The sequence below is a fragment of the Nocardioides sp. genome (assembly GCF_030150155.1).
GTDB lineage: Bacteria > Actinomycetota > Actinomycetes > Propionibacteriales > Nocardioidaceae > Nocardioides.
Map to the genome: position 1 here is coordinate 54,787 of NZ_JASLGR010000027.1, position 57,671 is coordinate 112,457.

General features: G+C 70.4%; 49 protein-coding genes and 1 pseudogene (2 of these 50 only partly in view). 44 read left to right on the forward strand and 6 right to left on the reverse strand.

The genetic code is table 11. The features are described 5' to 3' along the window. From Q1V88_RS07710 to smc, 6 genes are all read left to right on the forward strand, one after another. Positions 1 to 133: the 3' portion of a DUF707 domain-containing protein gene (locus Q1V88_RS07710; protein ID WP_300680123.1), read on the forward strand. It extends 1,745 nt beyond the left edge of the window; the window shows 133 of its 1,878 coding nt (coding positions 1,746-1,878); its start codon lies off the left edge, out of view; the stop codon is at positions 131 to 133. Then, complete coding sequence (locus Q1V88_RS07715) at positions 130 to 5,145, forward strand: glycosyltransferase (RefSeq protein WP_300680126.1); 5,016 nt, start codon at positions 130 to 132, stop codon at positions 5,143 to 5,145. The genes Q1V88_RS07710 and Q1V88_RS07715 overlap by 4 nt, the downstream gene beginning before the upstream one ends. An 11-nt stretch (positions 5,146 to 5,156) precedes the next feature. Next, positions 5,157 to 8,327, forward strand: a complete 3,171-nt coding sequence (locus tag Q1V88_RS07720) for a methyltransferase domain-containing protein (protein WP_300680129.1) — start codon at positions 5,157 to 5,159, stop codon at positions 8,325 to 8,327. An 86-nt stretch (positions 8,328 to 8,413) separates the two neighbouring features. After that, positions 8,414 to 8,611, forward strand: coding sequence for a hypothetical protein (locus tag Q1V88_RS07725; RefSeq protein WP_300680131.1), 198 nt, complete (start codon positions 8,414 to 8,416; stop codon positions 8,609 to 8,611). A gap of 35 nt (positions 8,612 to 8,646) precedes the next feature. Further along, a complete protein-coding gene (locus Q1V88_RS07730) occupies positions 8,647 to 9,867 on the forward strand; it encodes an MFS transporter (protein WP_300680134.1) in 1,221 nt (406 codons plus the stop codon). Between the two features lie 84 nt (positions 9,868 to 9,951). Further along, positions 9,952 to 13,485 carry a chromosome segregation protein SMC gene (gene smc, locus Q1V88_RS07735; protein ID WP_300680136.1) on the forward strand — a complete coding sequence of 1,178 codons (3,534 nt, stop codon included), beginning with the start codon at positions 9,952 to 9,954 and terminating at the stop codon, positions 13,483 to 13,485. Between the two features lies 1 nt (position 13,486). On the opposite strand, the gene Q1V88_RS07740 is transcribed toward smc, so the two are convergent. Further along, positions 13,487 to 14,467: a hypothetical protein gene (locus Q1V88_RS07740; protein WP_300680140.1), complete on the reverse strand. Its 981-nt coding sequence runs from the start codon at positions 14,465 to 14,467 to the stop codon at positions 13,487 to 13,489. A 73-nt stretch (positions 14,468 to 14,540) separates the two neighbouring features. Here Q1V88_RS07740 and Q1V88_RS07745 point away from each other — a divergent pair, with 73 nt between their 5' ends. The 8 genes from Q1V88_RS07745 (at position 14,541) to Q1V88_RS07780 (ending at position 25,929) form a co-directional block, all read left to right on the forward strand. Then, the gene (locus Q1V88_RS07745; RefSeq protein ID WP_300680143.1) at positions 14,541 to 15,581 is read left to right on the forward strand and encodes a hypothetical protein; all 1,041 of its coding nucleotides are present in this window, start codon (positions 14,541 to 14,543) and stop codon (positions 15,579 to 15,581) included. Positions 15,582 to 15,628: 47 nt separating this feature from the next. Further along, positions 15,629 to 17,962 carry a glycosyltransferase gene (locus Q1V88_RS07750; RefSeq protein WP_300680146.1) on the forward strand — a complete coding sequence of 778 codons (2,334 nt, stop codon included), beginning with the start codon at positions 15,629 to 15,631 and terminating at the stop codon, positions 17,960 to 17,962. Between the two features lie 25 nt (positions 17,963 to 17,987). Further along, positions 17,988 to 19,130 carry a signal recognition particle-docking protein FtsY gene (gene ftsY / locus Q1V88_RS07755; RefSeq protein ID WP_300680148.1) on the forward strand — a complete coding sequence of 381 codons (1,143 nt, stop codon included), beginning with the start codon at positions 17,988 to 17,990 and terminating at the stop codon, positions 19,128 to 19,130. 96 nt (positions 19,131 to 19,226) lie between these two features. Continuing rightward, positions 19,227 to 22,202, forward strand: a complete 2,976-nt coding sequence (locus tag Q1V88_RS07760; RefSeq protein WP_300680151.1) for a DUF4422 domain-containing protein — start codon at positions 19,227 to 19,229, stop codon at positions 22,200 to 22,202. A 23-nt stretch (positions 22,203 to 22,225) separates the two neighbouring features. Then, complete coding sequence (locus Q1V88_RS07765; RefSeq protein WP_300680153.1) at positions 22,226 to 23,167, forward strand: glycosyltransferase; 942 nt, start codon at positions 22,226 to 22,228, stop codon at positions 23,165 to 23,167. Positions 23,168 to 23,171: 4 nt separating this feature from the next. Then, complete coding sequence (gene rfbF / locus Q1V88_RS07770; protein WP_300680156.1) at positions 23,172 to 23,963, forward strand: glucose-1-phosphate cytidylyltransferase; 792 nt, start codon at positions 23,172 to 23,174, stop codon at positions 23,961 to 23,963. Beyond that, positions 23,960 to 25,027: a CDP-glucose 4,6-dehydratase gene (gene rfbG, locus Q1V88_RS07775; RefSeq protein WP_300680159.1), complete on the forward strand. Its 1,068-nt coding sequence runs from the start codon at positions 23,960 to 23,962 to the stop codon at positions 25,025 to 25,027. Before rfbF ends, rfbG begins: the two co-directional genes overlap by 4 nt. Further along, on the forward strand, positions 25,024 to 25,929 hold the full coding sequence (locus Q1V88_RS07780; RefSeq protein ID WP_300680162.1) for an NAD(P)-dependent oxidoreductase: 906 nt from the start codon (positions 25,024 to 25,026) through the stop codon (positions 25,927 to 25,929). The genes rfbG and Q1V88_RS07780 overlap by 4 nt, the downstream gene beginning before the upstream one ends. Here the strand turns inward: Q1V88_RS07780 and Q1V88_RS07785 are convergent. Together Q1V88_RS07785 and Q1V88_RS07790 are read right to left on the reverse strand one after the other, a co-directional pair. Continuing rightward, positions 25,913 to 26,941: a glycosyltransferase family A protein gene (locus Q1V88_RS07785; protein ID WP_300680165.1), complete on the reverse strand. Its 1,029-nt coding sequence runs from the start codon at positions 26,939 to 26,941 to the stop codon at positions 25,913 to 25,915. The genes Q1V88_RS07780 and Q1V88_RS07785 overlap by 17 nt on opposite strands. Beyond that, complete coding sequence (locus Q1V88_RS07790) at positions 26,938 to 27,621, reverse strand: acyltransferase (protein WP_300680168.1); 684 nt, start codon at positions 27,619 to 27,621, stop codon at positions 26,938 to 26,940. Before Q1V88_RS07790 ends, Q1V88_RS07785 begins: the two co-directional genes overlap by 4 nt. A gap of 200 nt (positions 27,622 to 27,821) precedes the next feature. Here Q1V88_RS07790 and Q1V88_RS07795 point away from each other — a divergent pair, with 200 nt between their 5' ends. The 7 genes from Q1V88_RS07795 (at position 27,822) to Q1V88_RS07825 (ending at position 35,180) form a co-directional block, all read left to right on the forward strand. After that, a complete protein-coding gene (locus Q1V88_RS07795; protein WP_300680170.1) occupies positions 27,822 to 29,081 on the forward strand; it encodes an ammonium transporter in 1,260 nt (419 codons plus the stop codon). Then, positions 29,078 to 29,416, forward strand: a complete 339-nt coding sequence (locus tag Q1V88_RS07800) for a P-II family nitrogen regulator (RefSeq protein WP_300680174.1) — start codon at positions 29,078 to 29,080, stop codon at positions 29,414 to 29,416. The genes Q1V88_RS07795 and Q1V88_RS07800 overlap by 4 nt, the downstream gene beginning before the upstream one ends. 24 nt (positions 29,417 to 29,440) lie before the next feature. Next, entirely contained in the window at positions 29,441 to 29,779 is a 339-nt protein-coding gene (locus Q1V88_RS07805; protein ID WP_300680177.1) for a P-II family nitrogen regulator, read from the forward strand. Positions 29,780 to 29,806: 27 nt separating this feature from the next. Next, entirely contained in the window at positions 29,807 to 32,062 is a 2,256-nt protein-coding gene (locus Q1V88_RS07810; RefSeq protein WP_300680178.1) for a [protein-PII] uridylyltransferase, read from the forward strand. A gap of 40 nt (positions 32,063 to 32,102) precedes the next feature. Then, a complete protein-coding gene (ffh, locus tag Q1V88_RS07815) occupies positions 32,103 to 33,665 on the forward strand; it encodes a signal recognition particle protein (RefSeq protein ID WP_300680181.1) in 1,563 nt (520 codons plus the stop codon). 5 nt (positions 33,666 to 33,670) lie between these two features. Beyond that, positions 33,671 to 34,039 carry a hypothetical protein gene (locus Q1V88_RS07820; RefSeq protein ID WP_300680184.1) on the forward strand — a complete coding sequence of 123 codons (369 nt, stop codon included), beginning with the start codon at positions 33,671 to 33,673 and terminating at the stop codon, positions 34,037 to 34,039. Positions 34,040 to 34,103: 64 nt separating this feature from the next. Beyond that, positions 34,104 to 35,180, forward strand: coding sequence for an amidohydrolase family protein (locus Q1V88_RS07825; RefSeq protein ID WP_300680187.1), 1,077 nt, complete (start codon positions 34,104 to 34,106; stop codon positions 35,178 to 35,180). Positions 35,181 to 35,222: 42 nt separating this feature from the next. On the opposite strand, the gene Q1V88_RS07830 is transcribed toward Q1V88_RS07825, so the two are convergent. After that, the gene (locus tag Q1V88_RS07830; RefSeq protein ID WP_300680190.1) at positions 35,223 to 36,071 is read right to left on the reverse strand and encodes a VanW family protein; all 849 of its coding nucleotides are present in this window, start codon (positions 36,069 to 36,071) and stop codon (positions 35,223 to 35,225) included. A gap of 177 nt (positions 36,072 to 36,248) precedes the next feature. Between Q1V88_RS07830 and rpsP the strand changes: the two genes are divergently transcribed. The 6 genes and pseudogenes from rpsP (at position 36,249) to Q1V88_RS07860 (ending at position 40,197) form a co-directional block, all read left to right on the forward strand. Next, the gene (rpsP, locus tag Q1V88_RS07835) at positions 36,249 to 36,710 is read left to right on the forward strand and encodes a 30S ribosomal protein S16 (RefSeq protein ID WP_300680193.1); all 462 of its coding nucleotides are present in this window, start codon (positions 36,249 to 36,251) and stop codon (positions 36,708 to 36,710) included. After that, a complete protein-coding gene (locus tag Q1V88_RS07840) occupies positions 36,710 to 36,952 on the forward strand; it encodes an RNA-binding protein (RefSeq protein ID WP_300680195.1) in 243 nt (80 codons plus the stop codon). Before rpsP ends, Q1V88_RS07840 begins: the two co-directional genes overlap by 1 nt. A gap of 71 nt (positions 36,953 to 37,023) precedes the next feature. After that, a complete protein-coding gene (rimM, locus tag Q1V88_RS07845) occupies positions 37,024 to 37,641 on the forward strand; it encodes a ribosome maturation factor RimM (RefSeq protein WP_300680197.1) in 618 nt (205 codons plus the stop codon). After that, a pseudogene (gene trmD / locus Q1V88_RS07850) lies at positions 37,638 to 38,309 on the forward strand (tRNA (guanosine(37)-N1)-methyltransferase TrmD); the annotation flags it as partial. The gene rimM and the pseudogene trmD, both read left to right, overlap by 4 nt. A 72-nt stretch (positions 38,310 to 38,381) precedes the next feature. After that, positions 38,382 to 38,813: a GNAT family N-acetyltransferase gene (locus tag Q1V88_RS07855; protein WP_366914066.1), complete on the forward strand. Its 432-nt coding sequence runs from the start codon at positions 38,382 to 38,384 to the stop codon at positions 38,811 to 38,813. A 133-nt stretch (positions 38,814 to 38,946) separates the two neighbouring features. Further along, complete coding sequence (locus Q1V88_RS07860) at positions 38,947 to 40,197, forward strand: ammonium transporter (RefSeq protein ID WP_300680200.1); 1,251 nt, start codon at positions 38,947 to 38,949, stop codon at positions 40,195 to 40,197. A 108-nt stretch (positions 40,198 to 40,305) separates the two neighbouring features. On the opposite strand, the gene Q1V88_RS07865 is transcribed toward Q1V88_RS07860, so the two are convergent. Next, the gene (locus tag Q1V88_RS07865) at positions 40,306 to 41,535 is read right to left on the reverse strand and encodes a Fic family protein (RefSeq protein ID WP_300680203.1); all 1,230 of its coding nucleotides are present in this window, start codon (positions 41,533 to 41,535) and stop codon (positions 40,306 to 40,308) included. Between the two features lie 142 nt (positions 41,536 to 41,677). Here Q1V88_RS07865 and rplS point away from each other — a divergent pair, with 142 nt between their 5' ends. The 15 genes from rplS to Q1V88_RS07940 all read left to right on the forward strand — a co-directional run bounded on the left by rplS (position 41,678) and on the right by Q1V88_RS07940 (position 55,381). Then, positions 41,678 to 42,028 (forward strand): 50S ribosomal protein L19, encoded by a 351-nt coding sequence (gene rplS, locus Q1V88_RS07870; RefSeq protein WP_300680204.1) that lies wholly within the window; start codon positions 41,678 to 41,680, stop codon positions 42,026 to 42,028. A 24-nt stretch (positions 42,029 to 42,052) separates the two neighbouring features. Beyond that, positions 42,053 to 42,838: a signal peptidase I gene (gene lepB, locus Q1V88_RS07875; protein ID WP_300680206.1), complete on the forward strand. Its 786-nt coding sequence runs from the start codon at positions 42,053 to 42,055 to the stop codon at positions 42,836 to 42,838. 18 nt (positions 42,839 to 42,856) lie between these two features. Beyond that, on the forward strand, positions 42,857 to 43,564 hold the full coding sequence (locus Q1V88_RS07880; RefSeq protein ID WP_300680208.1) for a ribonuclease HII: 708 nt from the start codon (positions 42,857 to 42,859) through the stop codon (positions 43,562 to 43,564). Continuing rightward, positions 43,561 to 43,863 (forward strand): DUF2469 domain-containing protein, encoded by a 303-nt coding sequence (locus Q1V88_RS07885; RefSeq protein ID WP_300680210.1) that lies wholly within the window; start codon positions 43,561 to 43,563, stop codon positions 43,861 to 43,863. Before Q1V88_RS07880 ends, Q1V88_RS07885 begins: the two co-directional genes overlap by 4 nt. 94 nt (positions 43,864 to 43,957) lie before the next feature. Then, positions 43,958 to 44,380: a TadE family protein gene (locus tag Q1V88_RS07890; RefSeq protein WP_300680212.1), complete on the forward strand. Its 423-nt coding sequence runs from the start codon at positions 43,958 to 43,960 to the stop codon at positions 44,378 to 44,380. Then, positions 44,377 to 46,350, forward strand: a complete 1,974-nt coding sequence (locus tag Q1V88_RS07895; RefSeq protein WP_300680213.1) for a pilus assembly protein TadG-related protein — start codon at positions 44,377 to 44,379, stop codon at positions 46,348 to 46,350. The genes Q1V88_RS07890 and Q1V88_RS07895 overlap by 4 nt, the downstream gene beginning before the upstream one ends. Then, the gene (locus tag Q1V88_RS07900) at positions 46,350 to 47,015 is read left to right on the forward strand and encodes a TadE/TadG family type IV pilus assembly protein (RefSeq protein WP_300680215.1); all 666 of its coding nucleotides are present in this window, start codon (positions 46,350 to 46,352) and stop codon (positions 47,013 to 47,015) included. The genes Q1V88_RS07895 and Q1V88_RS07900 overlap by 1 nt, the downstream gene beginning before the upstream one ends. After that, the gene (locus Q1V88_RS07905) at positions 47,015 to 48,733 is read left to right on the forward strand and encodes a hypothetical protein (RefSeq protein WP_300680217.1); all 1,719 of its coding nucleotides are present in this window, start codon (positions 47,015 to 47,017) and stop codon (positions 48,731 to 48,733) included. The genes Q1V88_RS07900 and Q1V88_RS07905 overlap by 1 nt, the downstream gene beginning before the upstream one ends. Positions 48,734 to 48,764: 31 nt before the next feature. Continuing rightward, positions 48,765 to 49,544 carry a hypothetical protein gene (locus Q1V88_RS07910; protein ID WP_300680220.1) on the forward strand — a complete coding sequence of 260 codons (780 nt, stop codon included), beginning with the start codon at positions 48,765 to 48,767 and terminating at the stop codon, positions 49,542 to 49,544. A gap of 28 nt (positions 49,545 to 49,572) precedes the next feature. Beyond that, positions 49,573 to 49,890: a Dabb family protein gene (locus Q1V88_RS07915; protein ID WP_300680221.1), complete on the forward strand. Its 318-nt coding sequence runs from the start codon at positions 49,573 to 49,575 to the stop codon at positions 49,888 to 49,890. Between the two features lie 53 nt (positions 49,891 to 49,943). Next, positions 49,944 to 51,041, forward strand: coding sequence for an NAD(P)H-binding protein (locus Q1V88_RS07920; RefSeq protein ID WP_300680223.1), 1,098 nt, complete (start codon positions 49,944 to 49,946; stop codon positions 51,039 to 51,041). A 189-nt stretch (positions 51,042 to 51,230) separates the two neighbouring features. Beyond that, positions 51,231 to 51,593, forward strand: a complete 363-nt coding sequence (locus tag Q1V88_RS07925; protein ID WP_300680225.1) for a YraN family protein — start codon at positions 51,231 to 51,233, stop codon at positions 51,591 to 51,593. Continuing rightward, on the forward strand, positions 51,593 to 53,167 hold the full coding sequence (locus Q1V88_RS07930) for a YifB family Mg chelatase-like AAA ATPase (RefSeq protein WP_300680227.1): 1,575 nt from the start codon (positions 51,593 to 51,595) through the stop codon (positions 53,165 to 53,167). The genes Q1V88_RS07925 and Q1V88_RS07930 overlap by 1 nt, the downstream gene beginning before the upstream one ends. Further along, on the forward strand, positions 53,164 to 54,321 hold the full coding sequence (gene dprA / locus Q1V88_RS07935; protein WP_300680228.1) for a DNA-processing protein DprA: 1,158 nt from the start codon (positions 53,164 to 53,166) through the stop codon (positions 54,319 to 54,321). Before Q1V88_RS07930 ends, dprA begins: the two co-directional genes overlap by 4 nt. A gap of 103 nt (positions 54,322 to 54,424) precedes the next feature. Beyond that, on the forward strand, positions 54,425 to 55,381 hold the full coding sequence (locus Q1V88_RS07940) for a tyrosine recombinase XerC (protein ID WP_300680230.1): 957 nt from the start codon (positions 54,425 to 54,427) through the stop codon (positions 55,379 to 55,381). On the opposite strand, the gene Q1V88_RS07945 is transcribed toward Q1V88_RS07940, so the two are convergent. Next, the gene (locus tag Q1V88_RS07945) at positions 55,298 to 55,999 is read right to left on the reverse strand and encodes a M23 family metallopeptidase (RefSeq protein WP_300680232.1); all 702 of its coding nucleotides are present in this window, start codon (positions 55,997 to 55,999) and stop codon (positions 55,298 to 55,300) included. The genes Q1V88_RS07940 and Q1V88_RS07945 overlap by 84 nt on opposite strands. A 361-nt stretch (positions 56,000 to 56,360) precedes the next feature. On the opposite strand from Q1V88_RS07945, the gene rpsB reads away from it, so the two are divergent. Beyond that, complete coding sequence (gene rpsB / locus Q1V88_RS07950) at positions 56,361 to 57,185, forward strand: 30S ribosomal protein S2 (protein WP_300680234.1); 825 nt, start codon at positions 56,361 to 56,363, stop codon at positions 57,183 to 57,185. Positions 57,186 to 57,225: 40 nt separating this feature from the next. Continuing rightward, a protein-coding gene (tsf, locus tag Q1V88_RS07955; protein ID WP_300680237.1) for a translation elongation factor Ts crosses the window boundary here: on the forward strand, positions 57,226 to 57,671 show its 5' portion. The gene runs 364 nt beyond the window's last position; the window shows 446 of its 810 coding nt (coding positions 1-446); it begins with the start codon at positions 57,226 to 57,228; the stop codon falls past the right edge of the window.

A 57,671-nucleotide genomic window follows, 5' to 3' on the forward strand; every position in this document is an offset into this window, starting at 1 on the left:
CTGGCTCTCCTTCTCCCGCTACCTCGGCGACCACGCCGACGCGGTCCGGCACGGCTCCCACCCTTACCTCCCGGTCGCCCTGAACGAGGCCCTCGGCAGCACCGGACTGCACTTCGCCGAGGAGGCCCGGTGAGCCGGTCGCGCCGTCCCGCCCGGCCCACCGACAGCAAGCGCGATGCCGCCTCGCCGGTGGTGAGCGTGCTGGTGCCGACGTACCAGGGACACGACCGGATCACCGGCTGCCTGGACTCACTCGCCTTCCAGACCCTGGCCCTGGACCAGTTCGAGGTGGTGGTGGTCAGCAACGGTCCGCGGACCGGGACCGCCGAGGTGGTCGAGCGCTGGTGCGAGGCCCACCCCGGCTTCCGGCTCCGCTTCGAGGAGCGGGAGGGGGCCGGCGAGGCCTACGCCCGCAACGAGGCCCTGGCCGCCGCCCGCGGCCGCTTCGTCACCTTCGTCGACGACGACGACCGGGTGGCTCCGCGCTACCTGGAGGCCCTGCTCGCCAGCGGTGGCCCCGACGTCGTCTCCGGCGTCCTGATCGCGCACGCCTTCGACGGCGACTTCGACAACGGCACCTTCGACACCGACTTCACCCGCGTCATGCGCGCCCACGAGGGCGGCACCGGCGAGGACCTGGCGATCATGGCCGGCTCGGCCTGGGCGAAGCTCCTGGACCGACGCAAGGCCGCCGCGCTGCGCTTCGACGAGGAGCTGCGACTGGGCTGCGACACCGACTACCTGGTCCGCTACCTCAACGCGTACGACGTCCGGCTGGCCGTCGCACAGGACCCGGCAGCCGCCTACTTCGTCGACATCCGGCGCGGCTCGATGATGAAGCACGGCGAGGAGCTGCCCTGGGCCGACGTCGAGGCCCGGATCCGCACCACCCGCGCCCTGGAGTCGATCGAGGCCGGGAGCCCGCTGGGCGCCGCGGCCCGCGAGTTCCACGTCTGGGGGTCGTGGAACTCCTTCCTCGGCCCGTACGCCCGGCAGAGCCCCGAGGCGCTGGCCCGCCTCCAGGCCGAGGTCGAGCGCGTCGGTCTGCGTGAGTTCCACTGGCGCACCACGCGTGGCCCTGTCACCCCGCAGCCGACCCCGGCCGACGTACGGCGCGTCCTGGACCAAGCCCGTGCCGCCGGTGCCGACGGTGCCGACTCTGCCGCACACCCCGGCTGGGAGCAGGTCGTCAGGCCGTACCTGATCGCCCACCCCGACCAGTTCCGCGCCCTGAGCGCCGAGGCCGCCGCGCACGGCGTGCTGGCACCCTGGGACGCCGCCCCCGACCTCGACGGCCTCGACCTGTCCACCCCGCGCCTGGCCGTGGTGGTGCCCTGCCACCGCTCGGCCGCGACCATCGTCGAGTGCCTGGACTCACTCGGTGACCAGACGGTTCCGGCCGGTGCCGTCGAGATCGTGGTCGTGCCCAACGGCCCCGAGGACGGCGCCCGCGCGCTGATCGAGGCGTGGGCCGCCGCCCACCCCGAGATCCCGCTGAGCGTCGTCGACGCCCCGCACGCCCGCACCGCCGCTGCGGCCCGCAACGCCGGCCTGGCAGCCGTCAGCGCCGACTACGTCACCTTCGTCGACAGCGACGACGTGGTCCGGCCCCGATTCGCTGCCGCCCTGCTGTCGCAGTGCGCACCGCTGGTGATCGCCTGCACGGTGTGGGAGGAGATGGGCGCCGACGCCCCCGAGACGCTCTCCTTCCACCACCCCGTCGGACTCCAGGGCCTCAACGCGATGGCCCGCCGCGCCGACATCGAGGAGCTCGACTGGTACCTGCGTCCCACCCACGGCAAGGCGGTCGCCACCGACGTCGCCCGCGCCGTCGGGTTCGACGAGGCCCTCGCCACCGGTGAGGACACCCTGTTCTGGCTCTCCGTCTACGCCCGCGGCAGCTTCGACCTGCGGGTCGCCTCGGGCGGCGTGGAGTCGGCGTACGTCTATGTGAAGCGCGCCGACGGCCTGAGCGCCCACGGCGGCACCCGCACCTGGGAGGCCTCCGGCGAGGCCTGCGTCGCCACCCTCACCCGGATCTGTGCGCTGCCGTTCTCCCGCCGGGTGCAGCGCGTCGTGGATGCCCAGCTCGGCTTCGTCGCGCGCTGGTACGTCGAGTCCTCGCTGTGCGAGCGCCCCGCCGAGGCGGCCCGGCTGCACGCCGCCCTGGTCGAGGCCGGGATCGCCGACCGCGTGCCGTGGACCGAGCTGATGCGGGTCGTCCTGGGCGAGCTCGTGATCGGCTCGGGCCGCGAGGCCGCTGCCACCCTGGCCACCGCCGGGATCGACAGGGCGATCGCGCTGGCCACGATCAGCGCCGCCGGCGTCACGGTGCCCGCGTCCGTGGAGCCGTTCGTCGGCGACCGGATCGAGGTCTCCGGAGCGAGCCTGGCCTGGGGCGAGCTCGGCGATGTGCTCACACCCCTGCTCGAGTACGTCGTCTCCCGCTCGACCGGCCAGGCGCCGGTGACCCGCCTGACCAGCCTCGGCTCCGACCCGTTCGCGCACGTGCTGGCCGCGCTGATCAAGGTCGGCCGGCCCGAGCTGACCTGGCAGGCCCGGATCGACACCGCGGGCGCGGCCGTCGAGCCCCGCCCGGTCGCCGACGACGGCCTGGTCGCGATCCTCGCCGGAGCCCTGGTCGAGGCGGGCTATGCGGGGCAGACGGTCCCGGAGGAGATGGGGGCGCTGGCGGCGTTGGTCGCCGCGCACCTCGCCGATACCGGTGTCGCTGCGGCGGATGCTGATCTTGTCAGTGACAGTGGCGCGGGCACCGGCCCCCAGATCAGCGTGATCGTGCCGACGTACCGTGGGCAGGACCGGATCGCCACCTGCCTGGACGATCTGGCAGCCCAGAGCCTCGACCCGGCGCTGTTCGAGGTCGTGGTGGTGCAGAACGGTCCGGCGTGCGACACACCGCGGATCGTGCGGGAGTGGGCCGCCGCCCATCGGGCGATGACGGTGCGGCTGATCGAGACCGAGGTCGCCAGCGCCCAGAGCGCCCGCAACCTCGCCCTCGACGGTCCGACAGCGCCGTGGATCGCCTTCGTCGACGACGACGACCGGCTGGAGCCGGGCTACCTGGAGGCACTCTGGGACGCCGCCAGGCCCGGCACGATCCCGTTCGGCAGGGTCGCCCTGGTCGCCGATGGACGTCTGGACGAGCGCCACGAGGAGGTCTGGCTCAACGCCGTCCCGCGTCGGTTCCTCCGCCGCCCGGCCGACAACGCCGACCTGTGGCCCGCGATCAACCCGGCCTGGGGCAAGCTCGCCGAGCGTGCGGCGATCGGTGAGGTCCGGTTCGACCCGGAGCTGCGCTACGCCGACGACACCGTCTTCTGGATGGAGGTGCTCGCGACCTCGGGGGCACGGCTGGGCCTGACCGATTTCCGGGACGGCTCGACCTATCTGTGGGTCCAGCGCGAGGGCACCATCACGCGCTCGGGACTCGACGACTGGACCGTCCACGTCGAGCGCAAGGTCGCCGCGATCGCGGCGATGCAGCGCGTCGCCGGAGACCGCCCCGGTCTGATCGCCGCCTGCGACGCGGTCTGCGACGTCTTCTGGCCCGGGGTGGTGGCCTACGCCGAGCACTACCCGGCCGAGCACGACCGGGTCACTGCCGCGGTGGCCGACTCCGGGGTGCGCCGGGTGCCCGCCGCCGTGGTGACGGCGCTGGGGGAGGCCTGCGTCCCTGCTGTTGAGGTGACCCCGGTGGTCACCTGCCTCGTGGTCGCCCACGACTACGCCGAGTTCGTCGGTGCCGCGATCGACTCCGTGCTCGCCCAGACCGGCTTCGCCGCGGGGGAGGTCGAGGTGATCGTCGTCGACGACGGCTCCACCGACGCCACTCCGGAGGTGCTGGCCGGCTACGGCGACGCGATCACTGTGCTGCGCCAGGCCAACGCCGGACCGACGGTGGCGATGTACGCCGGCCTGGACGCCGCCCGGGGCGAGTACGTCGCCTTCCTCGACGCCGACGACGCGTGGCTGCCCGGCCGGCTCGCCGCCACCGTCGAGCACCTGCGCCGCCACCCCGAGGTCGGGCTGGTGCACAGCGACATGACCATCGTCGACGCCGCCGGATCGGTGCTGCGCCCCTCGCTGTTCGGGGGTGCCCCGCTCTTCCGCGGCCGGGTGCTGGGCGACTACCTGGTCAGCAACCAGGCCACCACCTCCTCGATCACGATGCGGACCGAGATCGCCCGCACCGCCCCGCGAGCACCGGGCTGGGCCTGGTGCCGGGACTGGTGGCTGGCCGTGCACACCGCCCAGGACTGGGAGATCGCCGTGCTCGCCGAGCCGTTGGTGCTCTACCGGCGCCACGAGCGCAACGTCAACGGCCTGATCGGGCACAGCGACGAGCAACGGCTGCGGCTGCTGCGCCGTGACCTGCGGGTGCGACGGCTGCTGCTCACCGGGGTCGACCTCTCCTCGGCCCCGACCGAGCGTCTGGTCGAGGCCGTGGGCACCCAGCTCACCGGCATGGTGACGCTGCTCGGCCTGGGGATCGGCCCCGACGAGCTCTTCGAGGTCACCGACGCCGACCGGCTCCGTGCCGCCGACCACCGCCGCCAGGCCCTGGCCCAGGAGCACGCCGACCGGGCCGCGGCCCTGAGCGAGGCGGTCCGCGCGGTCGCGCTCGACCCGGCCTCGCAGGAGAACCGCGACCTGTTCTCCCGGCTTGCCTCAGATCCGGCGCCGCAGGACCGAAGGGCAGACGTGCCAGTCGCCGCCGTCGTGCCCTCACCCCGCACCGCCGACCCGAGCAGCAGGGGGATCGAGCCGTTCGTCGCGTCCGTGTACGTCGACGAGCTCGCCGTCGCCCCCGCACTGCTCACCTGCTGGTGTGAGGCGCTGGACCGCGAGCAGGTCTCGCTGCGCTTGCTCGCTGTCGGCATGGAGGCCGAGCAGGCCGAGCAGGTGGTGCTCGCGGCGATGGCCGAGACCGGCATCGACCCCCACGGCCACCGCGACTTCGAGCTGGTGCTGTGCCACTCGACCGAGCATGCCGAGGCCGAGGTGCGGGAGGGCTCCCAGATGCTCCTCACCGCCAACCGGGTGAGCCCGGCCCTGGCCGGTGTCCGTGCCACGCACGACGCCGCCGTGATCAAGAGTTGTGCCGTGAGGTGGTGGAGCAAGTGAGTGCTCAGACGATGGTTCCCGCAGGTGCCCTGACGCGGCACTGCAGCGCGTGCGGCTCCGACCTTCCGGGGTTCGCCCCCGGTCCGGGCGGCCGCCCCGACGCTGCCTGCCCGCGGTGCGGCAGCCTGGAGCGGCACCGCTTCCTCGGCCTGGTGCTGGAGATCTCGGTGCCGATGCTCGACCCGATCGACGTCCTGCTCGACATCGCGCCCTCGCCCCAGACGACGGCGATCTTCGAGCGGGTCGCGCCCGGCCTGCACTGCCGCCTCGACCTCGGCGCCGACAACCGCCTCGTCGACGTCCTGGGCAGCGTCACCGCGCTGCCCCACCGTGACGACTCCGTCGACCTGCTGGTCTGCTCCCACGTCCTGGAGCACGTCCCCGACGACCGCGCCGCGATGCGGGAGATCGCCCGAGTGCTGCGTCCCGGTGGGCTCGGCATCATCGCGGTGCCGTTCCGTGCCGGTGTCCCCACCGACGAGGACCCGAGTGCCTCGGATGCCGAGCGGATCCGTCGCTTCGGCCAGGCCGACCACGTCCGCTACTACGGCGACGACTTCGAGGATCGGCTCACCGAGGCCGGCCTGAACTGGCAGCGCGAGACCCCGCTGGACCTGCTCGGTGAGGACGGCGTACGCCGACACGGGCTCAACCCCGACGAGCCGGTGTGGCTGGTCGGTGCGCCCAGTGGTGTCGTCGAGCTGAACGAGACCCTCGACGTGCTCTCCGACCCCGAGTTCCACCGTGCCTTCGACGACTCCTTCGCTCCGGCCACGACCCGGGTCGTGGTGCGGACGCCGGCCCAGTCGCCGCTGCCGCTGCGCGCGGCGGACTGGGTGGAGCTCTACGCCGCCGACTTCGCCCTGGACGACCACGTCGTCGAGGCCGACGCGGACGTGCGCACCTACGTCCGGCTCCCGCAGCGCCCGCACACTCTGCCGGGGCGCCTGGTGGTCAGTCTGACCTCCTACCCGGCCCGGTTCGGCACCCTCGAGCTGACCCTGCGCCGGCTGCTGCACCAGAGCGTGACCGCCGACGAGGTGGTGCTCTGGGTCGCACCCGAGGACGAGCCGCGTCTGCCCGGCGGCGTGCGGCGTCTCACTCAGCGCGGCCTCACCATCAGGACCACGCCCGACACCCGGTCCTACAAGAAGATCATCCCGGCGCTGGAGGCCTACCCGGACGCGTTCGTGCTGGTCGTGGACGACGACCAGGTGTACCCGCTCGACACGGTGGGCCCGCTGGTGGCGGCGTACCGCTCGAACGAGGAGGTGCTGTGCCGGCGCGCCCACGCCGTGAGCCTGGACGACGCCGGCCGGATCCGGCCCTACGCGCAGTGGCACCACGAGCTCGGCGCCGGCCACAGCGGGGTCGAGGTCTTCCCGACCGGCTGCGGCGGCACGCTGTACCCGCCCCACTCCTTCGCCGCCGAGGTCTCCGACGAGGCCACCTTCACCGCGCTGGCGCCCGAGGCCGACGACGTCTGGCTCTACTGGATGATGCGTCGCGCCGGCCGGGTGGCCCGCGTGGTCGGTCCGACCTGGCTGAACGAGACCTGGCCGGGCTCGCAGACCTCCTCGCTGATGGAGTCGAACTGGTCGGGCGGCAACGACCGGCAGATCGCGGCGATGCTCGACCGCTTCGGCTCGCCGCTGGACGAGGTCGCACCCGTGCCGGCTCCGGCCGCAGCGGCCGCAGCGGTCGCCCCGGCGCAGACTCCGGCCCGGACCCCGGCTCGCTCCGCTGCCGCGATGCCCAAGCCGGTCGCCCCGGTCCGGCTGGCGGGGGAGACCTTCGACAGCGCGGCGTACTGGAGCGAGCGCTACCGCGATGGGGGCCACTCCGGTGCCGGTTCCTACGGCCGCCTCGCCGAGTTCAAGGCCGAGGTGCTCAACGCCTTCGTCGCCCGGCACGGGCTGACCACCGTGATCGAGTTCGGCTCCGGTGACGGCGCCCAGCTCGAGCTGGCCGCCTACCCGCGCTACGTCGGCTACGACGTCGCCGAGCGCAGCCTGCAGCTGTGCCGCGAGCGGTTCGCCGGCGACCCGACCAAGGCGTTCGTCCACACCGACGCCTACGCCGGGGAGCGGGCCGACCTATCGCTCTCCCTGGACGTGATCTACCACCTGGTCGAGGACCCGGTCTTCGAGCTCTACATGACCCGGCTCTTCGACGCCGGTGAGCGGTTCGTGATCGTCTACGCCTCCAACGTCGACGAGGCCACCACCGCCTCCCACGTCCGGCACCGTCGCTTCACCGACTGGGTCGCGGCGCACCGCCCGGAGTTCACCCTCGTCGAGCACATCCCGAACCGCTACCCGCTGGTCTCCGACCCGGCCGAGGAGTCCTTCGCCGACTTCTTCGTCTTCGCCCGTACGACGGCCGACGTCACGTCGACGGCCACGGTTCCGGCGTCTGCTCCCGCAGCCTCGGCTCCTGCTCCCGGGGCGTCCGCCGCGGCCCGAGCCTGGCAACCGACGAAGTACGCCCTGGTCGACGGCCTGCTCCAGGCCACCACCGACCCCGCGGAGCTCTCCCCGACGTCGCGCCTGGTGGCCTCGCTGACGGCGAAGTTCTACAACCGGGTGATCCCCGACTTCGCCCACGGCCGGCTGCTCGACCTGGGGTGTGGCAAGGTGCCGATGCGGGGACTGTACGAGCGCTACGTCGACGAGGTCGTGACCGCCGACTGGCCGTCCTCGCTGCACGCCAACGACCACCTCGACGTGACCTGCGACCTGACCGCGCCGCTGCCGTTCGGCGACGCCGAGTTCGACACCGTGCTCTTCTCCGACGTGCTCGAGCACCTGCCCGACCCCGAGCTCGCGATGGCCGAGATCAGCCGGATCCTGCGGCCCGGGGGAGTGCTGCTGCTCAACACCCCGTTCCTGTACTGGATCCACGAGGCTCCGCACGACTACTACCGGCACACCCGCTTCTCCCTGGAGCGGCTGGTCGCCGGGGCCGGGCTGTCGCTGCCGGTGATGGTCCAGCTCGGCGGGGCGATGGAGTCGCTGGCCGACATGATCGGCAAGGTGCTGCCGCGGCTGCACCCCGAGGGTGCGGTCTGGGGTCGGGCGCTCCAGGACCTGGCCTGGCAGCGCCACGCCGCCGAGCCGACCCTCGGCGTCGAGGAGGACGGCTTCCCCCTCGCGCACGGACTGGTCGCTGTCAAACCCTGAGCGTTTGACCAGGTCAGACCTGGGTGAGAGATTTGGAGACGGTCCCTGTTGCGGGACCGTCTCCGAAGATCACCGAAGGAATCGTCATGGCGAAGGCGTTGTGGGGCCACCTGCCCACCGACCCGCGGGCTCAGCATCTCCTGGTGAGCGACAACGCGAAGCTGCGCAACCGCGTGGCCGAGCTGAGCGCCCTGGTGGAGAAGCTCTCCGCAGAGAACGACCTGCTGGTCGCCCGTGTCGCCGAGCTGGTCGACGCGTCGCTGACCGAGATGCAGCCTGCTTGAAGCGTCCTCGACCGCGCTGAGAGCGTGGTCGGACGATGAGCCGACTCGGCGAGCTGGTCGCACCGCGACGGCTCGGGGTCGGCTTCCGGCTGTGGCTGGCCCAGAACTGGCTGACCGCGCTCGGCGGGGGTCTCGCCACCGCCGCCGGCCCGCTGCTGGTGGCCAGTCGGACTGACGACCCGCGGCTGATCTCCCTCGCCGCCCTGCTGAACTGGCTTCCCGGCTTCGCCTTCGGCCTGTACGTCGGCGTGCTCGCCGACCGGCACGACCGCCGCCGTCTGATGCTGTGCGGCACCGCGCTCCGGATCGCGCTGCTCGGCGTCCTGGTGCTCGGGTACGCCCCGATCGCGCTGGTCCTGGTGGTGATGGTGGCGCTGGGCACCGCCGACACGATCGCCCAGACGGCGGGCCGCACGGTGCTGCCGATGCTGGTCGCCAAGCGCGACCTGGGCATCGCCAACGCCCGGTTCCAGTTCGGCTGGATGGGGATCAACCGGCTGATCGCCCCGCCCCTGGGCGCGGTGCTCTTCGTGGTGGGACAGGCGGTCCCGTTCGCGGTGCAGCTGATCTGCGGGCTGCTGGCGCTGACCCAGCTGGCCCGGCTGAGGCTGCCGCCCCACGGCGTACCGGTGGAGGATCGCGCCCGGGTGCGCGACGAGCTCCGGGCCGGGTGGCGGTGGGCCTGGCACAACCCCTCGATGCGGACCTTCAACCTGCAGATCGTGGCGTTCAACCTGGCCTACGGGGCGGCCTGGGCGACGATGGTGCTCTACGCCCACCAGCGGCTGGGGCTGGGCACCATCGGCTACGGGCTGCTGCTGGCCTCGGTCGCGGTCGGTGGGGTGATCGGGTCGTTCACCTACGGCTGGGTGGAGCGGCGCGTCTCGTTGGGCGACATCATGCGCTACGGCCTGGTCTGGGAGACGGCCAGCTGGGCCCTGCTGGGCTGGACCGACCATGCCGCGGTGGCGTTCGTGGTGCTGGGCCTGTTCGGCATCCACGAGGGATACTGGGGTGCGACGTACGGTGCCGTCACGCAGCGGATCATCCCGACCCAGCTCCAGGGCCGGGTGGGTGCGGTCTACGTGATGCTGATGACGGGCAGCCTGGTGGTCGGAGCCGCGATCGCCGGCCCGGTCTCCCACGCGGGTGGGCTGACGGCGCCCTACTGGCTCGGCTTCGTCCTGGCCGGGCTGGCCCTGGTCGTGCTGTGGCGCCCGATCGGCACCCTGGCGCACGAGGGCAGCGCGGTGTGAGTCCTGCGGTGAGCGTGGCCGGGATAGTAGGGTCCGGTAGCGGTAGGTGAACGAAGCAGTGTGCGAGGTCCCAGGAGAGCCCCGATGTACCTGAAGAGCCTGACCCTCAAGGGGTTCAAGTCCTTCGCGTCGGCCACGACCCTCCAGCTCGAGCCCGGCATCACCTGCATCGTGGGGCCCAACGGATCGGGCAAGTCCAACGTCGTCGACGCCCTGGCCTGGGTGATGGGCGAGGCCAGTGCCAAGAGCCTGCGCGGCGGCAAGATGGACGACGTCATCTTCGCCGGAACGTCGGGCCGCGCCCCCCTGGGCCGGGCCGAGGTGCTGCTCACCATCGACAACACCGACGGCGCCCTCCCGATCGAGTACGCCGAGGTCACCATCTCGCGCACGATGTTCCGCACCGGCGGGTCGGAATACGCGATCAACGGCCAGAGCTGCCGGCTGCTCGACGTCCAGGAGTTGCTGAGCGACTCCGGCATCGGACGCGAGATGCATGTCATCGTCGGTCAGGGGCAGCTCGACACCATCCTGCATGCCACTCCCGAGGACCGGCGCGGGTTCGTCGAGGAGGCGGCCGGCGTCCTCAAGCACCGCAAGCGCAAGGAGAAGGCGCTGCGCAAGCTGGAGTCGACCGAGGGCAACCTCAACCGGCTCGGGGACTTGATCAGCGAGATCCGCCGTCAGCTCAAGCCGTTGGGCCGCCAGGCCGAGGTCGCCCGGCAGGCCGCCACCGTCCAGGCCGACGTCCGCGACGCCCGCGCCCGACTGCTCGCCGACGACCTGGTCAGCGCGCGGGAGTCGCTGGCCACCGAGCTCGCCGACGAGTCGGTCGTCCAGGCCCGCAAGGCCACCGTCGAGCAGGCCCTGACCGAGGGCCGCGAGCGGGAGACGGCGCTGGAGGCGGCGCTGCGTGAGGACCTGCCGGCGCTGGCGCAGGCCCAGGAGACGTGGTTCGGTCTCAACGGGCTGCGCGAGCGGTTGCGCGGCACCGCGTCCCTGGCCGCCGAGCGGATGCGCAACGCGTCGGCCCTGCCCAGCGTGCAGGGCGGCCGCGACCCCGAGGAGCTTGAGGCGCAGGCCGAGCGGGCCCGGGTCGCCGAGGCCGAGATGGACGCCGAGGTCACCGCCCAGCGCACCGCGCTGGAGGAGGCGGTCAACGCACGCAAGAGCGCCGAGGACGCCGCCGCCGAGGAGGACCGCCGGATCGCGGCCCTGCATCGCGCTGCGGCCGACCGGCGTGAGGGGCTGGCCCGCCTGACCGGCCAGGTCAACGCGCTCAGGACCCGCGCCGCCGCCGCCGACGAGGAGGTCGGCCGGCTCGCGCTGGCCCGGGAGGAGGCCACCGCCCGCGCCGACCGTGCCCAGCGTGACTACACCGCTCTGGAGACCCAGGTCGCTGGCCTCGATGCGGGTGAGGAGGGCCTCGACGCCGAGCACGAGGACGCCTCGGCGGCGCTGGCCGACGTCGAGGAGCGGCTCGCCGCCCTGCGCGACCAGGCCCAGCAGGCCGACCGCGACCGGACCGCGCTGGCCGCCCGCAAGGACGCCCTCGAGGTCGGCCTGGCCCGCAAGGACGGCGCCGGGGCGCTGCTCGCCACTGCTGCGACGGTCGACGGACTGGTCGGCTCGGTGGCGACGGTGCTCAGTGTCGCCGCCGGCTTCGAGACCGCGATCGCGAGCGCGCTCGGCACGATGGCCGACGCCGTCGTGGTCGCCGACGCCGAGGCCGCCGTCGGGGCGATCGACCTGCTCAAGCGTGACGACCTCGGCCGCGCCGACCTGCTGCTCGGTGGTGCCGCCGTCCCCGCCGACCCGTGGCCCGCGCTCCCCGACGGTGCGGTCTGGGCCGTGGACCAGGTCTCGTGCCCTGACGATCTCGCCGCCGCGGTACGCCGGCAGCTGGACCGGATCGCGGTGGTCGAGGATCTGGCCGCTGCCCGTGCGCTGATCGGGGCCGTGCCCGAGGTGGTCGCGGTGACCCGTGAGGGTGACCTGCTCGCCGCCACCTTCGCCGCCGGCGGCTCGGCGGCGGGGCAGAGCCTGATCGAGATCCAGGCCGCCGTCGACGACGCGGGGGAGAAGCTGGCCGCCGCGGTGGCGACCTCGGAGCGGCTGACCTTCGAGACGTCGGGCCTGGAGGCCGAGCGGCTCGACGCCCAGAAGCGGGTCGACGTCGCCCTCGCGCAGCTGCACGAGTCCGACGCCACCCTGGCGGCCGTGGCCGAGGAGCTCGCCCAGTACGGAGCCCACGCTCGTGCCGCCCGCGGCGAGGCCGAGCGGCTGGGCCAGGCGATCGAGAAGGTGCTGGCCTCCCGGGAGGAGGCGCTCGCCGGGCTCGGTGACCTGGAGAGCCGCCTGGCCTCGGCCGAGGAGGTCACCGACGAGGAGCCCGACACCGGCGACCGGGAGACGTTCGCCGAGGCGGCCCGGACCGCGCGCCAGGCCGAGATGGACGCACGGCTCGCGCTGCGGACCTCCGAGGAGCGCGCCCGGGCCCTGCACGGCCGCGCCGACTCGCTGCTGCGGGCGGCCGCCGCCGAGCGCGAGGCGCGGGCCAAGGCGATCGCCCAGCGCGAGCGGCTGATCCGCGAGGGCCGTGCGGCCGAGGCGGTCAGCACTGCCGTTGCCGCCGTCCTGACCCGTCTGGAGGCGGCGATCGAGGCCGCCTCGGCGGCCCGCACCGAGATCGAGCAGGCCCGACTCGGCCGGGAGCAGCAGCTCCTCGACGTCCGCTCCACGGTGCGTCGGCTGGGCTCCGAGCTCGACGAGCTGGTCTCCAGTGCACACCGCGACGAGTTGGCCCGCAGCCAGCAGCGGATGCGGATCGAGCAGCTCGAGGAGCGCTCCCTGGACGACCTCGGCCTCGACCCCGAGGTGCTGGTGGTCGAGTACGGCCCCAGCGTGCCGATCCCGGTCGCCCCGACCGAGGACGACCCGGAGCCGGAGCCTGCGGCGTACGTCCGCGAGGAGCAGACCAAGCGGCTGCGCACCGCCGAGCGGGCCCTGTCGATGCTGGGCAAGGTCAACCCGCTGGCGCTGGAGGAGTTCTCCGCGATGGAGGAGCGCCACCAGTTCCTCACCGAGCAGCTGGAGGACCTGCGGACCACCCGCAAGGACCTGCTCGACATCGTGCGTGAGGTCGACGCCCGGGTGGAGCAGGTCTTCGCCGAGGCGTACGCCGACGTCACCGCCGCCTTCGACCACGTCTTCTCCCGGCTCTTCCCCGGTGGTGAGGGCAGGCTGGTGCTGACCGATCCGGCCAACATGCTGACCACCGGGATCGAGGTGGAGGCCCGACCCGCGGGCAAGAAGGTCAAGCGGCTCTCGCTGCTCTCCGGCGGTGAGCGCTCCCTGGTGGCGGTGGCCTTCCTGGTCTCGCTGTTCAAGGCCCGCCCGTCGCCGTTCTACATCCTCGACGAGGTCGAGGCGGCCCTGGACGACACCAACCTGGGACGCCTGCTGGAGATCTACGAGGAGCTGCGCGAGCACTCCCAGCTGCTGGTGATCACCCACCAGAAGCGCACGATGGAGGTCGGTGACGCGCTGTACGGCGTCACCATGCGCGGCGACGGCGTCTCCACCGTGATCAGCCAGCGCCTGCGGGAGCCGGAGTGAGTCAGCGCGCGGTGGACGCCGCGGCACGGAACACGGTGGCGTAGCGCTTAGCGGTGTCGTTCAGGCTCGCTCCCGGCAGGCTGGGACGGGCACCGGGTAGGGGCAACGCCACGTCGGCGACGATCTCAGCGAGCGCGGCGGAGTCGAGGGCGGCCGGGAGCAGAGGCAGCCAGGTGGCACCGACCTGACTCTGCAGTGCACGCATCGCCGCGGTGTCGGGCACCAGCACCGGACGGTCGACGGCGAGGGAGAGGTAGACCGCACTCAAGTCCTCCGGCTCCTCCACCGAGGGCACCACGACGAGCTCGGCGGCCGAGATCTCCTGGACAAGCGCCCCGTCGGAGAGACGCTCCGTCCGGGCGTCGCAGCCGTCGAGCAGTGCTCGGGTGGGCGCGTCGGCCGCGCCCACGAAGCGCACGCCGGACGGGGGCGGCGACACCGCCACCAGCTCCTGCAGACCGGGGCCCAAGCGGCTGGCACCGACCCACAGCACGCGGCCGGGGACCTGTGCGGCGCGGGGGTAGCCGAGGAACCGGTCGCGGTGGTCGGCGTACGGGATCACGGTGACGGGCTTGCCCGTCGGCGGCTTGACGGAGTCGTCGAACACGACGAAGGCCGAGGTGAACCGGTCCAGGACGCGGGCCGCCAAGCGAGGCCACCGTCCGCCCTGTCGGTCGGCCTCGGTGAGGGTGCGGACCAGTGCGATGCCACGTCGCTGCAGGTCGCGCCCGACACGGAGCGTCTCCAGCACCAGGCGGGGGCCAGTCGGCCCCTGGGCGCCGAAGAGCGAGCCGAAGCGGGGGAGAAAGACCACATCGAGGTCGGTCTGGGCGAGGAGGGCGCGCCCGAAACGGTAGTCGACTCCGGACTCGTCCTCTCCGACCACCTGATCGATGTAGCGGACCGTCGAACCGGTACGGCGGTGGATGACGAGCACCCGCAGGGGGGCGGTGTCGGTCTCGGTGGTCCGGGGGTGAGGCACCCACCGATGATAGGGGGCATCGGGGCGCGGCCGAGCGTCAGGGAGTGAGGGGTCGGGCCCTAGACTGAGCGCCGTGGCCGACCTCCAGACACGCGACGTCTTCATCGAACTCGGGGGGCAGGACGACAACCTCGGCGACTCGGTGCTGCGCGCGGCCTACCTCAATGCGGCGCGCGGGCGCGGCCACCGAATCCATCTCTTCCTCGGTCAACCCACCTCCGACTACGTGTCAGGACTGGCGCTGGCTCCCGAGGACCGGGTCTATCCGAGCCGCGCGGGGTGGGTTGCGGCGAGCGACGCCGCGACCCGCCCGGTGCACTTCCTCAACGCCGGTGAGATCAACCCGCCGCAGGGAGTCTTTCCCGCCGAGGCTGTCGGGGAGGTGGCCCTGCGGGCAGCGGCCCGCGGCGGCACGGTGATCGCTGCCGGGATCGGGATCCGGCATCCCGAGCCCGGTGCGATCGACTTTCACCGCTCCTTCGTCGAGGCTGCGGTGGTGAGCTGGCGTGACGCCGTCTCCCAGAGTGCTGCGGGCTTCGGGGACGTGGCCCCGGACTGGGCCTTCGGCCTGGGCACCCCCAGCGCCCAATGGGCGCCCGATGCCGACCGGCCGCTGCTGGCCCTCACGCTCCGTTTCGACCGGGCCTGGCCCGGAGATGCGTGGCTCGACGACGTACGCCGACTCGCTCACCAGACCGGCACCCGGATCGTCACGGTCGCCCAAGTGGCCCGTGACGCCCCGCGTGCTGTCCGGCTCGCTGAGGCGCTCGGGGGTGAGTACCTGGTGGCGGCCAGCACGAGGCACGACGATCTCGACCAGCATGTGCGTGAGGTCTACGGCCGCTCGCTTGCCGTCGTCAGCGACCGTGCCCACGGTCTGATCATCGCCGCAACCGAAGGGGCCGTGCCGGTGGGCTCGGCGGCCGACCCCGAGAAGCTCTCCCGGATGCTGGCGGTGGTCGGCCTGGAATCGAGTGTCGGCACCTACGACCAGCTTGGACAGATGGGCGAGGCGATCCCAGTGCAGCGCTCTCGCCTCGCCGGCGCCCTCGACGAGGCCCGGATCCGCATCGGTGACCTCGACCGTCGTATCCACGCCGCTATCGACGGCTGACCCTCGACCCGCCCGGCCGACCAGTGCCCCCAGCAGACGGAGAACTCATGTCCACGCCCGCTCACGTCGCCATCGTGATCCCGCTCTTCAACGACGAGGAGTGGGTGACGGCGGCGTTGGAGAGCTGCTGTGCCCAGACGCTGGCCGAGATCGAGGTGCTCTGCGTCGACGACTGTTCCAGCGACGGCACCGCTCGCATCGTCGAGGAGTTCGCCGGCCGTGACCCACGGGTACGCCTGGTGCGCCAGCCGAGCAACGCCTCCGCGTTCCAAGCCCGCCGTGCGGGCGTGATGGCCGCGACGGCGCCGTACGTGCTCTTCCTCGACGGCGACGACGAGCTGGCGCCGACCGCGGCGCAGACGGCGGTCGCCACGGCTCGGCGCAGCGACGCGGATCTGGTCGGATTCGGTGTGGAGGTGCTGTTGGACGACGGCCGCACCGTGGCCGGCTATCAGTCCCGTCTGGCACCCGTGCACGAGTCCTTGAGCGGCGACGAGGTGCTCCGTGGCCTGTTCCCGGTCGGCAAGGCGGCGCAGGGACAGCTCTGGCGTTACCTCTTCCGCACCACGCTGCTGCTCCAGGCGTACGCCGCGTTCCCTGAGGACCTGGTGCTGCCGCGGATCAACGACCTCCCGCTCACGTTCCTCGCCGTCGCCCAGGCGCGCAGCTACGTCTCGATTCAGGACCGCCTGTACCGCTACTACTTCCGCCGCGGCGGGTCGGGGCATCGGGTCGAGGAGATCTCTCGATTCGCGTTCTACCTCGGGGCGATGGACTCCGTCGAGGCGCTGGAGGCCGCCGTGGACGGGCTGCAGTCCGAGCACCCCGACCCGGAGCAACTGCGCGCGAGTGTGGCCTCGGCGCGGCTCGCAGTGATCGCCAACGTGTTGCGTTACCTGCACGACAGTGTCGCTGAGGGTCTGCAGGCCGAGGCCGTGGCACTGCTGGAGGCGACGGTGCCGGCCGAGCAGGTCGTGCAGGCGGCGGTGGAGTTCTATCCGCCGGCCGTGGAGTCGCTGGCCCGGCATGGGCGCCGGATCGAGTTGGGCACCCGGCCGGTCCGCAGTGTGCTGCTGTCGACCAAGGCGTTGCAGAACGGCGGCGTGTCCGGAGTGCTCCTCTCGCAGGCTCGGTTCCTGCTGGCGGCGGGGTGTCGGGTGACGATCGCTGTCAGCCGGCCCGGCAGCATCACCGACGAACTGCCCGACGGAGTCCGGTTCGTCGAACTGAGCGGCTCCCGATCCGCGCGCCTGGCGGCCTGGGCCGAGCTGTGCCGCGAGGAGTCGGTCGATGTGATCATCGATCACCAGGTGCTCTACAGCAGGGCGTGGCCGGGCTATGCGTTGATGGCCAGGGCGGTCGGCGTGCCGACCATCGGTTGGATCCACAACTTCTCCCTGCGTCCGGTCTACACGGGCAACGATCTGCTGACCTTTCTCCAGGGGCATCTGGGGGCGTTGGCGCAGTTGGTCACCCTCTCGCCACTCGACGTCGCGTTCTGGAAGCTGCGCGGGATCGAGCACACCGCCTACCTGCCGAATCCGCCCTCCCCGATGCTGCTCGAGTCAGCGGCCCAGACGCCCACGATCGCGGCGCCGGGGGAGCCACTGCGGCTGGTCTGGTGGGGGCGACTCGAGCAACGCACCAAGCAGGTGCGTCAGCTGGTCGCGGTCGCGGTGGAGCTGCGCCGGTTGGGCGTCGACTTCCGGCTCACCATCGTCGGGCCCGACTGGACCGACATGACCGCCGAGGAGCTGCGGGCACTGGTCGCTCAACGGCATCTTGAGGATCAGGTCGCGGTGGTCGGGCCACGACGCGGGGCGGAGCTGATCGAGACGATCGACGCCGCCGACCTGTTCATCACGACCAGCATCATCGAGGGCTACCAGCTCACCATCGCCGAGGCGCAGGCGCGCGGACTCCCGGTCGTGATGTACGAGTTGCCGTGGCTTGCGGTGGTCGCCGACAACGACGGCATCGTAGCTGTGCCGCAGGGGGACGCGGCCGGGCTGGCCCGCGAGGTGCGTGACATCGCCGCGGATCCGGAGCGCTACCGGCGCCTGGCTGAGGGTTCCCTGGTCGGTGCGCGCCGGGCGGCGGGGTACGACTTCGCTCGGCTCTATCGCGACCTGGTGGCGGGCACGCTCCCTGCGGAGTTCTCTCCGGAGCCGACGCTCGACGACGCCGCGCAGCTGCTGCAGTGGATGGTCTTCTACACCGAGCGCAGTGCCAGTACGCCGACCCCGCCCGCCGGGACGAGTGCCGCCGTGGAGGCGGGCCGTCCCCGGCTCCTGGGACGTGTCGCCCGTCGGGTGCTTCGCGCCTTTCCCGCTCTGATGCCGATCGCCCGTCGCGTGCAGCGTGCGCGTGGTCGGGCCTGATCTCCCATTCTGATTGGATAGCTTCATGGTTCTGCTGATCTCCCTGCTCGTCGCCATCCTCGTGATCGGCGTCGGCGCAGGACTCCTGCTCGTCCGTACGCGTGCTCCGCGGGGCACGGTGGCCCCGGCTCCCCGCAAGGAGCAGATCACCCCGTCGGCCCCTGCGGCTCCGTCCCAGGAGCCCACAGCCGAACCAGAGGACGAGACCCCGCTGGTGCCGGAGTCGGTCGCGCCCGTGCGGGAGAAGCCCGAGCCGACCAGCTCGCGGCTGGTCCGGCTGCGTGAGCGGCTGGCCGGATCGAACTCGGCTCTGAGCCGAGGACTGCTCGCCTTCCTCTCCAGCGACAAGCTCGACGAGGACACCTGGGAGGGCATCGAGGACCTCCTGATCACCGCCGACCTGGGAGTAGCGCCCACCCAGGAGCTCGCCGAGAAGCTCCGCACCCGCCTGCGGGTCGAGGGCGGCGATGCCGCCGAGGCCAAGCGCGTCCTGCGCGAGGAGCTGATCAGCCTGGTCGACCCGGAGATGGATCGCCGTCTGCAGGTCAGCGGCGCTGAGGGGCAGCCCGGCGTGGTGCTGGTCGTCGGCGTCAACGGTGCCGGCAAGACCACCACCGTGGGCAAGGTCGCTCGCATCCTGGTCGCCGAGGATCGCTCGGTCGTGCTCGGTGCGGCTGACACGTTCCGTGCTGCCGCCGCCGAGCAGCTCGCTACCTGGGGGGAGCGGGTCGGCGTCGAAGTGGTGCGCGGTCCCGAGGGCGGGGACCCGGCCTCGGTCGCGTTCGATGCGGTGAAGAAGGGCGCGGAGGACGGCGTCGACACCGTGATCGTCGACACCGCCGGCCGCCTGCAGAACAAGCAGGGGCTGATGGACGAGCTCGGCAAGGTCAAGCGCGTCATCGAGAAGCAGGCGCCGGTCACCGAGGTGCTGCTGGTCCTGGATGCGACGACCGGGCAGAACGGTCTGATCCAGGCCCGCGTCTTCAGCGAGGCTGTCGAGGTGACGGGCATCGTGCTGACCAAGCTCGACGGTTCGGCCAAGGGCGGCATCGTCGTGCAGGTCCAGCGCGAGCTCGGCGTACCGGTGAAGCTGGTCGGGCTGGGCGAGGGCCCCGACGATCTGGCGCCCTTCTCGCCGCAGGCGTTCGTCGACGCCCTTTTAGGCTGATTTCACGCCACGCCGGGCCCGACAGTGGGATTCGAGAGGCGCTAGGCGCTGCGGTACTGTCGTCCCGGTTCTATTACTGGAGGAGTTCGCTGTTCTGTGACATCTATCAAGATCGTCGTCGCCTATCACAAGCCTGACGTCCTGGTCTCGGACTCGGTGCTCACGCCGGTCCACGCTGGGCGGGCTCTTGCTCGTCAACGGATGGCTCCGGACAACCCCGACCTGATGTGGCTGGTGGAGAACACCCTCGGCGACGACACCGGGGACAACATCTCGGAGAAGAACTCCTCCTACAACGAGATGACCACCCACTACTGGGCGTGGAAGAACTACGCCGAGCTCGGTGACCCCGACTACATCGGGTTCATGCACTACCGCCGGCACTTCATGTTCAAGGATGGCGAAAAGCTCCAGTACGAAGCCACCAACCTGGGTGAGCCTGACTACTTCACCGAGACCTTGGGGTACAGCCCCGAGGCCGTGGAGCAGTTGCTCACCGAGTGCGACTTCGTCTACACCCGCCCTCACCGGCGTACGTCGATGTGGGATCACTACCGCAACAACCACCACGTCGGCGACCTCGAGACCGCAGTCGAGATTCTCGAAGAGCGCTTCCCGGACATGAAGAAGTCCGCGCACCGGTACCTGAACGGCAAGCGCGCCATCTTCTGCAACATGTTCATCATGCCGAAGGACCTGTTCTTCGAGTATGCGAACTTCGTCTTCACGATCCTGGCCGAACTGGAAGAGCGCGTCGATCTCGGCACCCGCCGAATGTTCGTCTCGGAGTGGCTCTCAGGCATCTTCATCACAGAGCTCCTCGCGAGGGGCTACAACGGAAAGCAGTTGCCCATGGTCGTCTCCGAAGGACCGCACTCCGTCCCGATCGCCCTGGCCGCCAGTCCGTCGTACGTGCTGCCGCTGTCGGTGACGATGACCTCCATCGTGGAGAACGCTAAGCAGAACACGTCCTACGACTTCTACGTGCTTGTCTCCGAGGAGTATCCGGAGGACATCACTGCGAAGCTTCGGAGCCTGATCGACCGGTATCCGGGAACGACCATCACCTTCATCCCGGTGGGGGAGCGCTTCTCCGACATCACGGTCGCCACCGAGCACATCCAGGTGCACACGTACTTCCGATTGCTGCTCCCGTCGCTGCTGCCCGATCTCAAGCGATGCATCTATCTCGACACCGACATCGTGGTGGAGCAGGACCTCACGCCGATGCTGCGGTGGGTGGTCGACGACAAGTACCTCGCGGGCGTTGCCGCTGCCGGGTATCGGGTGCGCTCTGACGAGCAGGCCCAGGCGATTGGGCTTCCGTCCTACGACCGGTACCTCAATGCCGGATCGCTGTTGATGAACCTGGACAAGATCCGCGCCGACGGACTTGAGGCGGTCTTCATGGACCTCGCCACCAAGGACTTCGAGTCCGACGACCAGGACGTCCTCAATGTCGCCTGCTACGACGGCATTCGGGTGCTGCCGTTCAAGTTCAACGTGATGACGAAGTACAACCCGGCGAACCAGGACGAGTTCTTCGCCTACCGCGGCGTGAAGCAGACCTGGTCCGAGGCGGAGTGGGCTCAGGGAGTCGAGTCGCCGGTGGTGATTCACTACGCCGACACCCGTAAGCCGTGGCTGGACACTTCCGCGGACTTCTCCGACCGGTGGTGGCACTACGCCATGCTCAGCCCGATGCGTGAGGAGATCATCGACCAGTTCCTCACCTCGGCCATGGCGGCCGGGGCACAGAAGTCGATCACGCTGCGCAGCGCGTTGATCAAGGAGCGCCGTGGTGATTCCGGCTCCGAGTCTGACTTCTCCCGCATGCAGATCCGCCGGAATGTGATCTCGGCCGCGCGGATGGACCTGAAGATTCAGAAGCTCCGCCAACGTCTCGACGAGACCACCGCCGAGTTGGAGCAGCTTCGGTCCTCCCGGTCCTACAAGGTGGGCCGTGCCATCGTCGCGGCTCCGCGCAAGCTCCGTGCTGCGGCGTCGCCGGCACCTGCGCCGGCGCCGAAGAAGGCGGCTGCGCCTGCCGGGGGGAAGGGCGCTGCTCCCAGCGGGTCCGCAGGCCCCGCTGCGGTGGCAAAGGCGGCCCCGGCCCCGGAGCCGTCGTCGGCTGCTCGACTCAAGGGAGCGGCCGCCAAGTACGTGCCGTCATCCATGCGTCAGGCCAATGCGCTGGCGCAGCGCCAGGAGCAGCTCCTCGCTCAGTTGGTTGCCCGCCAGGCCGACCTCAGCAAGCGGCTCACCCGCATGGAGAAGAGTTCGGAGACCCTGCCGAAGGCCCTGGTCGACTCTGAGTCGCGGATCGTGTCCTCCGTCGTGGAGACCGGTGGACGCGTGTCGCGATCGGTCGGAGACGTCCATGCCCGCGCCAGCGAGGCACTGCGGGCCTCGAGTGAGTCGGTGTGGAGCGCGGTCTTCCACGACACCGTTCGAGACAGCGCCTGGTTCACCGACCAGACGCTCTCCCCAGGCCGCTGGGCGCTGGGCTATCCGGCGCTCTATGCGCTCTACCGGGTGCTCGACGAGATGCGGCCGACATCGATTCTGGAGCTTGGCCTGGGCCAGTCGACCAAGGTCATCTCGCAGTACGTCGCCCACGCGGGCGACGTCGCCCACACGGTGGTCGAGCACGACCAGCAGTGGGTCGACTTCTTCACCGAGGGATTCACTGTTGCTGACGCCACTCGGATTGAGCTGCTCGACTTGCAGCGGGAACGCCACCGTGAGGATCCCAGCGTCCTTCGCTACGCCGGGTTCAAGGAAGCGATTGGAACGACGACCTACGACTTGGTCGTGATCGATGGACCATTCGGCGGCGACGCCAAGGTCTACTCGCGGATCGATGTCCTCGATCTGATCCCGGAGTCGCTCCAGAGTCGCTTCGTGATCCTGCTGGACGACTACAACCGCCAGGGCGAGCAGCGCACCGCCGCGGAGATTGGCGCGGCGCTCGACGAAGCGGGTGTTGCGCACGCCGAGGCGAGCTACTCCGGCGCCAAGGCGACGTGGCTCGCCACCTCGCCGGATCTCGCCTTCTTCGGGTCGCTGTGATGAGTGTGGGGAAGGACGCCACGATGACTGAGGTTGAGATGAGTGACCTGTCGACGTCGATCGATCTCGATGACGAGACGGTCGAGGACCCCGAGCAGATCCGGATGACGGTGATCGTCCCGGTGCACAACGCCGGAGCGCACCTGGTCCAGTGCTTGAACAGCCTGGTCCGGCAGACGTTGGACCGGACCGAGTTCCTGTGTATTGACGACGGTTCCACCGACGACTCGGCGCGCATCCTCGACACCTACGCCAAGTACGACCCCCGCTTCCGGATCATTCACCAGAAGAACGTGGGGGTGGGCCCGACCCGGAACCGTGGACTCGACGAGGCACGTGGTGCTTACGTCGCCTTCATGGATGCCGACGACTACTACCCGAGCCACCACACCTTGAAGAAGCTGTGGGTGGAGGCCGAGGCTAGTGGTGTGGCCATCGCGGGTGGGTCCTTCAGCGAGGATCACGGCAACGGCAAGACCCGCACGTCGTGGACGGGCATCTACGCCAAGTACACGTTCCCCGAGGACGGGCTGGTGAAGTACAAGGACTACCAGTTCGACTACGGATTCCACCGCTTCATCTACAAGACGTCGTTCCTGCGCGAACACGATCTGCACTTCCCGCCGTACATTCGCTTCCAGGACCCGCCGTTCTTCGTCCGGGCGATGGCCCTGGCAGGTTCGTTCTACGCTGTCGCACTGCCGACCTACCGCTACCGCTGGGGTCACCAGAAGTTGACGTGGGACGAGCGACGAACCCTCGATCTCGTCAAGGGGCTGCGGGACAACCTGCGGATCGCCGTGGACTTCGACCTGGACGGACTGCGAGACCTGACCTGGGGGAGGCTCGCGGAGGAGTACCGCGACCGAATCCTGGCACGGGTCGCTGAGGGCGACGTTGAGTTGAAGACCGTGCTCGCTGAGTGCCAGGCACTGGCCCCCGTCGGTGCCACATCGATCGGATAGAGACATGGCTGAGGACGCACCCAAGGTAGTCATTCTGGCCGGGGGCTACGGCACCCGGATCAGCGAGGAGAGCCACCTCCGGCCTAAGCCGATGGTGGAGATCGGCGGGAAGCCGATCCTGTGGCACATCATGAAGAGCTACTCCGCCCAGGGGCTGGACAACTTCATCGTGTGCGGCGGCTACATGCAGTACGTGATCAAGGAGTGGTTCGCCCACTACAGCCTGCACACCAGCGACGTCAGTTTCGACTTCGCCAAGGGTGGCGAGATGGAGATCCATCGCAGCGTCTCCGAACCCTGGCATGTGACGGTCGCCGACACCGGCCTCAACACGATGACCGGTGGGCGAATCCGCCGGATCAAGGACTACGTCGGCGATCAGCCGTTCATGGTCACCTATGGCGACGGTGTCAGCGATATCGATGTCAAGGCGCTCTACGACTTCCACCGGTCACACGGCAAGATCGCGACGATCTCGGTCTTCAACGTCGGACAGCAGTACGGCGTCATCGATGTCGATGCCGATGGCCAGGTCAACGACTTCCGGGAGAAGTCCGACACCGATGGAGCCCTGATCAACATCGGGTTCATGGTCTTCAACCCGGAGATCTTCGACTACCTCGACGGCGACGAGACCGTCCTGGAGCAGGCGCCCCTCAAGCGTCTTGCCAGTGAAGGCCAGCTGCGCGCTTATCGGCACGATGGATTCTGGAAGTGCATGGACACCCTGCGTGACAAGCGTGAGCTGGAATCGATCTGGGACAGCGGCCAGGCGCGCTGGAAGTTGTGGTCATGAGTCTGGATCTGAGCAGGTTCGCCGGCCGACGCGTCCTGGTCACGGGCCACACCGGATTCAAGGGGGCCTGGCTCAGTCGTGTCCTGGTGAAGGCGGGCGCCGAGGTCACCGGATTCAGCCTCCCGGTCGGTGAGGAGAACGCCCTCTTCACTTGGCTTGGTCTCTCCGCTGAGATGCGGTCTCTGCACGGAGACATCCGGGACGCGGCAGCGGTCAACGAGGCGATGCGCGCCTCTGGCGCCGAGATCGTGCTGCACCTTGCCGCTCAGCCGTTGGTGCTCGCCTCCTACGAGGACCCGACGTACACGTTCGGTGTCAACGTCATGGGCACCGCCAACCTCCTCGACGCCGTACGCCACAGCGGCGGCGTCACCTCGGTGGTCAACGTGACGACCGACAAGGTCTACGAGAACCAGGAGTGGGACTGGGCCTACCGCGAGGTCGACCGTCTTGGCGGGCACGACCCGTACTCCAACAGCAAGGCCTGCTCTGAGCTCGTCACCTCGAGCTTCGCGCAGTCGTTCCTGACCGCGGCCGGTGTCGCGGTGTCGACGGCGCGGGCCGGCAACGTGATCGGCGGCGGCGATGTCGCCGAGAACCGGATCGTCCCCGATTGCGTCAGGGCAGCTTCGGTGGGACAGGAGATCGGCGTGCGCAACCCGCACTCGGTCCGGCCCTATCAGCACGTCCTGGAGCCTCTCGGCGCCTATCTCGGCCTCGCGCTCGAGCAGGCGGAGAACCCGGGTCTTGCCGGCTCGTACAACATCGGGCCCGCCGACGCGGACAACGTGTCGACCGGCGAGTTGGTGGCGATCTTCTGTGACGCGTGGGCCGATGGTGCCCGCTGGAATGCAGGGGAGTGGAACGGCCCGCACGAAGCCGGACTGCTCCGGTTGGACTCCTCGAAGATCGCCTCGCGGCTGGGCTGGCGGCCTCGGTGGGGCGTGCGTGAGGCCATCACCCGGGTCGTCGAGTGGGAGAAGGCCCGCGCCCAGGGCGAGGACCTGGTTGCCGTCACCGACCGTCAGATTGCCGAGTACTTCGGTGAGGCGGCCGCTGGATGAAGGTGGTCGTCACCGGCGCTCGCGGATTCATCGGGCGGCGCCTGGTGTCCCGCCTTGCCGCGAGCGGGCACGAGGTGATCGCTGTCGTTCGTCCGGGCTCTGTGAGTCTGGCCGACGCGGACACCGTCGAGTGCGACCTGGGTGATCTGCGGTCACTGCCGACGTTGGTCGATGAGGCGGATGTCATCGTCCATCTCGCCTGGGCCGGAGCCAACCCCGAAAGCCGTCACGTCCCTGCCGCTCAACTGCCGAACCTGGCGGCGTCGCTCGACCTCGTCGACGCTGCGGCACACATGGGCGTGGAGCGGATCGTGTGCGCGGGCTCCATGTCGGAGTTCGGACTGCACCGTGGTCCCGTCTCCGGCGCCGAGCCGTCGTCGCCCGTCGACCTGTACGCGGCCGCCAAGGTCGCTGCTCGCGAGCTGATGGGGGTGCGGTGCGCCCAGTCCGGCGTCGGCCTGGTGTGGACCATGATCACCAGTGTCTACGGCCCGGATCGTGAGGATTCCAACCTCATCACCTATGCGATCGACGCTCTGCTGAGGGGCGAACGGCCGAGCACGACGGGCCTGGAGCAGATCTGGGACTACCTGTACGTCGATGACCTGATCGAAGCACTCCATCTGATTGTCGAACACGGACGGGCTGGCGCGCGTTATCCGATCGGTAGTGGCGTTGCGAAGCCGCTGGCGTCGTATGTGGAGGCGATCCGCGATGCGATCGATCCTTCCCTGCCGCTCGGGATCGGCGAGGTTCCCTACAAGTCTGCTGTGCTGGACTCGTCCATCCCCGACATCAGCCGTCTGATCGCCGACACGGGTTTCGCTGCAGCGACCGCATTCAGCACAGGGATCGCAGCGACGATCGCCGCTCGACGAGAGCGGCTCAGACCAGCGCCCTGACCCGGTCGAAGTCGTTGCCGATGATCGCCTCGAGGAGTGCTGTGTGCTCGGGGGCGAGCGGGTCGGTCGGGTTTGCCTCGCCTGCGGCGTGGAGGAGAACGGCGGCGTGCCGGGTGAAGACCTCGTGCAGTCTGCGACGCAGTGCCTCCTGGCCGTTCTTGACCTGAACTTCGATGCCATAGGGGATCGACATGATCTTGAAGGCACGGTAGAGAAGCACCTTCCGGCAGATCCGCAGCTTCTCCTGGACGGGCAGGGGACACCGTGCGAGAGCGGTCAGCATCTTGTCGATCGCGTTGATCTGGGACTCGACCATGGTTGCTCGGCGTTCGTCGGCCGAGGCGTGCACGGTGAGGTGCCCGAATTCGGCACCCTGACCCTCGGTGACGCGATGCGACACGTGGTAGTAGTCGTAGTCGGCCAGGAAGGCGTAGGACTCTGCGTTGACCACGAACGAGAAGACGAAGAGGAAGTCCTCGTTCACCACGAGGTCGGGGTCAAACCGCAGGTTGAGCTTGTTGATCAGCTCGGTGCGGAAGAGCTTGAGCGGTGTCAGGGTGCTGAGCGCCTGGAAGCGGTTGGCCGACTCGACGGTGGCAGCCCAACGAGAGATTCCAGCTCGCCCGTCGTCGGATGCCATGTTGATGGCGATCTCGTCGGCGGGGACTCGGCGTGCGAACTCGAAGATCTTCGAGATTGCCTGGCTGCCTAGCCAGTCATCGGAATCCATGAAGAGGACGTAGTCACCGGTCGCCACCTCAAGGCCCAGGTTTCGCGGGGCCGAGGCTCCACCGGAGTTCTCCTCCAGGCGATGGACCGAGATGGGGTAGTGCTTGCTGAGGGAGTTCTCGTAGTAGTCGAGGAGCTCGAGGGCTGCCGCACTCGAACTGGCATCGTCGCAGACGAGCACCTCGATCTCATGCCGGTCTGACACCTGGGCCAACACCGACGAGACAGCGCGATTGAGCAGGTTCGTGCGGTTGTAGGTGGGGATGATCAGTGAGAGTTTCATCGTCGGAATCCTCGTCCCCAGCGGCGGCGTTGCGGCTGGCTGTCGTCGATCGTGGCACCGATGTACTCGGCCGGCACGTCTTGGAAATCGGTGGGCAGCTCGTGGTAGTTCGCGACCGGTCGCGCACGGCGTCGGCCCCAGAAGATGTTTCTCTTGACCACCCTGCACGGGTTGCCTGCGGCCACACAGTTGTTAGGTATCCGACCGGCGACGACAGAGAAGCCGCCGATCACGCTTCCCCGCCCGATGGTCGAACCAGCGATGATCCGCGAACCCTTCCCCAGCCACACATGGGGACCGATCTCGGTCTTCTTGTCCTTGTTAGGAGTGCCGTCGAGATCGAAGACGGTGTGAACGTTGCTGGCCAAGACCTCGACGTCGGAGGCGAACATGCCGTCATCCCCGATGACGACGTGGGCGCGGTCTCCGGCGTAGATCCGCATGTCGGCCATCAGGAGGAGCTTGCCGACCTCGACGTAGGAGCCGTAGGTCATGTAGACGCGCATGACGTCGGACATGTGGAAGTCGAGCGACGTGAGCACCAGATGGTTGCCGCGCCCCGTCCACTGGCTTACCACGACCCGCTTGAGGTTGGCCAGCGCCTGTTCCGTCAGTTCTCCGCCGATCTCGATCCGGTTGCCGAGATCGTCCTCGAAGGTGGTGCCGAACTGCTCGTACACCTCAGCAAGCGTGAAGGGAACCGAAAGTGCAGACACAAGCGCAGATGCTAGCGCGATCCCGGTGCGGCTCTTCTCCTCGGTGAACTTGATACCTCGCTGAAACACCGCGCGCCCGGACCGGAAACGTCCCCGGATGAAGGTGAGGGAAGAGGGTACGACGCGCACGTCGGCGTACCGAGTTCTTTCACCTGGGAGGTTCCGTGGACGGCTATTACGCCTGGATGATCATGGCGACGGCTCTCGTCCTCATGATGACGACGCCTGCGCTGGCACTCTTCTACGGCGGGATGACCCGCTCGAAGTCGGTGCTCAACATGATGATGATGTCCTACCTGTCGATGGGCGTCATCGGGCTCGTCTACGTGCTGTGGGGCTGGTCGGAGTCCTTCGGCACCGGCGGCACCAGCTTCTTCGCCAACCCGTTCAGCCTGTTCGGTCTGGACGGCGTCACCTCCGAGGGTGGCGGCTACATCGCGGTCGCCTTCCAGCTCACCTTCGCGGTGATCACGGCAGCGCTGATCAGCGGTGCGGTGGCCGACCGGGTGAAGATCTCCTCCTGGGTGGTCTTCATCGTGGCCTGGGTGACGCTGTGCTACTTCCCGATGGCGCACATGGTGTGGGGCGGCGGGTTCATCAACCAGCACTGGGCGCCGCAGGACTACGCCGGCGGCACGGTCGTCCACATCAACGCCGGTGTGGCCGGCGGCATCCTGGCCCTGATCGTGGGGCGCCGGATCGGCTTCAAGCGTGAGGCGATGAAGCCGCACAGCCTGCCGCTGACGATGATCGGCGCCGGTCTGCTCTGGTTCGGCTGGTACGGCTTCAACGTCGGCTCGATCGTCTTCCCGGCCGGCGCCAGTGAGGCCGACAAGGTCAAGCAGTTCATCTCCGAGACCGGCTTCACCTTCCTCACCACCACCGTCGCCACCTGCGCCGCGATGCTCGCCTGGCTGATCGTCGAGCGCCTGATCCACGGCAAGGCCACCTCGCTGGGTGCTGCCTCGGGCATCGTCGCCGGCCTGGTCGCGATCACCCCGGCCACCGGTGCGGTGCAGCCCGTCGGCGCGATCGCGATCGGTGCGATCGCCGGTGCCGTCTGCGCCTGGGCGGTGAGCCTGAAGTACAGGTTCAACCTCGACGACTCCCTCGACGTGGTCGGCGTCCACCTCGTCGGCGGTGTGCTCGGCACCCTGCTGATCGGCCTCTTCTCCAGCGCCAAGGCTCCGGGGGGCATCAACGGTCTCTTCTACGGTGGCGGCCTCGGCTCCCTCGGCGACCAGTTCATGGGCGTCCTGATCGCCGTCGTGTGGACCGGTGTGATCACCACGCTGCTCGCCCTGGCGATCAAGTACACGATGGGGTGGCGGGTCAGCGAGGAGGCCGAGGTCGAGGGCATCGACTCCGACCAGCACGGTGAGACCGCCTACGACATCGCCGGCGGCTCGGGCGTGCTGTCGTGAGGCTCGTGACCGCGGTGATCAAGCCGCACAAGTGGGAGGACGTCCGCGAGGCACTGGAGGCCTTCGGCGTCACCGGGATGACGGTGAGCGAGGTCAGCGGCTACGGCCGCCAGAAGGGCCACACCGAGGTCTACCGCGGCGCGGAGTACGACATCGCCCTGGTGCCTAAGATCCGTATCGAGATCGTCATCGAGGACGCTGACGCCGACGAGGTGGTCCGATCGATCATCGCGACGGCGCAGACGGGCCGGATCGGTGATGGCAAGGTGTGGGTCAGTCCCATCGAGGCGGTGTTCCGGGTCCGAACCGGTGACCGTGACGCAGCCGCTCTGTAATCAGCCCTGAAGAGGAGACACCTCATGAAGCTCGTGACCGCGGTGATCAAGCCGCACAAGTGGGAGGACGTCCGCGTCGCTCTCGAGGCCGTCGGTGTCACCGGGATGACGGTGAGCGAGGTCAGCGGCTACGGCCGGCAGAAGGGCCACACCGAGGTCTACCGCGGTGCCGAGTACGACGTCGCCCTCGTGCCCAAGATCCGGATCGAGATCGTCGTACCCGACCCCGACGTCGACCCTGTGGTCCAGGCCATCCTGGGCAGCGCCCACACCGGCCGGATCGGTGACGGCAAGGTCTGGGTGGCGCCGATCGAGTCGGTGGTCCGGGTGCGGACCGGCGACCAGGACGCCGCGGCGATCTGACCTGCTGACCCGGGGGAGGGCACCAGCGTGAGTGCGGCAGGACGTGCCGAGCGGACGGCGGCGGCCGACGCCCTGTGCGAGGACGCCTTCGCCCAGGCGGCCGGTGTCAACACCGCCACCCCCGGAGTGGCGCTCGTCGCGGTCGGAGGCTTCGGCCGCGGCGAGCTGGCCCCGTTCTCCGACCTCGACGTGGTGCTGGTGCACGACGAGGGCGTCGACCTGGGCGAGGTCCCGACCAAGCTCTGGTATCCGCTGTGGGACTCCGGGGTGAAGCTCGACCACTCGGTCCGGTCGGTGACCGAGATGGTCGAGGCAGCCACCGCCGACGTCCGGGTGGCGCTCGGCCTGCTCGACGTACGCCACTTGGCCGGGGACGCCGGCCTGTCGCTGCGGCTGCGTGGTGAGATGCTGGCGCACTGGCGCCGGCAGGCTCGGTCGCGGCTGCCCGAGCTGCGCCGGATCACGGTGCAGCGCCATGAGCTGATGGGCGAGCTCGCCCACGCCTCGGTGCCCGACCTCAAGGAGGCCGCCGGGGGACTGCGCGACGCCACCATCCTCAAGGCGATCGTGGCGACCTGGCTGGTCGACGTGCCGCACACCGACCTGGAGCCGCGCCGCCAGGACCTGCTCGACGTCCGCGACCACCTGCACGACCTGACCGGCCGGGCGGGGGACCGGATCACCCCCGAGCTCTGGGCGCCGCTGGCCGAGCGGCTCGCTCTGCCCGATGAGCGTGCCGCCCAGGCCTACGTACGCCGTCTCGGCCGGCGCCTCACCCATCTGTCCCGCCTCACCTGGCGCCGGGTCGACGCCGTCCTGTCCCGGCCCCGGGCGAGCGCGCCGCGCCGGCCCGAGCTGCGCCGGCTGGAGGCGGGGGTGGCGCTCTCGGGCGGCGAGATCGTGCTGGAGAAGGGGGCCGACCCGGCCACCGACCCGCTGCTCTTCCTGCGGGCGGCGGCCCTGGCCGCCGAGAACGACGTCGTGCTCGCTCCGCCGACGGCGGCCCGGCTCGCGGCCACCAGCGCCCCGCTGCCCACCCCGTGGCCGGCCGAGGCCCGCCAGCTCCTGGTCCGGCTGCTCGCTGCGGGCAAGGGGCTGCTGGCGGTCTGGGAGACCCTCGATGAGACCGGGGCTGTGGACCAGCTGCTGCCGGAGTGGGAGCGGATCCGGCTCCTGCCGCACGCCTCGGTGATCCACCGCTTCACCGTCGACCGGCACGTCGTGGAGACCTGCGTCGAGGCCGGCGCCCTGATCCGCACCGTGGCCCGGCCCGACGTGCTGATGGTGGCGGCGCTGCTGCATGACATCGGCAAGGGTGGTCTGGTCGAGCACAGCGTCGCCGGTGCTCCGCTGGCCCGGGCGATCGCCCAGCGGCTCGGCTTCGACGACGAGGCCGTCGACCTGATCGAGACCCTGGTCCGCTGGCATCTGCTGCTCTCCACCACGGCGACCACTCGCGACCCCGACGACCCGGCCACGGTCGCGGCGATCACCACCCAGATCCGCACTCCCGAGGCGCTCGACCTGCTGGTCGCCCTGACCGAGGCCGACGCCCGCGCCACCAGCCCGAAGGCGTGGTCCTCGTGGCGGGCCGCCCTGATCCTGGACCTGGCCCGGCGTGCCCGTGCCGCCCTGGCCGGCGGCCCGGCGGGGGACCGGCTGGCCGGCGAGGAGGTCGCCATCCCGAAGGCGCTGGGCAAGGCCGTCCGGGGGCGCGGCGGAGCGGGCAGTGCGATCTCGATGGAGATCGAGCGTGCCGGTGACGGCGAACGGCTCACCGTGATCGCCCCGGACCGGGTCGGTCTGCTCGCCGACGTCGCCGCAACCCTGGCCACCGGCCGGATCCGGGTCCGCGCGGCCCGGGTCTGGGACCAGCCGCCGTACGGCGTCTCGGTGTGGGACCTCGCCGAGGAGGGGGTCGACGCCGCGGTGCTCCGGACCCGCTACGAGGCGATCCGGGAGGGCCGGGTCGATCCCGTCGGCCGGCTGCGGCCCGCCGGCCCCGCCCAGCTCGCTCCGTCGGTCGCCGTACGACCGGAGGCGAGTCAGGAGTCGACGGTGATCGAGGTCAGGGCGACCGACCGTCCCGGCATCGTCTACCTGGTCTGCGCGGCGCTCGCGCGACTGGAGATGACGGTCCGTTCGGCCCACGTCGACACCCTCGGCCCGCAGGCGGTCGACGTCTTCTACGTCCGAGAATCCCATGCCGGAGCGCTCACCGACACCCGGGCGGCCGAGGCTGCTCATGCCGTCCGTGCAGCACTCCAGGGCGATGCCCCGTAGGCTTGGGTGTTGACCCGCCACGCCTGACGAAAGACCACCTGTGTTCGCGACTCTCTCCGACCGGCTTGCCGACACCTTCAAGAACCTCCGGGGGAAGGGCCGGCTCTCCGAGGCCGACATCGACGCCACCGCGCGCGAGATCCGTATCGCGCTGCTCGAGGCCGACGTCGCGCTGCCGGTGGTCAAGGAGTTCGTGGCCGCGGTCAAGGAGCGTGCCCGCGGCGCCGAGGTGAGCCAGGCGCTCAACCCGGCCCAGCAGATCGTCAAGATCGTCAACGAGGAGCTCATCGAGATCCTCGGCGGCGAGACCCGCCGGATCCAGTTCGCCAAGTCCGGCTCCGGCCCGACCGTGATCATGCTCGCCGGTCTCCAGGGCGCCGGAAAGACCACGCTCGCGGCCAAGCTGGCGCTGTGGCTCAAGGAGCAGGGCAAGTCCCCGCTGCTGGTCGCCTGCGACCTGCAGCGCCCCAACGCGGTCAAGCAGCTCCAGGTCAACGGCGAGAAGGTCGGCGTCCCGGTCTTCGCCCCCGAGCCGGGCAACGGCGTCGGCAACCCGGTCCAGGTCGCCCAGTCCTCCCTCGAGGAGGCCAAGCGCCGCCTGTTCGACGTGGTGATCGTCGACACCGCCGGTCGCCTCGGCATCGATGCCGAGCTGATGGCTCAGGCCGCCGACATCCGTGACGCGGTCCAGCCCGACGAGGTCCTCTTCGTCGTCGACGCGATGATCGGGCAGGACGCGGTCAACACCGCGCAGGCCTTCCTCGACGGCGTCGGCTACGACGGCGTCGTGCTGACCAAGCTCGACGGCGACGCCCGTGGTGGCGCGGCGCTGTCGATCGTGAAGCAGACCGGCAAGCCGATCATGTTCGCCTCCTCGGGCGAGAAGATGACCGACTTCGACGTCTTCCACCCCGACCGGATGGCCGGCCGGATCCTCGACATGGGCGACATGCTCACCCTGATCGAGCAGGCCGAGAAGGCGTTCGACGCCGACGAGGCCCAGAAGGCCGCCGAGAAGCTCGGCGCCGGTGAGTTCACTCTCGACGACTTCCTCGTCCAGATGCAGCAGATCCGCAAGCTCGGCTCGATGTCGAAGCTGATGGGGATGCTGCCCGGGATGGGCCAGTTCAAGGAGCAGCTGGCCAACTTCGACGAGCGCGAGATCGACCGGATCCAGGCGATCATCCAGTCCATGACCCCGGCCGAGCGGGCCAACCCGAAGCTGCTCGACGGCTCCCGGCGCACCCGTATCGCCCGCGGTTCGGGTCGCTCCGTCTCCGACATCAACGGTCTGGTGGAGCGCTTCACCGAGGCCTCGCGGATGATGAAGCAGCTCGCCTCGGGCGGTGGCATGCCGGGCATGCCCGGTGCCCCCGGGATGGGCTTCGGCAAGCGTGCCGGCGCCAAGAAGGCAGCCCAGGTCAAGAAGGGCAAGGGTGCCCGCAAGTCCGGCAACCCGGCCAAGGCCGCCCAGGAGAAGAAGGCTGCTCCGGCTCCCGCCGCTGCCAACCCGTTCGGCACACCGGGCGGCACCGAGATCGACTACGAGGCAGCCGCGGCCAACCTCAACCTGCCCGCGGACTTCGCCAAGTTCCTGAAGTAGGCACGATGCCCTCCGTCCTGGTCGTCGACGCCGCCAACGTGGTGGGCGCGACGCCGAACGGGTGGTGGAACGACCGTGCCGGGGCGGCGGCGAGGCTGTACGACGCGATCTGCGCCGCCGACCTGGCCGAGGACACCATCGTGCTCGTCCTCGAGGGCGGGGCGAAGGCCGGCGTGCCTGTCACCCGCACCCCCGGGATGCGGGTGGTGCACGCCCCCAAGGACGGCGACTCGATGATCCTCACCCAGGCGCGTGCCGCCCACGGGCGCGGGGATCGGGTCGTGGTGGTGACCTCGGACCGGGCCCTGGCGGCCAACGTGTCGGCGTACGGGGACGTGCGGCCCTCGACCTGGCTGGTCGCCCGGCTGGGATGACCGCTGGTGAGAGCCCCGCTACCCGTGCGCACGGCGGAGTTCCACCAGCAGTTAGGTTCTCAGGGTGCGTGCACTGAAGTTCCACGGTCCCGTCCTTCCCGGTGGCGACGTCCGCGACCTGTACGTCGTCGACGGCCGGATCACCTACGAGCTGCAGGCCGGTGCCGAGGTCGTGGCGCGGGGCTGGATCGTGCCGGGCCTGGTGGACGCGCACTGCCACATCGGACTGGGCCCGAGCGGCGAGATCAGCCGCGAGGAGACCGAGGCCCAGGCGATCGCCGACCGCGACGGCGGCACCCTGCTGGTCCGCGACGCCGGAGCGGCCAGCGACACCCGCTGGGTCCAGGACCGTGACGACCTGCCGCGCCTGATCCGGGCCGCGCGCCACATCGGCAGGACGGCGCGCTACCTGCGCGGCTACGCCGATGAGGTCGAGCCCGTCGACCTGGTCGCGGCGGTCCGGGAGCAGGCGGCCCGCTCCGACGGCTGGGTGAAGCTGGTCGGGGACTGGATCGACCGCGGGGTCGGCGACCTCAAGCCGTCGTTCAGTGCCGCCGAGTTCGCTGCCGCGATCGCCGCCGCCCACGACGCCGGGGCGAAGGTGACGGCACACTGCTTCGGCGCTGAGGTGCTGCCGGGCCTGATCGAGGCCGGGATCGACTGCATCGAGCACGGCACCGGCCTGGGCCTCGACCTGGTCGAGCAGATGGCCGCCCGCGGCACCGCGCTGGTCCCCACGGTCGCCCAGATCGAGATCTTCCCCGACCTGGCGGCGGCGGCCGAGGCGAAGTTCCCCGCCTACGCCACCACCATGACCGACCTGTACGCCCGCCGCCGGGAGACGGTGATGAGCGCCTGGGAGGCCGGAGTCGCGCTGTACGCCGGCTCCGACGGTGCCGCCAACCGCGGGCACGGCACGCTGTGGTGCGAGATCGCGGCGCTGGCCGACCTGGGCCTACCGGCCGAGTACGTGCTCGGCGCGGCCAGCTGGCGGGCACGGGAGTGGCTCGGCTTCACCCCCGACCTGGCCGAGGGCAGCGAGGCCGACTTCGTGGTCTACGACCGCGACCCGCTCGCTGACCTGTCGGTGACGGCGGAGCGACCGGCGGCGATTGTCCTGCGCGGGGCCGTGATCGGCTGAGCCGACTCGACCGGCTGACTCGATCGGCAGCGGCGACCGGGCTCAGCCCGCAGGCTCGGCGACCAGGGCGGCGTCGACGGGGTACTTCACCCGCGCCCGGTTGACCTTGACCAGCTCGTCGGCGACCGGGGTCCCGGTGTGCCGGTCGACGAGGGTCCGCCAGATCTCGTTGGACCGCCAGATCTCGTCGTCCTCCCCGCGGGTGAACCGCTCGCCTTCGGCCCGCACGTGGTAGCTGACCGGCAGCTCGCCGGAGGCCCGCAGCTCGCCCTCGAGATGGCGTTCGCCGACGCCGGTGCGGAGCTGGAACGTGACGTCGGTGTCGTTGCGGACCACCAGGTCGACGTAGTTCCACACGATCGAGCAGCCCACGCCCCAGGGCAGCACCCTGCCGTTGTCGGGGAACGGGTCGAAGCTGTGCTCGGAGCGCTCCACCACGGTCAAGGGGGAGTGCAGCACCATCCAGTGGATCAGGTTGGCCAGCTGGCAGATCCCGCCGCCGACACCGGCGATCGCCTCGCCCTCGCTGAGCCGCATCCCGTCGACGTACCCCTTGCGACGGGTGCAGTTGCCGACCACCTTGTTGAAGGAGAACGTCTCGCCCGGACGGATCAGGAGGCCGTCGGTGTGGGCGCTCGCCAGGCGCAGGTTGGTGACCTTGTTGTGCTGCATCCACATCTCGGACTCGCCCAGCTCGCGCAGCAGCAGGGAGGCGTGCCGCTGGGTCCGGACCGGGAGCGGTGCGGCCTGCTGAGTTGCCCAGGTGACCCGGCCACTGGCAGTGTCACGGTGCCAGCGCCACAGCCGGCGCAGCTGGTGGGCGCGGATGGCCGCCGGCCGGATCGCGGGGAAGCGTCGTGACAGCGGGACCTGCGAGCCGAGACGGGACATACCAGGAGTCAACCACCGATTTCGGTGCCGCGGGCGGCTCTGGCAGACTTGGGGGCTGAGTCCTGTGTGTCGGCCCCTCTCACCGTCACCCAGCGCCCATCCGAGGATCGAAGCGCCGGTGTTCCCCACCAGTGCGCCGAGAGCCTCACCCACTGAAACGTAAAGGACACCACAGACGTGGCTACCAAGATTCGCCTCAAGCGCCTCGGCAAGATCCGGGTTCCCCAGTACCGCATCGTCGTCGTTGACTCCCGCGCCAAGCGCGACGGCAAGGTCATCGAGGAGATCGGCAAGTACCACCCCAAGGAGGACCCGTCCTTCATCGAGATCAAGGGCGAGCGTGCCGCCTACTGGCTCAGCGTCGGCGCTCAGCCGACCGAGGCGGTCGAGGTCCTGCTGAAGATCACCGGTGACTGGCAGAAGTTCAAGGGTCTCCCCGGCACCGAGGGCACCCTGAAGGTCGCCGCTCCGAAGGCCGACAAGCTGGACCTGTTCAACAAGGCCCTGGCCGAGGCTCACTCGCAGCCGTCGCTCGACGCCGTCACCGCGAAGTCGAAGAAGAAGGAGGCTCCGGCTGAGGAGGCTCCCGCTGCTGAGGCTCCGGCCGAGGCTGCCGACGACGCTGAGGCTCAGGCCTGATGCTCGCAGAGGCGCTTGAGCACCTCGTCCGCGGCGTGGTCGACCACCCCGACGACGTCACGGTGCGCGACAAGCAGCTTCGCCGCGGCTCGATCCTCGAGGTCCGGGTCCACCCCGACGACCTCGGCAAGGTCATCGGTCGCAGCGGCCGCACCGCCAGCGCCTTCCGCACCGTGGTCAACGCCCTCGCGGGCAAGAACGGTGCACGGATCGACTTCGTCGATGTGGACAAGCGCCACTGACGAGTCGTTCGAGCTCATGGACGCCCCTCTCCGATTGGAGAGGGGCGTTCGGCATTTGGGAGGATCGGTCCGTGAGCAGTGAGAAGAAGGCGGCCGACGGTTCGAACGACAGCATCGAGGTGCTGGTCGGCCGGATCGGCAAACCGCACGGCCTGCGCGGTCACGTCACCGTCGACGTCCGCACCGACGAGCCCGAGCGCCGCTTCGTGCCGGGCGCCCGGCTGCGTGCCGAGGCGCCGAAGGGCTCCGTGTTCGCGGCCCGCGCGCTCACCGTCGAGGGTGCCCGGACCCACCAGGGCATCCTGCACCTGCTCTTCGAGGAGATCCCCGGCCGCACCGAGGCCGAGGCCGCCCGGGGCGTGCTGCTCTATGCGACCCTCGCCGCCGACGAGCGGCCCGAGGACCCTGAGGAGTACTACGACCACCAGCTGGTCGGACTGGCCGCGTGGAGCACCGAGGGCGAGCACCTCGGTGAGGTCACCGGACTGGTCCACGGCGGCGCGCAGGACCTCCTCACCGTCCGCACCCTGGACCGGCGCACGGTGCTGATCCCGTTCGTCACCGCCCTCGTGCCGGTGGTCGACCTGACCGCGGGCCGGGTCGAGATCGCCGACCGCCCCGGACTGGTGCATCCGCTGCCCGACGACGCCGACGAGGCCGGCGAGGCTGGCGCAGGGGAGCAGGCGTGAGGCTCGACTACCTCACCATCTTCCCGGCCTACCTGGAGCCGCTGACCCTGAGCCTGCCGGGCAAGGCGATCGCCAACGGCCTGCTCGAGCTGCACGTGCACGACCTGCGCGAGTGGACCCACGACCGTCATCACAAGACCGACGACACGCCGTACGGCGGCGGCGCCGGGATGGTGATGAAGCCCGAGCCCTTCGGCGAGGCGTTCGAGGCACTGGGGGTGGACGCTGACACCACCGTCATCTTCACCACCCCCAGCGGCGAGCCGATGACCCAGGCGCTGGCCGACGACCTGGCCACCCGGAAGCGGCTGGTCTTCGCCTGCGGGCGCTACGAGGGGATCGACCAGCGCGTGCTGGACCACGCCCGCAGCATCGCCGAGGTCCGTGAGGTCTCCCTCGGCGACTACGTGCTCAACGGCGGCGAGGTCGCCGCCCTGGCGATCACCGAGGCAGTGGTCCGGCTGCTGCCCGGCTTCATGGGCAACGCCGAGTCCCTGGTCGAGGAGTCGCACGCCGACGGCCTGCTGGAGTACCCGGTCTACACCAAGCCGAAGGTCTGGAAGGACCGCGAGGTCCCGGCGGTGCTGCTCAGCGGCGACCACGGCAAGGTCGCCGCCTGGCGGCGCCAGCAGCAACTGGAGCGCACCGCCGCCCGCCGTCCCGACCTGCTCCATCCCAGCGCTGCCGACACCGCCTGGGAGATCACCGCCGCCGTCCCCGGCGACGCACCCGAGCTGCTGGTGCTGCAGCGGTGCTGCTGGACCCAGGAGGCGATCGAGGCCGACGACCTGCGGATCCCTGCGCTGCACGAGTCCCTCGACGACGTCCTTGCCGGTCTGGGTGCGTGGACGACGTACACGGTGCGTTCGGGCGGTCGGCTGGTCGGATCGGTCCGTGGCCGGCGTACGGGGGAGGCAGGCCAGACCTGGGAGATCGGTCGCCTGATGGTGGCGCCCGACCTTCAGGGGCGTGGTCTGGGCCGCGTGCTGCTGGACCACATCCAGGCCGTCGCTCCGGCCGACGTGACCGGCTACATCCTGATCACCGGAGTGCGCAGCCTGCGCAACCAGAGGATCTACAAGAAGGCCGGATTCCGCCTGGAGCCGCCGGTCGAGGGCGAGCCGATCGTGGCGATGTCGAAGCAGCGCCGCCGGCCGAGGTCGTCAAAGTAAATACAACGGGGCGTTCCGTTACGCCCCCGAAACACCTGGCAGACGTCGCTGTCACGAACTGTCGGAAGGGTTCGGACCAGTGCGGTGGACTCGGTCACCGCGGGCCCATCCCCGACACTCTGTGAGGAACCGAATGTCAGTCGACCTCTCGTGGCAGCTGATCTGCGCCGCACTCGTTCTCTTCATGACGCCAGGCCTGGCGTTCTTCTACGGCGGGCTGGTGAAGCAGAAGTCCGTCGTCTCGATGATGATGCTCAGCTTCGGCTCGCTGGCCGTCGTCACGATCCTGTACGTGCTCTACGGCGGTACCGGGATCGTCGGCAACGGCACCTCGGGCGGCAGCCAGTTCTTCGGCAACCCGTTCCAGGACTTCGCCATGCAGGACCTGGTCAAGACCGCCGGCAGTGGTGACGCCGGCAACCTCTTCGGCGGGCACGCCTTCCTGGTGGCCTTCTGCATCATCACCGTCGCGCTGGTCTCCGGCTCGGTCGCCGACCGCGCTCGGTTCTGGCCGTGGATGCTGTTCGCCGCGCTCTTCGCCACCCTGGTCGTCTTCCCGACCTTCCGCTGGATCTGGGGCGTCGACTCCGAGGGCACGTTCTACGGCTGGCTGGCCAACAACGTCTACGGCATGGGCGGAGCCCTCGACTGGGCCGGCGGCACCGTGATCCACCAGTCCGCCGGTGCCGCGGCGCTGGCACTCGCGCTGGTCCTGGGCAAGCGCAAGGTCGGCTTCTCCAAGGAGGAGGTCGCCGCCCACAACGTGCCGCTGGTGCTGATCGGCGCGGCCATCCTGTGGTTCGGTTGGTACGGCTTCAACACCGGCGTCTACGGCGCCGACGAGGGCCAGACCTCCCTGATCTTCCTCAACACGCTGCTCGCCCCGGCCGCCGCGCTGCTCGGCTGGATCGCGATCGAGACCTTCAAGACCGGCAAGGCCACCGCGGTCGGCGCGGCCTCGGGCATCGTCGCCGGTCTGGTCGCCATCACCCCGGCCTGCGCCTTCCTCACCCCGGTCTGGGCCCTGGTCCTCGGCCTGCTCGCCGGTGCGGTGTGCGCCTACGCCGTCGACCTGAAGTTCGCCCTCGGCTTCGACGACTCCCTCGACGTCGTCGGCATCCACCTCGTGGCCGGCTTCATCGGCTGCGTCTGGATCGGCTTCTTCGGCTCGGAGTCCCTGACCGGTGGCAGCCTCTTCTTCGGCGGCTCGGCCAAGCTGCTCGGCGCCCAGGTCTTCTCCTCGCTGACCGTGATCGTGTTCTCCTTCGTGGTCTCCTACGTCATCGGCATGGCGATCGAGAAGACGATCGGCTTCCGGGCCGAGGAGGCCGACGAGATCGCGGGCATCGACGTCCAGCACGAGGCCGGCTACGAGCTGGTCTGATCCCTGGTTCGATCTCCTCGCTCCACCCGCACCGCCCGTCCCGAACCAGCCGGGGCGGGCGGTGTCGTGCGTGCAGGGTCCGGGGCCGGCCGAGCACGCACCGAGTGCTCAGGCCCGGCTCTTGAGGCCGGCCGAGGCGCCCCGGATCCCGGCCCGCAGGTCGTCGAGCAGGCCCAGCACCTCGGGCGCGACCCAGACCGGCGTACGGCGGGTGCGGGGTGCTCGACGCAGGACGCCCGCCGTCGTTGCGACAGCGATCGCCGTCTCGACGTCGGCGGCAGGCAGGGCCAGCCGCTGCACGGCCAGGTCGACGTTGAGGATCGGCTCCTCGGCGGCCAGCGTCAGCAGCCGGAACACCGGTGTGCCCGGGCGCGGGTCGTCGGCACGGTGCTGCCAGCGCTCGCGCAGCGCGACCAGGGCGTCGGCGGCCGCGCGGGCCTGCCCGGTGGCCAGGCTGGTGCCGGAGGCGAGCATCGCGATCAGCGGGTGCGGGTCGCCGGTCCGGTAGTCGCCCAGTGCGGCGAAGTAGCGCTCCCGGTTGCTCACCAGGGCCGAGGCGATCGGCACGATCAGGTGCCGGGTGGCGCGCCGCCGGCGCAGTACGGCGTGCAGCAGCGCCCGACCGATCCGACCGTTGCCGTCGATGAACGGATGGATCGACTCGAACTGGGCATGGACCACCGCAGCCTGCGCCAGGATCGGCAGGTCGTCGCGCTGGGCGAACCGGACCAGGTCGTCGAGGTAGCCGGGGACCAGCTCGGGCGGTGGCGGCACGTACAGCGCGCCCCGAGGGGAGTAGTCCGAGCCGCCGACCCAGTTCTGCACGGTGCGCAGCCGCCCGGCTCGCTCACGTTCGTCGGGATCGCGGGCGAACAGCTCGCCGTGCGCCTCCACGATGGCCGCCACCGAGAGCGAGCGCTCCTGGTCGGCGCGCTCGATCAGGCGACTCATCGCGCGTGTGGCCGCCGCCATCGAGACCGCGGCCGAGGACGCCCCGGAGCCGAGTAGCGCCCGACCGTAGTCGGCCAGGCTGGCCTCGATGTTCTCGATCTTGGAGGAGTCGACGGCCTCGGTGCGCAGGTGGAGCGGGTTGAGGCCGGCCAGGGTGCGGCCGTGCACCAGGTCCAGGTTGCGCAGGTCGCCCAGGCTCGCGGTGGTCATCGCGGCGATCGGCCGGTCCAGGTCGAGGTCGAGATCGGCGATCCGTGGAGGCAGGCTGACCTGCACCTCCCGCACCCGTCGATCCACGCTCGGGCCGCGCACCGTGCGTTGGCGCCACGGCCGCACCGCGGTGGTGTGGGCGGGCCAGTGGAGGGTGGCGGGGGAGGGCGATGACACGATTACGAGGTCCTCTCGGTCCTGTGGCAGACTGATCCGCTGGCGCGGGACGCTTCTGCCACCGGGGAACTGTTCGACCCGCGCCACTGCATTCATGACACGAGATCCGCGGTTGACCGGTGCGCATTCGCGAGGAGAGAAAATGACCAACCTGCTTGCTGAGGTCGGCAACGCCGCCAAGCGTACCGACGTCCCGGAGTTCCGCGCCGGTGACACCATCAAGGTCCACGTGAAGGTCGTCGAAGGCAACCGCTCGCGTATCCAGGTCTTCCAGGGCGTCGTGATCCGCGTTCACGGCTCGGGCATCGGCCGCACCTTCACCGTCCGCAAGGTCTCCTTCAGCGTCGGTGTCGAGCGGACCTTCCCGCTGCACTCCCCGATCTTCGAGAAGATCGAGGTCGTCACCCGTGGTGACGTGCGTCGCGCCAAGCTCTACTACCTGCGCAACCTGCGCGGCAAGAAGGCGAAGATCAAGGAGCGCCGCGAGGCGTGATCCGCTGGCGACTAAGATCGCCGCGTGACTTTGGAAGACCGCGACTCCCCGTCCGACGAGAGGGAGTCGCGGTCTTCCGCATTTCGTCCCCGGCGTCGCCAGCTCAGCGCGCTCCAGGAGACCGGCGTCCTGCTGGTGATCGCACTGCTGCTCGCGATCGCTATCAAGGCGCTGCTGGTGCAGGCCTTCTACATCCCGAGCGAGTCGATGGAGCCGGGACTGATCAAGAACGACCGGATCCTGGTCGAGAAGCCGTCGTACTGGTTCGGCAAGAGCCCGCAGCGTGGTGACGTGGTGGTGTTCAAGGACCCGGGCGGCTGGCTCAGCGCCGAGGACGCCCCGCAGGCCAGCAACCCGATCACGCAGCTGCTCACCAAGGTCGGGCTCTACCCCTCAGGGGGCCACCTGGTGAAGCGGGTGATCGGTGTTCCCGGCGACGTGATCGAGTGCTGTGACGCTCGGGGCCGGATCAGTGTCAACGGGGTGTACCTCGACGAGTCGACGTACGCCCGCCCGGCCGACGAGTCGTGCGAGCAGAGCGGCGCGGGGACCTGCTACGGCCCGATGCCGCGCGTGGGCCACTGGAAGGCCGGTCCGGTTCCGGCCGGGATGCTCTTCGTGATGGGCGACAACCGCAACCACTCCGCAGACTCCTCCTACCACCTGTGCACCGAGGCGGAGACGGACTGCTCCGACCTGCCGTGGGTGCCGGAGTCCGACGTGGTCGGCAAGGTGATGGCAGTGGTGTGGCCGTTCAGCCGCGCGAAGTTCGAGCACCGTCCCGCTGACTTCGCCTCGATCGACAAGTGAGCGACAGGTGAGTCAGTCGTGAGTACGGCGCCCACGCTCCGGTTCGAGCGCACCCTGCTCCGCTCCGGCGTCGGCCTGCTCGCCGCCGCCGACGAGGTCGGTCGCGGGGCACTGTGCGGACCCGTCACGATCGGGATGGTGGTCGTCTCCGAGCGGACCCGGACCGCACCCCAGGGGGTGCGTGACTCCAAGCTGCTCAGCCCCGAGGCCCGGCTCCGGCTGGTGCCCCGGGTGCAGCGCTGGGCCGAGGCCTGGGCGGTCGGCCATGCCAGCCCGGCCGAGATCGACGAGTTCGGCATCACCGCGGCACTGCGCCTGGCCGGTCATCGGGCGCTGGAGGGCCTGGGGACCGCCGTCGACCACGTCCTGCTGGACGGCAACCACGACTACCTCTCGCCGCCCGCCCAGGTCGGCCTCTTCGGCGATCCGACCTGCCTGGTCGACGTACCGCCGGTGACCACTCGGATCAAGGCCGACATGACCTGCGCCGCCGTCGCGGCGGCCAGCATCCTGGCCAAGACCACCCGCGACGCCCTGATGCTGGAGCTGGATCCGGCCTTCGCCGAGTACGGCTGGGCCGAGAACAAGGGCTACGCCGCCCCCGACCACATCGCGGCGCTGACCCGGCTCGGGCCGACGCCGCACCACCGGGTTTCGTGGAAGCTGCCCGGCTGCGAGGAGGCGGTCCCCGCGGGATTGGCCCGAACGCTAGAGTCACCCTCGTGAGTGCAGAAGACCTCGAGAAGTACGAGACCGAGATGGAGCTGACGCTCTATCGCGAGTACCGCGACGTCGTCGGCATCTTCAAGTACGTCGTCGAGACCGATCGACGGTTCTACCTGTGCAACGCGGTCGACGTGAAGGCTCGCACCGAGGGCGAGGTCTTCTTCGAGATCTCGATGAGCGACTGCTGGGTGTGGGACATGTACCGCCCCGCTCGGTTCGCCAAGAACGTCAAGGTGCTCACCTTCAAGGACGTCAACGTCGAGGAGCTCCAGCCGGCGGAGATCGACCCGCCCAAGTAGTGCCGGTGCATGATTGGCGTTACCGAATCGTGTACTCGGTAACGTTTTCCCCCTACGCTTCGGGTGACATCACACTCTGGGGGGAGCTACGTCATTGCGCCGTCATCGCTCTGATGGGCAGCGTGGCGCTGCGGCCGTCGAGTTCGCGCTCGTGGTCGTGCCGCTGCTGATCATCATCTTCGGCACCATCACCTACGGCTTCATGCTCAGCTTCCGGCAGTCGGTGAGCCAGGCCGCCGCCGAGGGAGCACGGGCCATCGCCGTCGCACCGAGCACGGCCGACCGCACCGCGATCGCCTACAGCGCGATCCAGAAGGTGCTCTCGCAGCAGTGCAACACCGGCGTGCTGACCTGCGCGGTCTCGACGCCGGCGTCGTGCTCGACCTGCCTGTCGGTCAAGGTGACCTGGGACTACCAGCACGACAGCAGCAAGCCGAAGCTGCTGTTCGGCTTCATGATCCCGAACACGCTCTCCTTCACCTCGACCACCGAGGTGAACCAGGACGGTACGTCGTGAGGCGGCGCCGGGGCGGCGACCAGCGGGGCGCCGTCGCGGTGATGGTCGGTGCGCTGGTGGTGATCCTCGTGGTCGCCTCGGCCTTCGCCGTCGACCTGGGCAAGCAGCGAGTCGCCCGCGCCGACCTGCAGGCGCTCTCGGACGCGGTGGCGCTCGACGCGGCCCGTCTCCTCGACGGGCGTACGGCCCAGCAGATCATCGCCGGCGACGCCACCCACGCCTCGCTGGCGACCACGGTGGCGAAGAGCCGCCAGCGCAACGCCGACGTGCTCGGCACCATCGACGACGTCACCGGCACCCTGATTTACACCACCACCGACGCCAACGGCGCCCTGGTCCCCAAGCGCACGTCCGCGGGTGTCCTGGTGCCGGTGCCCGGCGGCTCGGTGCCCGACGCTGTCCTGGTCGCCTCGACGGGGACCGTCGGCTTCGCCTTCGCCCCGGTGGTGGGGATCAAGAGCGGCTCGGCGGGCCGGGCCGCGATCGCGAACCGGCAGCCGGCCACGGCGTGCCTCAAGATCGGCTCCTACATCGCTGGGATCGACAGTGCGGACTCGCTGCTGCTCAACCCGCTGCTCAACGTGCTGCTCGGCTCGAACCTGAGCCTGACCGCGGCCGGCTACAACGGCATCGCCGGGGTCGACCTGACCCTGCTCGACCTGCTCAAGCAGGTGCCGCCGCTGGTCGGGCTCGGTGCGACGGTGGGGGACTACACCCAGCTGCTCGGCACCAACGTCTCGGTCTCGGTGCTCCTCCAGGCCGCGATCAACGCGCTGCCGTCCTCGACGCCGCAGACGGTGGTCGCCAACCTCGGGCTGCTCAAGCAGGCGATCACCAAGGCCGAGGTCAGCCTCGGGCTCCTGAACGCGGTCAAGCTCGGCGACCTGCTCGGCCTCAACGTCGGCAACGGCACCGCGCTGGGCGCCGACGTCAACCTGATGGACCTGATCATGACCTCGGTCCAGATCGCCAACACCAAGTCGGCCGTCTCGCTCCCGCTGACCCTGGACACCGCGGCGCTGAGCGCGCTCGGGCTGCCCTCGAACCTGCTCAACCTCAAGGTGCAGGCCAAGGTCGACGTGATCAAGAAGCCGGCTCGTGGCTGCGGGCCGGTCGGCACCCAGGTCCCGACCGACTCCACCAGCGTCGAGCTCGGCATCGGCGCCGGCACCGGGATCGCGGGGACCATCCTCAACGCCGTTCTGGCCGGGCTGGGCGGCAGTCTGTCGATCACCGACACCAACACCGCCAACCCGGCCAACGCCGACGGCAAGCTGGCGCTGGGGGCCACGGTCAAGGTGGCCGCGGCCCAGTCCACCGCCACCCTGACCGGGATCACCTGCGCCGCCGCCGGGGACTCCTCTGCGGTCGAGAGCGTCAGTGCGACGGTGGCGTCGACCGCCGCCTCGCTCAGCGCCAGCATCGACCCGATCCGGATCCAGCTCGGCCTGCTCAACCAGCCCTCGTGGTGGCCGAGCTGGCTGCCCTGGCTCGCCTCGGTCAACACCGACCTGACCCTGACGATCCCGTCGGTGAGCACGACCCCGCCGCCGACCTCGGCCCCGCAGACCTTCACCCATCCGCCGATGGACTGGAACCAGCCGCTGAAGTACAACCTCGGCACCAGTAGCTCCGGCACCCTGATCAGCGGCGTCTCGGTCGGGGCGCTCAAGATCAACGGCTCGATCACCGTGACGATCCTCGGCGTGGCCACCACGATCAACATCAACAACGGCGGCCACAAGGACATCCTCGACGTCACCGTCGGCAACGCCGTCGAGGGCGTGCTCAAGCTGCTCAACGACGTCATCATCGGGCCGGTGGTGAACTCGCTGGTCAACCCGCTGCTCACCGGTCTCAACGCCCTGATCGCGGGTCCGCTCGGAAGCCTGCTCGGCCTGACCTTGGCCGGGGCCGACGTCTACGCGGTCCCGCACCCGACCTGCGGGGGACCCCGGTTGGTCGGCTGATGGTCCTGGGCCATCTGACCTCTAGACAACTAGGCGAAAGGCCTAGTCCTTTCGGGCCATATCTCCGGGATCTGCCTCTCGTCGACCCCGGAGGCAGACCTATCGTGACGGCATTCGGGTTTCGGACTATCCGGTGTGCATGGGGGGGTGCGCGGGTGGTAGGCGAGGGGGCACGACCAGTGAAGACTCAAGGACGAGTAGCAGGGCACAGACACGGGCGGGGCGCGGCGGCGGTCGAGCTGGCGCTCGTCCTCCCGCTGTTGTGTCTGCTGTTGTTCGGGATCATCAGCTACGGCTACATGCTGAGCTTCCGCCAGGCGATCAGCCAGGCCTCGGCCGAGGGGGCCCGAGCGGCGGCGGTCGCGCCGGGCGCCACCTCCTCCACGGACCGGCTGGCCCGGGCCGAGCAGGCCGTCACGAGTGGGCTCGGGACCTACGGGATCAGCTGCGTCAACGGCGTACTGCGGCGTGATGGGGCCACGGTCGGGACCTGCTCCATCTCCTCGCCGCAGGCCTGCAGCGGGGCGGCGGTCGCCGGATCACGGTGCGTCAAGGTGACGTTGGACTATCGCTACCGGGACCACAGCCTGCTGCCGTCGTTCCCCGGCCTGGGGATCGTGCTGCCGAGCAGCCTCACCTACGGCTCGGAGGCCGAGGTCTCCTGATGCGGCGCGGGGGCGAGCGGGGCGCGGTGCTGCCGATCATGGCGATGATGGTCACGATCGTCATCACCGCCGCCGCGTTCGCCGTCGACCTCGGGGTGCAGCGGGTCGCTCGCCGCGACATGCAGGCCGTCTCCGACGTGGTCGCCCTCGACGTCGCCCGGCTGGTGGACGGCCGGACGCGGGCGCAGATCGTGGCCGGCACCGGCGCCTCCCCGGCCAAGCGGACCCTCGCTGCGGTGGTCGCCGACTCGATCGCCCGCAACACCGCCGACGCCGTCGGCTCGACCCCGGCCGTCTCCGTGTACCTGGTCAAGGCCGACGCCACCGGGGCCTATCCGCGGTCCGGGGGAGTGCCGGTCCAGGTGCTCACCGGTGAGGTGCCGAACGCTGTCGTCGTGACCGCCTCGACCTCGGTCCGCTTCGTCTTCGGCACGATCGCCGGGGTGCGTGACGGCGGTGCCGGACGCTCCGCGCTCGCCCGTGCCCTCGCCCCGACGCTCTGCTTCTCCGTCGGCACCGACGCGCTCGCGCTGACCACCGACCACAGCGCGCTCAGCCCGCTGCTCTCGACGCTGCTCTCGGGGAAGATCAAGGCGGTCGGGTACGACGGCCTGGTGAGCGCCCAGAACCTGCAGGTGCCGCTGGCGGGCCTGATGACGAACCTCGGCGTCGGCACCGTCGACCAGCTCGCCACCACCCAGGTGACGATCTCGCAGCTCGCGCTCGCCTCGGTCGCCGCCATCACGGCCCAGGAACCGACCGCCGACGTCTCCGCACTGAGCTCGTTGCTCCACCTTCCGGTGACGGTGCCGGCGATCACGCTCGGCTCGATCCTGGCCCTCACCACGGGCGGACCGACCAGCGGCCTGAGCGGGTCCGTCAACGCCCTCGACCTGGTCACCGCGGCGGTGGTGGCCGCCAGCGGGAACAGTGCGCTGGCCGGGTCGCTGCTGGTGCCCGGCCTGGCGGGGGTGAGCTTCACCTTCATCCAGCCGCCCCAGATCGCCTGCGGGGCGCCGACCGACTCGCCGCAGCCGTTCGCAGCCGGGGCACAGGTCCAGCTCGACGTCGACGTGCCGCTCAGCGCGACCGCGGCCCTGGGCGTGACGTCGGGGAGGGTGGCCCTCGCGGTCAAGGTCGCCAGCGGCGACGCCACCCTCACCGGCCTCGGCTGCACCCCGGAGAGCGCGACCTTCCTGGTCCACACCGGTGCGGCGGTGGTGCCCCCGGACCGGAGCACGGTGGAGCTCAACGTGACGCTGGCGAAGTTCCTCGACTTCGTCCCGGGTCTGGGCACGCTGCTGGCCCTCGCCCTGCGGGCCCTCGGCCTGGACCCGGTCGGTCTGGTCGCGAAGGTCGGTGCGGCGATCGTGAGCGACACCCGCTCCGGTGTCGTGATCACCTACCCGCCGGCACCCGCGCTCCCGCCGACGTACACGGTCTCGGGCAGTCACGGCAGCGTGCTGAACCTGACCGCGGCCGACGTCCAGCTCTCCACCGCGTCGAACGCGATCGGGGGAGTGCTGGGCAGCCTGCTCAACCCGACGCTCTCGGCTGTGACCGGCGGGGTGGTCACGCCGCTGCTCAACACGGTGGTCTCGCCGCTGCTGTCGAGCCTGATCCTGCCGTTGCTCTCGAAGCTGGGGATCACGCTGGGCAACACCGACATCACGGTGCGGGGCAGGCCCGACTGTGGCGGGGTGCAGCTGATCGGCTGACGCCCGTCCGCAGTTCGTATATCATCTACACATGATCGATGCGGAGACCGTGATCCCTCCGGCGCGGGTGGCCACGGCGGCGACCAAGGGGCGCCGGTTCGCCCTGGTGCTGCCGTCCACCAACACCTCGGTGGAGCGCGAGTTCCACCACCTGCGGCCCGAGGACTGCAGCTGGCACACCGGTAGGATCATGATCTCGGCTCCGGCGCTCGACTCGGCCGACGCGTTCGGCCTCTTCCGCGAGTGCCTCAACGAGGCGCTGCCCTCGGCGCTGGAGATCGTGATGACCTGCCGGCCCGACTATGTCGTGATGGGGATGAGCGCGGAGACGTTCTGGGGCGGCGTGGCCGGCAATGCCGCCTTCGAGCAGAACGTCCGCGACCTGACCGGCCTCGAGGTCACCACCGGCGCGACGGCGGCGGGGGAGGCACTGCGGGCCTTCGGTGCTCGTCGGATCGGCATCGTGACGCCGTACCAGCCGGTCGGCGACGAGCAGGTGGTCGCGTACTTCACCGAGCTCGGCTTCGAGGTGGCGGCCATCACCGGGCTGTGCTCGGCCTCGGCCACCTCGATCGCCGAGGAGTCTCCCGAGACGCTGCGTGAGGCGTTCCTCTCCGTCGACGGCCCCGATGTCGACGCACTCATCCAGTGCGGCACGAACCTGGAGTGCGTCGCCGTGGCCGCCGAGCTCGAGCGGGAGCTCGGCAAGCCGGTGATCGCGATCAACGTCGCCACCATGTGGCACGCCTTCCGGGCCAACGGCATCGACGCCCGGATCCACGGCCACGGCTCGCTGCTCGAGCTGCACTGACCCGCACTCACCAACGAAGGACTGACGCATGTTCCACCACGTAGGCCACCTGACCCTCGTCCCCGAGATCACCGCCGGCCAGCTCGACGCGATCACCGAGGCCCTGCTGGGGCTGCCCGGCCAGATCCCGGGCCTGCTCGGCGGGGAGGTGGCGCCCGATGCTGGCCTGAGCGAGGGCAACGCGACACTGCGGTTCCACATGCGCTTCGACTCCGAGGAGTCGTGGCGCGCCTACGGCTCGCACCCCGCGCACGTCGCGGTCGTCACCGAGCACATCGTCCCTGTCCTGGTCGGCAAGGCCTTCGTGCAGTACGACGACGCGGCGGTCCGCTCGGCGTCGGTCTGAGTGAACTTGGAGGAAGGGTTCCCCGCCCCTCGCAATGAATATATGATCTACATATGGCTTTCAGTACGATCACCGACCTCGATGTCGCCGCCGCCCAGACCCACAGTCGCGAGCTGAGGGCACGGCTGCTGGCCAGCACCTCCGACACCTACGTCACCGGCCCGACCGGGCAGGGCGACGGCGAGCGGGTCGTCGTTCTGGGCGGCACCGGCTACATCGGGCGGGCGCTCGTCCCCGAGCTGGTCCGACGCGGGTACGCCCCCGTCGTGCTGGCCCGCTCGGCCGAGGTGAAGAACGAACCCGAGTTCGCGGGCGCCGAGGTCGTGGTCGGCGATCCGACCCGGGCTGGCGACGTGGTCACCGCCGTGGCCGGTGGTCCCACGGCGGTCGTGATCTCGCTGCTGAGCGGTCGGCGCCCCAACGACGCCGAGGAGTGCCGCCAGGTCGATCACGAGGCGGTGGTCAACGGGATCCGGGCCGCCGTGGCCCACCGGGTCCGCCAGTTCATCCAGATCAGCGACTTCGGCGCCTACCGGCCCGAGCTGATCCCGCAGGTCTACAAGCTCCAGGTCGAGGGGGAGCTGATCGGCCAGCACCACGGCGCGCTGCCCTGGACGATCATCCGCCCCACGGCGTACTACCCCTACATGTCGGCGACCTTCGGTGACGTCAAGAACGGCCTGAAGTACCGGATCTTCGACCACGGCGAGTACAGCGTGGTCAACCCGATCGCCCGGGAGGACCTGGCCGAGTTCATCGTCAACCAGGTGCTCGACGACGACGCCCTGGGCCGGGTGCTGCCGGTCGGCGGGCCGTGGACGGCCGACAACACCGTCACCCTCAAGGGCGCCGGCGAGATGATGTTCGAGGTCAACGGCCGCACCCCGGAGTGGGAGGTCGTCACGATGGCGTCGTGGGACAAGAAGATCGCGCGCCTGACCAGGCTGGGCAGGTACTCCAAGCAGCTCAAGCCGGTCGCCTACTACCTGGAGGCGGCGAAGTACTGGTCCGTGGTCGACCACGTCGCGCCGTCCTACGGGCATCGGACGCTGCGCCAGTTCATGGACAAGCTGGTCGACCGTGAGTGGCCGACCGGGAGCTTCCGGGAGCGGATGAAGAGCGGCACCAATGTGATGCCGACCGACGTCTGAAGGCTCGGCGCCCCGCACTCGTCCCATCTGCCTCATCCGTCCCGCCGAAGGCCCCGAACCCTCCCCAGGGTCCGGGGCCTTCGGCGTTCCTCCACAGGCACGGGCGCTCGCCCGATCGACGGGTCGGGTAGCGCGCACGCTGAAGGCCGGTCGCGAACCCGTCGCGGCCCTGGCGGACAGGAGTGGGCGATGGTCAGGACGGCGGCGCAACGGCTCGGGGCCGAGGGCGAGGAGCTGGCAGCGGCCCTGCTGCGGAGCAAGGGGATGGTGGTGCTCGACCGGAACTGGCGATGCTCGGTCGGCGAGCTCGACCTGGTTCTGCGCGATGGCGGTGATCTGGTTGCCTGTGAGGTCAAGACCCGCCGCGGGCTGCGTTGCGGGACGCCGCACGAGGCGATCACAGCGACCAAGCTGGAACGGCTCCGCGTCCTGATCGCCCGCTGGGCCGCCGAGCGCGGGCTGCGCCCGGCGGGGGTGCGGATCGATCTCGTCGCCGTGCTCAAGCCGCCCGGCGGCGAGGCCACCCTCGATCACGTCCGGGGCCTGCTCTGATGTTCGCGCGCACGCACACCGTCGCGCTCGCCGGCGCCCTCGGTCACCTGATCGACGTCCAGGCCGACGTCTCCAGCGGCACGCCCGGCACCACCCTGGTCGGCCGCGCCGACGCGATGCTCAACGAGGGCCGCGATCGAGCCCGGATGGCGGTGCAGAACAGCGGCCTGGACTGGCCGGTCAACCAACGCGTCACCGTGCTGCTCTCACCCGCCGACGTGCCGAAGGTCGGCACCCACTACGACCTCGCGATCGCGGTCGCTGTGCTCGCCGCGACCGGCGTGCTGGCACCCGAGGTGCTCGGCGGTCTGACCCTGATCGGAGAGCTGGCCCTCGACGGCGGCCTGCGCCCGGCAGCGGGCGTCCTGCCGATGGTGCTGGCCTCGGTGCGCCACGGTGTGCACCGCGTGATCGTGCCCGAGACCCAGGTCGGCGAGGCGATGATGGTGCCCGGCGTCGACGTGCTCGGGATGCGCTCGCTGGCCCAGGTGGTCGCCGAGCTGCGTCACGACGAGATGCCCAGCGCCGAGCCGGTGCGCGGGGTGCCGGCCAGCACCTTCCTCGGGTGGCGCGGCCAGGAGCGTCTGAGCGAGGTCGACATGGCCGACCTGCGCGGACTGGCCGACGCCAAGTTCGCGGCACAGGTCGCCGCCGCCGGCGGCCACCATCTGCTGCTCTCGGGGCCCAAGGGGTGCGGCAAGACCTCGGTCGCCGAACGGCTCCCGACACTGCTGCCCGACCTGGAGCCCGACGTCGCCGTCGAGCTGACCGCCCTGCGCTCCCTCGCCGGCCGACTCGACCCGGCCGAGGGCCTGCCGCGGCGCCCGCCCTACACCGCACCGCACCACGATGCGAGCAAGGCGGCGCTGGTCGGCGGTGGCTCAGGCAAGGTCAGCCCCGGCCTGATCAGCCTCGCCCACGGCGGCGTCGTCTTCCTCGACGAGTTCCCGCACTTCCGGGCAGACGTGATCGACGCGCTGCGCGACCCGATGGAGAACGGCGACATCACCGTCTCCCGGGGCGAGGAGACGGTCAGGCTCCCCGCCCGTGCCCTGGTCGTGCTCGCCGCCAACCAGTGCGCCTGCGGCAACGAGGGGAGTCCTCGAGCGGTGTGCCGATGTCGCGCGACCGAGAAGCGCGACTACCAACGTCGGATGAGCGGGCCGGTGCTCGACCGGATCGACATCACCCGCCAGCTCCGCCCCTCGGTGCCCGGCGACCAGGACGGACCTGCGGGCGCCAGTGCCGAGATCCGGGAGGCGGTCGTCCGGGCCCGGGCGCGCCAGTCCGATCGCTACGCGGGCACCGGCTGGCGGCTCAACAGCGACGTGCCGGCCGTCGCGCTGCGCGAGGAGTGGCCGCTGGCGCCCGACGCGGCCCGCGAGCTGGACGGCGCGATGGGGCAGGGCGTGCTCACCCACCGCGCCATCGTCAGGGTGCAGCGCCTCGCCTGGACGCTGGCGGACCTGGGCGAACGGGAGCGGCCCGGCATCGCCGAGCTGCACGCCGCCCTCGCGCTGCGCACCGGGGCGCCGCTGCCCGAGCGCCTCGTCCGGGGCGGAGGCCTGCGATGAGCCCGGCGAGCCTGGAGGAGGAGCGCCGCGACCGGCTGGTGCTGAGCCTGATCTTCGAGCCCGGCGATCCCCGCGTGGCCGACCTGGTCGAGCGCTTCGGGGCGCCACGGGCACTGGAGCTGATACGGGCCAACCTGCTGGCCGCCGAGGTCGTCACCGATGCCGCCCAGCGTCTGACGGCGCTGCGGCCCGACACGGTCCTCGACGTCGGCGCCCAGATCGGTGCGCGCTACGTGATCCCCGGCGACGAGGAGTGGCCCGCCCCGCTGGAGGACCTGGTCCATGCGGGGCAGCTCTCCGGGCGCGGGGGAGTGCCGCTCGGTCTGTGGGTGCGCGGCCAACGCCTGGACCGGCTCGTGCCGCGCGTGGCCATCGTCGGATCGCGGTCGGCGACGACGTACGGCGTCGAGCAGGCCGCCCTGATCGCAGCCGAGTGCACCCACGCGGGCCACGTCGTCGTCTCCGGCGGGGCGTTCGGGATCGACATCGCCGCCCATCGCGCCACCCTGGCCGCCGGCGGCAGCACCATCGTCGCGCTCGCCCACGGCCTCGACCGGGTCTACCCGGTCGCCCACGCTCCGATCGTGGAGGCCGCGCTCGCCACCGGGGCGATGGTCTCGGAGCTGGCACCGGGCACCGCGCCGATGCAGCTGCGCTTCCTGGCCCGCAACCGCCTGATCGCGGGCCTGGCGGCCGGCACCGTGATCGTGGAGGCCGGGGTGCGCAGCGGGGCCTTGAACACCGCCAACTGGACCAGTCGACTCTCGCGTCCGCTGATGGCTGTGCCGGGGCCGACCACCAGCTCGGCCTCACGTGGCACCCACGAGCTGATCCGTTCCGGCGCGGCGGTCCTGACCGCCACCGGACCCGAGGTCGTCGAGCTCCTGACGGGCCCCGGCGAGGTCACGGTGGCGCCGCTGCGAGCACCCACCCGACGCCGCGACCGGCTCGACACCCGATCCCGGCAGCTGCTGGAGGCGGTGCCGCTGGCCCGGCCGGCCGACGTCAGCCGGATCGCGACGGTGGCCGGGATCGGGCTGCTCGACGCCCAGCGGATGATCCGCCGCCTGGAGGAGCAGCGGCTCGTCGTCTTCGAGGCCGGCGGCTGGCGGCTGGCGAGTCCCGACGAGCCGGCCGAGGACCTCCCGCCCTAGTGGCTCGTGTCAGACGTTGGTGGTCGGTTCGCGCACTCGGGGCACGCACCCCGAGCACGCCAACCATCTCCAAACCTCTGACACGAGCCACTAGGCTGAGGCGATGAGCGAGCAGCACCTCGACGAGGCGCCTGAGGCGCCCGAGGCGCTGAGTGAGGTCTGGGCGCGCCTGCTGGGCGACTACGAACGGCACCTGGTCAGTGAGCGGGACCTGACCCCGCACTCGGTGCGGGCCTACGTCGGCGACATCGCCCAGCTCCTCGACCACGCCACCCGACTCGGGGTGGACAGTGTCGACGGGATCGACCTGCGCCTGTTGCGCAGCTGGCTCGCCAAGCAGCAGAGCCTGGGACGCTCCCGGACGACGCTGTCGCGGCGTGCGACGGCCGCCCGGGTGTTCACCGCCTGGCTCGCCCGCACCGGCCGCATCCCGACCGACGTCGGCGCCACGCTCGGCTCACCCAAGGCACTGCGCCCGCTCCCGGCGGTGCTGCGCGCCGACGAGGCCGAGGACCTGATCCGCCAGGCCGTCGCCGCCGCTGACGACGGCAGCCCGGTCGGACTCCGGGACGTGGCGATGCTCGAGGTGCTCTACGCCACCGGGGTCCGTGTCGGCGAGCTCGTCGGCCTCGACGTGGACGACGTGGACGCCGACCGCCGGGTCGTGCGGGTTCTGGGCAAGGGGCGCAAGGAGCGCACCGTGCCCTACGGCGTCCCCGCTGCCCAGGCGCTCGAGGCGTGGCTGCGCCGCGGCCGACCCGCGATCGTGGCTGAGGGCGCCGGTCCGGCCCTGTTCCTCGGGGCACGCGGACGTCGGATCGACCAGCGTGCGGTCCGCACCCTGGTCCATCGGCGGATCGCGGAGGTCCCCGGCGCCCCCGACATCGGGCCGCACGGCCTGCGGCACAGCGCCGCCACCCACCTGCTGGAGGGCGGCGCCGACCTGAGGTCGGTCCAGGAGCTGCTGGGCCACGCCTCACTGGCGACCACCCAGCTCTACACCCACGTCAGCACCGACCGGCTGCGACGAGCGTTCACGCAGGCGCACCCACGCGCCTGACCCGGCCCACGCTCCCACCGTCGCGGCAGCGCCAGCACCACCAGCGGGCCGACCCACGACGCCGTCGGCCACCGGTTGGTCGCGCCACAGCGGCAGCAGCCGCACCCGGCGGAGCCCGATCAGGGAGAGCGGATCGAGGTAGACGTCGTCGGCGTCGCGGATCAGCCCCCAGTGCAGGCAGAGCCGCTCGGCGCAGTGCGAGCCGACCAGCGCCATCGTCCCGACCGCCTGCCCGGCGCTGACCGGCGTGCCGCGGGCGAGGGCGGCGATCACCGGCTGATAGGTGGTCCGGACCGTCCCGGTGTCCACGACGACGATCGGCACTCCGGCGATCACCCCGACGAAGCTCACCCAGCCCGCCGTGGCGCTGCGCACCTCCTGGCCGGCCCGGGCGGCCAGGTCGACCCCGCGGTGGCCCGCGCCCCAGACCAGGTCCGGCGGATCGAACGCGCGCAGCACCTGCGGCTGCGGGCTCAGCGGCCACACGCCCTGCGGATCCGGCTCCCCGACGGCCTGCGCGGCTCCGAGTGAACCGATCCAGACGACGACGAGGATGAGAGCGGCGGGAAGCCGGGTCCGCACGGCGCCGGCGGAGCGGCGCGAAGGGCTGCTGGGCATGGCCCCACGCTGCCCGCACCACGCCTCCGGACGCAGCGAGACGGCACCGTCGTGTGGACAGAGGCCACGCAGCCACGACGGTGGAGGGCAGGTGGTCCGTCGAGGGACACGAGTGTCGGACGGGACGGGGGAGCGTGGGATTGGCTCTTGCGCCCGGCGAACGTCTACGCTGGCTGAAGCAACCTTCACGGGTTGACTTCGCGCGTCCGCAGGCCGCGTCACTCCGGTCCAGGCCGGGGTGATCCTCCGCGGGCGTGACCTGAAGGTCCTGAGCGATCAGGTCGGGTCACGCGCAGACGCCAGGGCTTGCACGGCGACCGTCGTACGAGCAGCAAACTGAAACTAGCAACTGGAGAAAATCATGGCAGTCGTGACCATGCGCCAGCTCCTCGAGAGCGGCGTCCACTTCGGACACCAGACCCGTCGTTGGAACCCGAAGATGAAGCGCTTCATCGTCACCGAGCGCAACGGCATCTACATCATCGACCTGCAGCAGTCGCTGGCCTACATCGACCGCTCCTACGCCTTCATCAAGGAGACGGTCGCCAAGGGCGGCACGATCCTGTTCGTCGGCACCAAGAAGCAGGCCCAGGAGGCCATCGCCGAGCAGGCCACGCGCGTCGGCCAGCCCTACGTCAACCAGCGTTGGCTCGGCGGCATGCTCACCAACTTCCAGACCGTGCACCAGCGGATCAACCGCATGAAGGAGCTCGAGGAGCTCGACTTCGACAACGTTGCCGGTTCGGGCCGCACCAAGAAGGAACTCCTTCAGATGCGTCGCGAGAAGGACAAGCTGACGAAGACCCTCGGTGGTCTGCGTGACATGGGTCGCGTTCCGTCGGCCGTCTGGATCGTCGACACCAACAAGGAGCACCTCGCCGTCGAGGAGGCGCGCAAGCTCCGCATCCCGATCGTCGCGATCCTGGACTCCAACTGCGACCCCGACGACGTCGACTTCCCGATCCCGGGTAACGACGACGCCATCCGCGCCGTCGGTCTGCTCACCCGCGTCGTCGCCGACGCCGTCGCCGAGGGCCTGATCGCCCGCTCCGGCGCGAAGAGCACCGAGGGTGCTGCTGAGCCGCTGGCCGAGTGGGAGCGCGAGCTGCTCGAGACCCCCGCCGCTGAGGCTCCGGCCGCTGAGGCCACCGAGGCCCCCGCGACCGAGGCTCCGGCCGAGGCCTGATCCGCCCACTTTCGTACCGACGCACCAGAAAAGGAACGACATGGCTTACACCGCTGCCGACGTCAAGAAGCTCCGTGAGCTGACCCAGGCCGGCATGATGGACTGCAAGAAGGCGCTCGACGAGACCGACGGCGACTTCGACAAGGCCGTCGAGCTGCTCCGCGTCAAGGGTGCTGCCAAGGCTGCCGCCCGTGCCGCTGAGCGCGAGGCCTCCGCCGGCCTGGTGGCCGCTTCGGGCAACGCCCTGATCAGCCTCAAGGCCGAGACGGACTTCGTCGCGAAGAACGAGGCGTTCATCACCGCTGCGCAGGCCATCGCCGACGCCGCCGACGCCAACAAGGTCGGCGACGCCGAGGCGCTCAAGGCTGTCTCGCTGGGCGACAAGACCGTCGGCGAGACCGTCGACGAGCTGGCCCGCACCATCGGCGAGAAGATCGAGCTCGGTGAGGTCGCCTACTTCGACGGCACCACCACGGTCTACCTGCA

Excerpts from the sequence above, each read along its gene's own strand:
- dprA (WP_300680228.1), top strand. The coding sequence starts at position 53,164 with ATGAGCCCGGCGAGCCTGGAGGAGGAGCGCCGCGACCGGCTGGTGCTG.
- smc (WP_300680136.1), top strand. The coding sequence starts at position 9,952 with ATGTACCTGAAGAGCCTGACCCTCAAGGGGTTCAAGTCCTTCGCGTCG.
- Q1V88_RS07945 (WP_300680232.1), bottom strand. The coding sequence starts at position 55,999 with ATGCCCAGCAGCCCTTCGCGCCGCTCCGCCGGCGCCGTGCGGACCCGG.
- Q1V88_RS07905 (WP_300680217.1), top strand. The coding sequence starts at position 47,015 with ATGCGGCGCGGGGGCGAGCGGGGCGCGGTGCTGCCGATCATGGCGATG.
- Q1V88_RS07730 (WP_300680134.1), top strand. The coding sequence starts at position 8,647 with ATGAGCCGACTCGGCGAGCTGGTCGCACCGCGACGGCTCGGGGTCGGC.
- Q1V88_RS07840 (WP_300680195.1), top strand. The coding sequence starts at position 36,710 with ATGCTCGCAGAGGCGCTTGAGCACCTCGTCCGCGGCGTGGTCGACCAC.
- Q1V88_RS07750 (WP_300680146.1), top strand. The coding sequence starts at position 15,629 with ATGTCCACGCCCGCTCACGTCGCCATCGTGATCCCGCTCTTCAACGAC.
- Q1V88_RS07765 (WP_300680153.1), top strand. The coding sequence starts at position 22,226 with ATGACTGAGGTTGAGATGAGTGACCTGTCGACGTCGATCGATCTCGAT.
- ftsY (WP_300680148.1), top strand. The coding sequence starts at position 17,988 with ATGGTTCTGCTGATCTCCCTGCTCGTCGCCATCCTCGTGATCGGCGTC.
- Q1V88_RS07785 (WP_300680165.1), bottom strand. The coding sequence starts at position 26,941 with ATGAAACTCTCACTGATCATCCCCACCTACAACCGCACGAACCTGCTC.
- Q1V88_RS07910 (WP_300680220.1), top strand. The coding sequence starts at position 48,765 with ATGATCGATGCGGAGACCGTGATCCCTCCGGCGCGGGTGGCCACGGCG.
- rpsB (WP_300680234.1), top strand. The coding sequence starts at position 56,361 with ATGGCAGTCGTGACCATGCGCCAGCTCCTCGAGAGCGGCGTCCACTTC.
- rfbG (WP_300680159.1), top strand. The coding sequence starts at position 23,960 with ATGAGTCTGGATCTGAGCAGGTTCGCCGGCCGACGCGTCCTGGTCACG.
- rfbF (WP_300680156.1), top strand. The coding sequence starts at position 23,172 with ATGGCTGAGGACGCACCCAAGGTAGTCATTCTGGCCGGGGGCTACGGC.
- rplS (WP_300680204.1), top strand. The coding sequence starts at position 41,678 with ATGACCAACCTGCTTGCTGAGGTCGGCAACGCCGCCAAGCGTACCGAC.
- Q1V88_RS07925 (WP_300680225.1), top strand. The coding sequence starts at position 51,231 with ATGGTCAGGACGGCGGCGCAACGGCTCGGGGCCGAGGGCGAGGAGCTG.
- Q1V88_RS07900 (WP_300680215.1), top strand. The coding sequence starts at position 46,350 with ATGGTCCTGGGCCATCTGACCTCTAGACAACTAGGCGAAAGGCCTAGT.
- Q1V88_RS07915 (WP_300680221.1), top strand. The coding sequence starts at position 49,573 with ATGTTCCACCACGTAGGCCACCTGACCCTCGTCCCCGAGATCACCGCC.
- Q1V88_RS07830 (WP_300680190.1), bottom strand. The coding sequence starts at position 36,071 with ATGTCCCGTCTCGGCTCGCAGGTCCCGCTGTCACGACGCTTCCCCGCG.
- Q1V88_RS07940 (WP_300680230.1), top strand. The coding sequence starts at position 54,425 with ATGAGCGAGCAGCACCTCGACGAGGCGCCTGAGGCGCCCGAGGCGCTG.
- Q1V88_RS07930 (WP_300680227.1), top strand. The coding sequence starts at position 51,593 with ATGTTCGCGCGCACGCACACCGTCGCGCTCGCCGGCGCCCTCGGTCAC.
- Q1V88_RS07780 (WP_300680162.1), top strand. The coding sequence starts at position 25,024 with ATGAAGGTGGTCGTCACCGGCGCTCGCGGATTCATCGGGCGGCGCCTG.
- Q1V88_RS07805 (WP_300680177.1), top strand. The coding sequence starts at position 29,441 with ATGAAGCTCGTGACCGCGGTGATCAAGCCGCACAAGTGGGAGGACGTC.
- Q1V88_RS07920 (WP_300680223.1), top strand. The coding sequence starts at position 49,944 with ATGGCTTTCAGTACGATCACCGACCTCGATGTCGCCGCCGCCCAGACC.
- Q1V88_RS07720 (WP_300680129.1), top strand. The coding sequence starts at position 5,157 with ATGGTTCCCGCAGGTGCCCTGACGCGGCACTGCAGCGCGTGCGGCTCC.
- Q1V88_RS07860 (WP_300680200.1), top strand. The coding sequence starts at position 38,947 with ATGTCAGTCGACCTCTCGTGGCAGCTGATCTGCGCCGCACTCGTTCTC.
- Q1V88_RS07725 (WP_300680131.1), top strand. The coding sequence starts at position 8,414 with ATGGCGAAGGCGTTGTGGGGCCACCTGCCCACCGACCCGCGGGCTCAG.
- Q1V88_RS07820 (WP_300680184.1), top strand. The coding sequence starts at position 33,671 with ATGCCCTCCGTCCTGGTCGTCGACGCCGCCAACGTGGTGGGCGCGACG.